Origin of the sequence: Lachnoclostridium sp. An14 (genome assembly GCF_002160755.1) — a bacterium.
Classification (GTDB): domain Bacteria; phylum Bacillota; class Clostridia; order Lachnospirales; family Lachnospiraceae; genus Lachnoclostridium_A.
Genome location: NZ_NFLE01000034.1, coordinates 1 through 44077 on the forward strand (window position 1 = coordinate 1; position 44077 = coordinate 44077).

Annotated in this window: 37 protein-coding genes, 3 tRNA genes and 2 riboswitches; of the genes, 29 read left to right on the forward strand and 11 right to left on the reverse strand. The window is 57.9% G+C overall.

Annotation, left to right across the window (positions count from 1 at the left end; translation table 11 throughout):
* Nucleotides 1–219: 219 nt before the first annotated feature.
* A riboswitch (cobalamin riboswitch) is annotated at nucleotides 220–419 on the forward strand.
* Between the two features lie 281 nt (nucleotides 420–700).
* The 5 genes from B5E84_RS15770 to B5E84_RS15790 all read left to right on the forward strand — a co-directional run bounded on the left by B5E84_RS15770 (nucleotide 701) and on the right by B5E84_RS15790 (nucleotide 6270).
* On the forward strand, nucleotides 701–1738 hold the full coding sequence (locus B5E84_RS15770) for a sirohydrochlorin cobaltochelatase (protein WP_087224478.1): 1038 nt from the start codon (nucleotides 701–703) through the stop codon (nucleotides 1736–1738).
* Nucleotides 1739–1822: 84 nt separating this feature from the next.
* Complete coding sequence (locus B5E84_RS15775) at nucleotides 1823–2815, forward strand: hypothetical protein (RefSeq protein ID WP_087224480.1); 993 nt, start codon at nucleotides 1823–1825, stop codon at nucleotides 2813–2815.
* Complete coding sequence (locus tag B5E84_RS15780) at nucleotides 2812–4104, forward strand: ABC transporter substrate-binding protein (protein WP_087224483.1); 1293 nt, start codon at nucleotides 2812–2814, stop codon at nucleotides 4102–4104. The genes B5E84_RS15775 and B5E84_RS15780 overlap by 4 nt, the downstream gene beginning before the upstream one ends.
* A 27-nt stretch (nucleotides 4105–4131) precedes the next feature.
* A complete protein-coding gene (locus B5E84_RS15785; RefSeq protein WP_087224485.1) occupies nucleotides 4132–5151 on the forward strand; it encodes a FecCD family ABC transporter permease in 1020 nt (339 codons plus the stop codon).
* Nucleotides 5152–5166: 15 nt separating this feature from the next.
* Nucleotides 5167–6270, forward strand: a complete 1104-nt coding sequence (locus B5E84_RS15790) for an ABC transporter ATP-binding protein (protein ID WP_087224487.1) — start codon at nucleotides 5167–5169, stop codon at nucleotides 6268–6270.
* Between the two features lie 314 nt (nucleotides 6271–6584).
* On the opposite strand, the gene B5E84_RS15795 is transcribed toward B5E84_RS15790, so the two are convergent.
* The 3 genes from B5E84_RS15795 to B5E84_RS15805 form a co-directional block, all read right to left on the reverse strand.
* Nucleotides 6585–6658 (reverse strand) — tRNA-Val (locus B5E84_RS15795).
* Nucleotides 6659–6707: 49 nt separating this feature from the next.
* Nucleotides 6708–6780, reverse strand: a tRNA-Ala gene (locus B5E84_RS15800).
* 52 nt (nucleotides 6781–6832) lie between these two features.
* Entirely contained in the window at nucleotides 6833–7462 is a 630-nt protein-coding gene (locus B5E84_RS15805; protein ID WP_087224489.1) for a 4Fe-4S binding protein, read from the reverse strand.
* A gap of 260 nt (nucleotides 7463–7722) precedes the next feature.
* Here B5E84_RS15805 and B5E84_RS15810 point away from each other — a divergent pair, with 260 nt between their 5' ends.
* Together B5E84_RS15810 and B5E84_RS15815 are read left to right on the forward strand one after the other, a co-directional pair.
* On the forward strand, nucleotides 7723–8544 hold the full coding sequence (locus tag B5E84_RS15810) for an SseB family protein (protein WP_330374280.1): 822 nt from the start codon (nucleotides 7723–7725) through the stop codon (nucleotides 8542–8544).
* Nucleotides 8545–8634: 90 nt separating this feature from the next.
* Nucleotides 8635–9246, forward strand: coding sequence for a cysteine hydrolase family protein (locus B5E84_RS15815; RefSeq protein ID WP_087224491.1), 612 nt, complete (start codon nucleotides 8635–8637; stop codon nucleotides 9244–9246).
* Nucleotides 9247–9390: 144 nt separating this feature from the next.
* On the opposite strand, the gene glgB is transcribed toward B5E84_RS15815, so the two are convergent.
* A complete protein-coding gene (gene glgB, locus B5E84_RS15820) occupies nucleotides 9391–11265 on the reverse strand; it encodes a 1,4-alpha-glucan branching enzyme (RefSeq protein ID WP_087224493.1) in 1875 nt (624 codons plus the stop codon).
* A gap of 144 nt (nucleotides 11266–11409) precedes the next feature.
* On the opposite strand from glgB, the gene B5E84_RS15825 reads away from it, so the two are divergent.
* A complete protein-coding gene (locus B5E84_RS15825) occupies nucleotides 11410–11943 on the forward strand; it encodes a TetR/AcrR family transcriptional regulator (RefSeq protein WP_087224495.1) in 534 nt (177 codons plus the stop codon).
* Between the two features lie 126 nt (nucleotides 11944–12069).
* On the opposite strand, the gene B5E84_RS15830 is transcribed toward B5E84_RS15825, so the two are convergent.
* Genes B5E84_RS15830 through B5E84_RS15845 form a run of 4 tightly spaced genes read right to left on the reverse strand, consistent with a single transcriptional unit; the run spans nucleotide 12070 to nucleotide 14376 of the window.
* The gene (locus B5E84_RS15830) at nucleotides 12070–12456 is read right to left on the reverse strand and encodes a DUF3592 domain-containing protein (protein WP_087224497.1); all 387 of its coding nucleotides are present in this window, start codon (nucleotides 12454–12456) and stop codon (nucleotides 12070–12072) included.
* A 29-nt stretch (nucleotides 12457–12485) separates the two neighbouring features.
* Complete coding sequence (locus tag B5E84_RS15835) at nucleotides 12486–13127, reverse strand: ABC-2 transporter permease (RefSeq protein ID WP_087224499.1); 642 nt, start codon at nucleotides 13125–13127, stop codon at nucleotides 12486–12488.
* Nucleotide 13128: 1 nt separating this feature from the next.
* Nucleotides 13129–13998, reverse strand: a complete 870-nt coding sequence (locus B5E84_RS15840) for an ABC transporter ATP-binding protein (RefSeq protein ID WP_087224501.1) — start codon at nucleotides 13996–13998, stop codon at nucleotides 13129–13131.
* Nucleotides 13999–14001: 3 nt separating this feature from the next.
* Nucleotides 14002–14376 (reverse strand): GntR family transcriptional regulator, encoded by a 375-nt coding sequence (locus B5E84_RS15845; protein WP_087224503.1) that lies wholly within the window; start codon nucleotides 14374–14376, stop codon nucleotides 14002–14004.
* 452 nt (nucleotides 14377–14828) lie between these two features.
* Here B5E84_RS15845 and B5E84_RS15850 point away from each other — a divergent pair, with 452 nt between their 5' ends.
* The 16 genes from B5E84_RS15850 (at nucleotide 14829) to B5E84_RS15925 (ending at nucleotide 34132) form a co-directional block, all read left to right on the forward strand.
* A complete protein-coding gene (locus B5E84_RS15850) occupies nucleotides 14829–16361 on the forward strand; it encodes a sugar ABC transporter ATP-binding protein (RefSeq protein WP_087224540.1) in 1533 nt (510 codons plus the stop codon).
* Nucleotides 16358–17374 carry an ABC transporter permease gene (locus tag B5E84_RS15855; RefSeq protein WP_087224505.1) on the forward strand — a complete coding sequence of 339 codons (1017 nt, stop codon included), beginning with the start codon at nucleotides 16358–16360 and terminating at the stop codon, nucleotides 17372–17374. The genes B5E84_RS15850 and B5E84_RS15855 overlap by 4 nt, the downstream gene beginning before the upstream one ends.
* A gap of 154 nt (nucleotides 17375–17528) precedes the next feature.
* Nucleotides 17529–18527: a substrate-binding domain-containing protein gene (locus B5E84_RS15860; protein WP_087224507.1), complete on the forward strand. Its 999-nt coding sequence runs from the start codon at nucleotides 17529–17531 to the stop codon at nucleotides 18525–18527.
* A 190-nt stretch (nucleotides 18528–18717) separates the two neighbouring features.
* Nucleotides 18718–19161, forward strand: a complete 444-nt coding sequence (locus B5E84_RS15865) for a zinc ribbon domain-containing protein (RefSeq protein WP_087224509.1) — start codon at nucleotides 18718–18720, stop codon at nucleotides 19159–19161.
* 295 nt (nucleotides 19162–19456) lie between these two features.
* Entirely contained in the window at nucleotides 19457–21043 is a 1587-nt protein-coding gene (locus B5E84_RS15870) for a response regulator transcription factor (RefSeq protein WP_087224510.1), read from the forward strand.
* A gap of 27 nt (nucleotides 21044–21070) precedes the next feature.
* Nucleotides 21071–22117, forward strand: coding sequence for a sensor histidine kinase (locus B5E84_RS15875; RefSeq protein ID WP_087224542.1), 1047 nt, complete (start codon nucleotides 21071–21073; stop codon nucleotides 22115–22117).
* A complete protein-coding gene (locus B5E84_RS15880; RefSeq protein ID WP_087224512.1) occupies nucleotides 22114–23592 on the forward strand; it encodes an ATP-binding cassette domain-containing protein in 1479 nt (492 codons plus the stop codon). The genes B5E84_RS15875 and B5E84_RS15880 overlap by 4 nt, the downstream gene beginning before the upstream one ends.
* A 47-nt stretch (nucleotides 23593–23639) precedes the next feature.
* Entirely contained in the window at nucleotides 23640–24458 is an 819-nt protein-coding gene (locus B5E84_RS15885; RefSeq protein WP_087224514.1) for a formate/nitrite transporter family protein, read from the forward strand.
* An 82-nt stretch (nucleotides 24459–24540) separates the two neighbouring features.
* Nucleotides 24541–24648, forward strand: a riboswitch (TPP riboswitch).
* Between the two features lie 174 nt (nucleotides 24649–24822).
* The gene (thiC, locus tag B5E84_RS15890) at nucleotides 24823–26130 is read left to right on the forward strand and encodes a phosphomethylpyrimidine synthase ThiC (protein ID WP_087224516.1); all 1308 of its coding nucleotides are present in this window, start codon (nucleotides 24823–24825) and stop codon (nucleotides 26128–26130) included.
* A gap of 175 nt (nucleotides 26131–26305) precedes the next feature.
* Nucleotides 26306–26734, forward strand: coding sequence for a MarR family winged helix-turn-helix transcriptional regulator (locus B5E84_RS15895; protein ID WP_087224518.1), 429 nt, complete (start codon nucleotides 26306–26308; stop codon nucleotides 26732–26734).
* A gap of 70 nt (nucleotides 26735–26804) precedes the next feature.
* Nucleotides 26805–28157, forward strand: coding sequence for an MATE family efflux transporter (locus B5E84_RS15900; protein WP_087224520.1), 1353 nt, complete (start codon nucleotides 26805–26807; stop codon nucleotides 28155–28157).
* Between the two features lie 228 nt (nucleotides 28158–28385).
* Nucleotides 28386–29684: a phosphopyruvate hydratase gene (gene eno, locus B5E84_RS15905; protein WP_087224522.1), complete on the forward strand. Its 1299-nt coding sequence runs from the start codon at nucleotides 28386–28388 to the stop codon at nucleotides 29682–29684.
* 198 nt (nucleotides 29685–29882) lie between these two features.
* Entirely contained in the window at nucleotides 29883–30902 is a 1020-nt protein-coding gene (locus tag B5E84_RS15910; protein ID WP_087224544.1) for a DUF7309 domain-containing protein, read from the forward strand.
* A 322-nt stretch (nucleotides 30903–31224) separates the two neighbouring features.
* The gene (gene ahpC, locus B5E84_RS15915; RefSeq protein ID WP_087224524.1) at nucleotides 31225–31788 is read left to right on the forward strand and encodes an alkyl hydroperoxide reductase subunit C; all 564 of its coding nucleotides are present in this window, start codon (nucleotides 31225–31227) and stop codon (nucleotides 31786–31788) included.
* Entirely contained in the window at nucleotides 31785–33482 is a 1698-nt protein-coding gene (locus tag B5E84_RS15920; RefSeq protein ID WP_087224526.1) for an FAD-dependent oxidoreductase, read from the forward strand. Before ahpC ends, B5E84_RS15920 begins: the two co-directional genes overlap by 4 nt.
* 287 nt (nucleotides 33483–33769) lie before the next feature.
* Nucleotides 33770–34132, forward strand: coding sequence for a metal-dependent transcriptional regulator (locus tag B5E84_RS15925; protein WP_275533083.1), 363 nt, complete (start codon nucleotides 33770–33772; stop codon nucleotides 34130–34132).
* A gap of 194 nt (nucleotides 34133–34326) precedes the next feature.
* Here the strand turns inward: B5E84_RS15925 and B5E84_RS15930 are convergent, their stop codons facing one another.
* Entirely contained in the window at nucleotides 34327–35358 is a 1032-nt protein-coding gene (locus B5E84_RS15930; RefSeq protein ID WP_087224528.1) for a LacI family DNA-binding transcriptional regulator, read from the reverse strand.
* A gap of 255 nt (nucleotides 35359–35613) precedes the next feature.
* Here B5E84_RS15930 and xylB point away from each other — a divergent pair, with 255 nt between their 5' ends.
* Complete coding sequence (gene xylB / locus B5E84_RS15935) at nucleotides 35614–37095, forward strand: xylulokinase (RefSeq protein WP_087224530.1); 1482 nt, start codon at nucleotides 35614–35616, stop codon at nucleotides 37093–37095.
* Between the two features lie 136 nt (nucleotides 37096–37231).
* Complete coding sequence (locus tag B5E84_RS15940) at nucleotides 37232–38722, forward strand: L-fucose/L-arabinose isomerase family protein (RefSeq protein WP_087224532.1); 1491 nt, start codon at nucleotides 37232–37234, stop codon at nucleotides 38720–38722.
* A 211-nt stretch (nucleotides 38723–38933) separates the two neighbouring features.
* Here the strand turns inward: B5E84_RS15940 and B5E84_RS15945 are convergent.
* Nucleotides 38934–39004, reverse strand: a tRNA-Trp gene (locus tag B5E84_RS15945).
* A 517-nt stretch (nucleotides 39005–39521) separates the two neighbouring features.
* Here B5E84_RS15945 and B5E84_RS15950 point away from each other — a divergent pair.
* Both B5E84_RS15950 and B5E84_RS15955 read left to right on the forward strand, forming a co-directional pair.
* Nucleotides 39522–39764, forward strand: coding sequence for an HPr family phosphocarrier protein (locus B5E84_RS15950; protein ID WP_087224546.1), 243 nt, complete (start codon nucleotides 39522–39524; stop codon nucleotides 39762–39764).
* A gap of 369 nt (nucleotides 39765–40133) precedes the next feature.
* Nucleotides 40134–42485, forward strand: a complete 2352-nt coding sequence (locus tag B5E84_RS15955) for an ATP-dependent DNA helicase (protein ID WP_087224534.1) — start codon at nucleotides 40134–40136, stop codon at nucleotides 42483–42485.
* Between the two features lie 8 nt (nucleotides 42486–42493).
* Here the strand turns inward: B5E84_RS15955 and B5E84_RS15960 are convergent, their stop codons facing one another.
* A complete protein-coding gene (locus B5E84_RS15960; protein ID WP_087224536.1) occupies nucleotides 42494–43372 on the reverse strand; it encodes a LysR family transcriptional regulator in 879 nt (292 codons plus the stop codon).
* A 235-nt stretch (nucleotides 43373–43607) separates the two neighbouring features.
* Between B5E84_RS15960 and B5E84_RS15965 the strand changes: the two genes are divergently transcribed.
* Nucleotides 43608–44077, forward strand: a 470-nt coding sequence (locus B5E84_RS15965; protein WP_330374284.1) for an RNA polymerase factor sigma-54, incomplete at its 3' end; no start/stop codon positions are given.

The following is a 44077-nucleotide window of genomic DNA, read 5'->3' on the forward strand; positions in this document are numbered from 1 at the left end:
TATCTTAAAAATGATAGAGGTAGGGAATAAACCATTAAGCATGAAAAAGAAACGGTATGCAATCGGAACAAACCCTGAAAAACATTTGGAGCAAATCATAAATCTGTAAAATTGGGGATGAAAACGGGGTTTAGTTGAAGAACACATTCATGCGTTTGTCGTGTACCCTCGCAACACACCAGTTGCAATCCCCGCCATTCTATGATACGATAACAAAATATCGAGTTAAGAACAGCCGGTGCCCCTGCCTGGCGCAGGGGGTAAAAGGGAAACAGGTGCAAATCCTGTGCGATCTCGTCACTGTGAGTAGGGAGCCCATGGCAAATGTCGCGGACAGTCACTGATTCCGATGGAATTGGGAAGGCCGCCGTGGGTGTGGATGGACAAGTCAGGAAACCTGCCGGCTGCTGGTACAGGAAACAGTTCCAGGATCACGAGTAATTGGTCGTACCGGTCGGCAGCAAAATGGCTGCGGATCTCTGACTCAAACGGCGGCGAACCAAAATGCCTGTCCACCAGCCTGAAACGCAGGCTGCGGCCAGGTTCTTTCGGCGCGGACAGGAAATGACAGGGCGATTGCGCCGGTCATATCAGAGAGCCAGTTTGAGCAGTTTCATCGGACGCGGAGCGCGGATTCCTATACCGTTTCTGGTCGGTAGTGTTACTTTCGTTCATTGCGCAGAAAAGAGGAGGAAACAAGGTGAAAATGAGAAAACTGGCCATTTTATTTTCCGCGGCGGCTTTGGGCGCCGGAATGATGGCAGGCTGTTCAGGCGGACAGACGGATCCGACGGCAGCTGCGGAGACGGCCGCAGAGACAGAGGCAGCGGAGACAAAGGCTGCGGAGGCAGCCGCGGACAGCGCAGCCGGGGAGGAAGAAGTGGAAGAAGAAAATTACAACACCGGGGACGCGTCCCTGGACGACACCAGAAACGGCGATGGCATCGGGGAGAGTGAGCTGCTGGTTGTCAGTTTCGGCACCAGCTACAACGACAACCGGCGGCTGACCATCGGCGCCATCGAGGCGGCCATGGAGAAGGCGTTTCCGGACTATTCCGTGCGCAGAGGATTCACCAGCCAGATCATCATTGACCATGTAAAGGACCGGGACGGCGTTTCCATCGACAACGTGACGGAGGCCCTGGACCGGGCGGCAGACAATGGGGTTAAGACCCTGGTGATCCAGCCCACCCACCTTATGAACGGCCTGGAGTACACCGACCTGGTAAACGAGGCCGCGGAGTATTCCGACGCCTTTGAGCAGGTGGTGATCGGCGAGCCGCTGCTCACCTCCGACGAGGATTTTCAGGCGGTGATTCAGGCCATCACCGAGGACACGGCCCAGTACGACGACGGAGAGACCGCCATCTGTTTCATGGGCCACGGCACGGAGGCAGAGTCCAACCAGGTGTACGGAAAGATGCAGGAGATGCTCACCGCCGCCGGCTATGAGAACTATTTCGTGGGAACGGTGGAGGCTGCTCCCACCTTAGAGGATGTACTGGCCGCTGTGGAGGCAGGAGAGTACAAAAAAGTGGTGCTCCAGCCCCTGATGGTGGTAGCCGGAGACCACGCCAACAACGATATGGCAGGAGACGAGGAAGATTCCTGGAAAACAACCTTTGAGGAGGCAGGCTACGAGGTGACCTGTGTGGTAAAGGGACTGGGAGAACTGGAGGCCATCCAGCAGCTCTTTGTACAGCACGCCCAGGCCGCTGTGGACAGCCTGGCAAAGTAAAACGGCTGCAAACAGAATAGGAATGCGCCAAAAGGCGGCCGGGGACAGCTGGCCGCCTTTTGGCGGAGATGGAGGTTGAGGACGATGAGAATGAGGAAATGGTGTCTGGCCGCGGCCGCGGCGGCCCTTGTCTGGGGGACGGCCGGGTGCGGCAGGGCTCAGACGGGAAATGGCAGCGGGGAAAGGGGCCAGACCGCAGCGGCACAGATGGAAGACGGGCAGGCGGAAACAGAGCAGGAGGAACCGGCTCTGGAGGGAGATAAAACAGAGCCGTTATCGAAAAACGGGTCAGAACCGGCCACGGAAGGGGAGACCGCCCCGACTCTGGCAGTGGGAACAGAGGGCATGGAGCCGGTTTACCCGGAGGCTCTGGCCGATGGGGAATATGACATCCAGGTGGATTCCAGCTCCAGTATGTTCCGGATCACGGACTGCCAGCTTACCGTGGCGGACGGCGCCATGAAAGCGGTGATGACCATGAGCGGAAAAGGGTACGGAAAGGTGTACCTGGGAACGAAGGAGGAGGCGGAAACGGCTCCGGAGACAGACTGGATTCCCTACGTGGAAAACCAGGACGGAGCTCACACCTTTGAGGTGCCGGTGGCGGCCCTGGACATGGAGATTCCCTGCAGCGCCTTCAGCAAAAAGAAGGAGCAGTGGTATGACCGCACCCTGGTATTCCGCTCCGATTCCCTTCCGGCGGAGGCCTTTGGAGCCGGCGGCCTGACCACGGCAGCCAGCTTAGGGCTGGAAAACGGGACGTATCAGGTGGAGGTTTCCCTGGACGGCGGTTCCGGCCGCACTACGGTGGAGTCCCCGGCCAGCCTGCGGGTGGAAGACGGAAACGCCTTTGCCACTATTGTCTGGAGCAGTCCCAACTACGACTATATGAAGGTGGACGGAGAGAAGTATCTGCAGATCAACGAGGAGGGCAATTCCGCCTTTGAGATCCCGGTGAGCGCTTTTGACCGGCGGCTGTCTGTGGCGGCGGACACCATCGCCATGAGCGTGCCCCATGAGATCGAGTACACCCTCACCTTCCACTCCGGGACGCTGCAGCCGGCGGAGGGAGAATGAGAGGGGAGAGAACGGGGAAAATCCGAGAAAAACGGGTCAGAGTTCTGAAAAGAAAGATCAGCTCCGCGGCCGCCGCGGCGATCCTGGGCCTTCTGCTTTCCGCCTGCGCATCCCCTGCCGCTGCGGAAAACGAGCGGGCCGTTTCTGCGAGCTCAGGCCAGATGGATTCTGCCGCGGGCAACACTCCGGCAGAACCGGAAAACGGGCCGTCTCTTTCCCCAGACGAGGCCGTTTCTCTGTCCTGGCCTTCCATGGAGCCCACCCACTCTTTAGAACTTCGCTATGCGGAACAGTTTTCCGTGGATTACTACGAAAACGGCTGTGCCCTCATTGAAATCCAGGAGAGCGGCCGCTATCTGACGGTGCCGGAAGGTCAGGAGGTGCCGGAGGGATTGCCGGAGGATGTGACTGTCATCCGTCAGCCCCTGGAACACATTTACCTGGCGGCCACGTCCGCCATGGATCTCATCTGCGCCCTGGATGGGGTGGATCAGGTGACGCTTTCCGGGACGGATGCTGGCGGCTGGTACATTGAGGAGGCGCGGGCAGCCATGGAGGACGGCCGGATGGCCTACGCCGGGAAATACAACGCTCCCGACTACGAGCGCATTCTGGCGGACGGCTGTGATCTGGCGGTGGAGTCCACCATGATTTTCCACTCCCCGGAGGTGAAGGAGCAGCTGGAGCGGCTGGACATCCCCGTGCTGGTGGAGCGCTCCAGCTACGAGAGCCATCCCCTGGGCCGGATGGAGTGGATCCGGCTCTACGGTGTTCTCCTGGGAAAAGAGGAGCTGGCGGAGAAACGGTTTGCGGAGGAGACGGCGGCCCTGGACGGAATCCTGAATCAGGAGAGTACAGGAAAGACGGCGGCGTTTTTCTACATCAACACCAATGGCGCCGTAAACGTCCGCAAGCCCGGCGATTACGTGGCGAAAATGATCGGAATGGCAGGCGGAACTTACGTCCCTTCCGGTTCCCAGGGAGAGGAAAACGCCCTTTCCACCATGAATATGCAGATGGAGGCCTTTTACGCCGCCGCGAAAGACGCGGATTTCCTTATCTACAACAGCGCCATCGAGGGGGAGCTGGCTTCCCTGGATCAGCTGCTGGAAAAAAGCAGCCTTCTAAAGGATTTTCGGGCGGTGAAAAACGGGAATGTGTGGTGCACCGGAAAAAACCTGTTTCAGGAGACCATGGGACTGGGAGCGATGATGCAGGATCTGCACCGGCTGTTTTCGCAGGAGCGCCCCGATCCGTCGCAGATGACCTACCTGCGGCATTTGGAGTAAAACGGCATAGGCCGGGAAGGAGAGACCATGAGAAAGAACCGTATTATGACTTACGTTTTGTCATTTGCCGTCCTGGCGGCCGCCTGTATCTTTTTGGCGGGGTGGAATCTCTGCTCCGGCAGCGTGCCCCTGTCCGCGGGGGAGATCCTGGGGATATGCTCCGGCGCCGCCGGAAATGAGACGGCCAGCCGCATTCTGTGGGACATCCGTCTGCCCCGCATCCTGTCCGCGGCCATTTTAGGCGGAGCCCTGGCGGTGTCAGGGTTTTTGCTGCAAACCTTTTTCGCCAATCCCATCGCCAGTCCCTTTGTGCTGGGGATTTCCTCCGGTGCTGAACTGGCAGTGTCTCTTTTGATGATCCTGTTTCTGGGACGGGGGATTTCCATCAGCTCTCTGGCCCTCATTTTTGCCGCCTTTGCCGGGGCTATGACCGCCATGGGGTTCGTGCTCCTCATTTCCAGCCGGGTGCGGGATATGTCTGCCCTGGTGATCTGCGGCGTGATGATCGGCTATCTCTGCTCGGCGGTAACCGACTTTTTTATCACCTTCGCCAATGACGCCGACATTGTGAACCTGCGCAGCTGGTCCATGGGCAGCTTTTCCGGGATGTCCTGGGAAAATGTGAGGGTTATGGCGGCGGTGGTGTTTCTGGCCTTTCTCGGGACGCTGTTTCTGTCGAAACCCATGGGCGCTTACCAGCTGGGAGAGGTCTACGCCAGGAGCATGGGCGTGAATGTGAAACGGTTCCGGACGGAGCTGATCCTGCTTTCCAGCGTGCTTTCCGCCTGTGTGGTGGCCTTTGCCGGCCCCGTTTCCTTCGTGGGACTTGCCGCCCCGCAGCTGGTCAAGCGGATGTTTGGGACGGCGAAACCGTTGATCATTATTCCCGGCTGTTTCCTGGGGGGCGCGGGGATCTGCCTGCTCTGCGACCTCATTGCCAGGACGGTGTTTGCCCCCACGGAGCTTGCCATCAGCTCCGTGACGGCGGCCTTCGGCGCGCCGGTGGTGGTGTATATGCTGGTAAAAAGCAGGCGGAGAGAACAGTAAAGGGAGGTGGAGACCATGAAGGATTATCTGCGCACAGAGCATCTGGACGTGGGATACGGCGGCGATCCCGTTCTGACGGACATCTGCCTTCACGTGAAACGGGGGGAGATCGTCACCCTCATCGGCCCCAACGGCGCGGGAAAATCCACGATCCTAAAGAGCATCATCCACCAGCTTTCCCCCATGGCCGGGACGGTGTATCTGGACGGCGAGACCATGGCGGGGATGAAGGAGGGGGAAATCGCCAGGAAAATGGCGGTGCTGATGACGGACCGGGTCAAGCCGGAGCTTATGACCTGCTGGGAGGTGGCGGCTGCCGGCCGGTACCCCTATACGGGCCGTTTCGGCATTCTCACCCCGGAGGACCGGAAACGGGTGGACGAGGCCCTGGCCCTGGTGCGCGGGGAGGAGCTGGCGGGAAAGGATTTCAGAACGGTGAGCGACGGCCAGAGGCAGCGGGTGCTGCTGGCGCGGGCCATCTGCCAGGAGCCGGAGGTGATCGTGCTGGACGAGCCCACCTCCTTTCTGGATGTGCGCTACAAGCTGGAGCTGCTGGACATGCTGAAAAGGCTGGCCAGAGAGAGAAAAACGGCGGTGCTCTTATCCCTCCACGAGCTGGAGCTGGCCCAAAAGCTGTCAGATTATGTGGTCTGTGTGGGAAACAGGGCCATTGAGCGCTGCGGCCTGCCGGAGGAAATTTTTACTTCGGACTATATGGCAGAGCTTTACGGCATCACTGCTGGGAGCTACCAGCCGGAGTTTGGCTGCCTGGAGCTGACGGCTCCCGGGGGAGCGCCGCAGGTATTTGTCATAGGGGGAAACGGCACAGGGATCCCTGTGTACCGCAGGCTTCAGCGAAAGGGCATTCCCTTCGCTGCCGGTATCCTGTTTGAAAACGATGTGGAGCTGCCTGTGGCCAGGGCTCTGGCCTCCCAGGTGATTACCGCTGCCGCCTTTGAGCCCATGGGAGAGGAAACGTACCGAAAGGCGGAGGCCCTGATGGATTCCTGTCCCCAGGTCGTCTGCGCCCTGAAGGAATTTGGCAGCCTGGGGGAAATGAACCGGCGGCTGGCGGAGCGGGCAAAGGAGAAATGGGTCCGGCCGGAGGAGCTGGAGTAGACACAGACAGGAAATCTGCGGTTTTCTGTGGGGGCTGTTGCTGTGGGAGATGAGAGAAATTTTCCATGAAAATGCCCCGCAGAGGAGGAAATGGTCCGGGAAAAGGACGGATCCTTCCGCTTGTTTTAAATAGGAATAAAAAGGCCCCGGAGGTAGCGACTCCGGGGGTTTTCATTTGTGAATGAAAAACAAGGTTTAAATGGAGAACACTTTCCTGCGTTTGCCGTGATTATGGAGTTTCCTTATTTCCCCTTTCAAACACAACAAAAAACCTCATATCCAAGCTTTCCAGCCTAAATACAAGGTTTTACCAGTGGAAGCAATGGGGCTCGAACCCATGACCTCTCGCGTGTGAGGCGAACGCTCATCCCAGCTGAGCTATGCTTCCAAACGTGTTATATTATAGCACCTGAAAGATAAAAGATCAAGTACCAAAATGGAGACAACGGGATTCGAACCCGCGACCTTTGCGTTGCGAACGCAACGCTCTCCCAGCTGAGCTATGTCCCCTTTCGCTTACCTTTTCTAGTATAGCACTAAGTTGAAAAAATGCAAGCGAAATTTACAAATCTTTCCGTTTCACAATGGCCCTGGCCAGGCAGACGTCATAGCAGTTGCCGCAGCGCAGGCAGTTTTCCTGCTGGATCACGGCGGGCCGGCGGCTGATGTCGATGCACTTCTGCGGGCATTTGGAGTAGCAGAGGCGGCAGAGCACGCAGCGGTCGGTGATGAAAAAGCCTTCCCCCTCCGATTCCGCCCCGCCGAAGGAAAAGCTGGCCCGCTGGATGGGTTTCGTTGACAGGTCAAACCATTCTCCCGTTCCCTTGTAAAGGCAGAACACCGTGAGAGCCCTTCTGGAGGCCTCGTCCGGGTAGATTTCCGCCATATAGGGATTTTTCTCAAACAGACGGGGCAGGAAGGACGGCCCCACTTCTTTGACACTTCCCCGCAGAGATAGGGAGCGGCTGGTCATGGTGCTTTCTCCCTCCATTCCCGTGACGGAGAGAAATTTCCGCTTGGTCAGGCGGCTGTAAAAGCCCTTGCCCTTGGCGGTGAGAAAATAGACGCCGTTTTCGTCCCAGTCCATCATGTCAATGACGCAGGTGACCGGCATCCCGCTGTCGTCCGTGGTGGCGGCCACGGTGGAGTGGATGTGGTCCACCAGATACGCGAAATAGTCCTGTGTTTCCATGGTAATTTGCCTCCTCATGATCCGGCGCGGACAGCCGTTTTCGCCCGCGCCCCTTTCCCGCGGTCCCGCCGCAGGTCTTTCTCCAGTATAGCAGGGGAAGACAAAAGTGGCAAGTGAGGGGAAAAGGAAATGATTATGAATTGCGCAGCCCACCGGAATGTGATACAATGGGAAGACCGAGTAGTAGAATGGAACCAGGCCGCCGTCATAAAAGGGTGAGCCCGCCGGGCGGCAGGGCCGAAAGGAGAACAAAGGGAATTATGAGTGAAGAAATGAAAAATACGAAAGATACAGGCCTGGGAGCGCTGCTGGAGCGGCTGAGAACCGCCCCGGAGCTGTTTTCCCTCATGTCTGTCTGCACGAAGGAGCCTTATGTGGTCTGCGACGAGGAGACCTACGACGATGAGGTATTCCTGTTTTTTGACGTAGAGGAAGCGAAAAAAGAGGGAGAGCGCCTGCTGGCGGAAAAGATCCCGGTAAACGTGTTAAAGCTGGAGAACAACCAGATGCTTTCTTTTTACACCGGCCTTTACACCATGGGAATCAATGCCCTGTCAGTGATGGAAGGGGGGAAACGCACCCTGGTGCAGCTCACGGATTTTGTGCGCCGCAGAAAGAACGAGGACATTCCGGAGGGAAAGGTGTGGGTGGAGAACCCGGCCCTGCATCTGACGGCCCTGTATTTTATCCAGGAGGCCAGAAGACGGCCCATCCAGGAGATGACAGAGGAGACGAAGGGGATGCAGGAGGAGCTGCTGGCCCATTTCTCCAAGGGACGCTACATTTTCCCCATCCGCAAGGACGGCAAGGGCGTGCCTCTGGCAAAGCTGCCCAACGGGGACGTTTACCAGCCTATTTTTACGGATATTCTGGAGTTCCAGAAGTTTAACCGGGAAGATCAGCTGAAGGCTGTGGTGGTAGACGCGCCGAAGATTCCTCAGGTGCTGGCAGCCGAGGCCAAGGGCGTGATCTTAAACATCACCGGCATCAACCTGCCCCTGCCCATCAACCGCCCGAAACAGGCTCCCAAGGCTCCGGCCCAGGCGCCGGCGGGAATCCCGGAGGAGAAAAAAGCGGAGTGAAAGAGAATTTAGGAGTGAATTTCGACCGGGACTGAATTTCCATTGGGACAATCGCAAATCATAAAAACAGATGATTAGGAGGTTTTTTCAATGGAAATCAGAGAGAACAGCGTGCTGCTGGTCATTGACATTCAGCAGGAAGATTTTGTGGGCATGGACGAGACAAACTTAGACGATCCGGCCTGGACCTGCATCCGAAACGCGAGACGGGTGCTGGACGTATTCCGGGCCAAGGGGCTGCCGGTGATTCAGGTAAAGGAGGTTCACCGGAAGGATATGGTGGATTTTGGCCGGGAGCTGGACGGCTCCGAGGGGATTCACTGCATGGAAAACTCCCCTTACACGGACTACGCCAGGCTCACCTACCCTCTGGAAAATGAGTACCGCATTACAAAGCGCAGGTACAGCGCCTTTTTCGGCACCGATCTGGAAATTCTGCTGAAAGGCCTGCACGCTGAGACGCTGTATCTCATCGGCGGGCTGACGGACGTGTGCATCCACTACACGGCGGTGGACGCCCATCAGCACGACTACCGGTTCCGGGTGGTCACTGACGCCGTGGCGGGCTCCAGCCCGGAGGCCCACCGCTACGCCCTGAAGGCCATGGAGTATTTGCAGCGGGACGCGCTGATCACTGTGGCGGATGTGGAGAGCGGTTTGACAGAAGAAACAGGAAAGGAAAACGGAGAGGAAAGGCTGTAACCTTCCCGTTCAGGCAGGGGCCTGGAAGACGTAAAACGCGTGTTCCAGGCCCCTGTTTTTTGTCTGTCTTCGCGGGCGAAAGGTTCCTCCTGACAGCTGTTTGACAGAAATGGCCGCTGCCAGACGGCGCTGCGTCTGCCCCGCTTACCGGAGGGTGAAGTACATGGCGGAAAAGCCTTTCACCTCCAGGGTCAGCACCGAATGTTCTATCAAATAAGTTTCAGAGGTTTTAGGCGTCGTTCCTCCAAAGCATTCCCAGTCGCTGCGGAACAGCAGCCGGGCCTGTTTCCAGTCCGGCAGGCTGCATTCGTATTCCGGAATCGTTTTGTCTCCAAAGTGCAGCAAAACCAGGATGGCCTGGCTGGCCGATTTCCGGATAAAGGCATATACAGGGGCCGTCTGACAGCTGCAGTCGATCCACTGGAACCCGTCCCGGTCGTAGTCCCTTTCATAAAAGGCGGGATGGCCAAGGTACAGCCCGTTCAGCTCCCTCATAAACCGGAAAAAGCCGTCGTGCTGGGGAAATTGCAGCAGATTCCAGTCCATTTCCCGTGTCTCGTCCCATTCCCGCAGGTGTCCCAGCTCATTTCCCATGAAATTCAGTTTCTTTCCCGGGTGGGCGAACAGATACATATAGAGCAGGCGGGCCTGGGCAAATTTGGCCTGGTAGTCTGCCCCGTTCATTTTCTGAACGATGGTAGCTTTTCCGTGGACAACCTCGTCGTGGGACAGGGGCAGAAGGTAGGTTTCCTTGTAAAAATAGTCCATGGAAAAGGTGATTTTGGAGGACTGGGCCAGGCGTTTTGAGGGCGGGGCCTGTAAGTAGGAGAGGGTGTCGTTCATCCAGCCCAGATCCCATTTGTAATCAAAGCCCAGCCCGCCGGCGTCCACAGGGGCTGTGACGCCCTGATAGGCGGAGGAGTCCTCCGCGATTAAGAGGGCGGAGGGGATCCGTTCTTTCAGCCCGCGATTCATGGTTTGCAGAAACTGGATGCCGGGCCGGTTTTCTCCCCGCTCCCGGTTTCCCTGCCAGTAGATCAGATTGCTGACGGCGTCCACCCGAAGGCCGTCAAAATGGAACTCCTTCAGCCAGTAATAGGCGGCGGACTGGAGGAAACTGCGGACCTCCCCGCGGGAGTGCATAAAATTGCAGCTCCCCCATTCATTTCTGCCCACATCCCTGTGGGGATACTCGTAAAGGGAGGTGCCGTCATAGGTTAAGAGGGCGTAGTCGTTGACGGCAAAATGCACGGGGACAAAGTCCAGGATCACGCCGATGCCCTGCTGGTGGCACTGGTCGATGAGATATTTCAGATCGTCGGGGGTGCCGTATCGGGACGTGGGGCTGAAAAAGCCGGTGGCCTGATAGCCCCAGGACTGATCGCAGGGATATTCATTTAACGGCATAATCTCCACAAAATTGTAATGGTTTTCCTGGAGAAAGGGGATGAGAAGGCCGGCCAGTTCCCGGTAGGAATACCAGCTGTCCGGCCGGTCCTCCGGCTTTTTCCAAGAGCCTGCGTGAAACTCGTAGATGTTCATGGGAGAACGGCGGCAGCCGCCCCGTTTTATGCCATAAAACCCTGCGGGTTCTCTGCTGCCAACGCCTCCGGCGGGAGGCTCGCTCCGCTCACAGGATGGCCCCTGCGCTGCTTTTAAATATGGGGCATCGTGAAATTCATAGCTGGAGAGATCCCAGATAATGGAGGCCGTTGCCGGGCGCAGCTCTGCGAAAAAACCATAAGGGTCGCAGTGGTCGAGATAAGTCCCGTCTTTTCGGTAAATCCTGTATTTGTACTTCATTCCCCGGGCAGCGTTTTCCACACGGCACTCCCAGAAATTTCCGTCGTAGACCTTCTCCATGGGCGTTTCCTGCCAGCAGTTGAAATCGCCGATGACGGAGATGCGAAGGGCGTTTGGGGCAAAGGTGCGAAACACCGCCCCATTGCCGTCCAAATGGGCGCCAAGATAGGCATAGGCGGTAAATTCCTGTCCGGTGTAAAATCCATAGTAATCCATCGTTCCCTCCTGAAATAGATAATAGACATAAGTCGTTTTTCTCATTATAATAAAAGGAAATGGAAAACGAAACCGGCAAAACCGGCGGGGAGTCGGAAAAGCGACGGAAAACGGAAATTGTCGGAAAACGAAGGGGGAACGGGGATGGACATCCGGGTTGTCAAGACAAAAAACAGCATTATCAACGCCTTTTTGGAGCTGCGCTCCCAGAAGGCCATCGAGAAAATAACGGTGAAGGAACTGTGTGAGAAGGCGATGATCCATAAATCCACGTTTTATTCTCACTTTTCCGACGTGTACGCCCTGTCGGAGTACCTGGAAATGCAGGTGGCCCATGACATCTTAAAGGAGATCGAGCATCCGGAATTCCTGCTGCTGAACCCGGAGGAGTTTAACCGCCAGCTCATTTACGCCTATCTGTCCCATGAGAGACTGATCCAAACCCTCTTTTCCGGCAGCCGGGCAGACGCCTTTTTAGTCTCCATTGAAACCAGCTTAAAGGAAACGATTTTCGCCCTCCGCCCGGAGTACAAGGACCAGGCCGCCGCCAATATCGCGGTGACCTACGGCGTTTACGGGGGATTTTACGCGTTTCAGAAGTGCCGGCGTTTTGGGGAGGATGTGCTGGTGGAGGTGATTGCTTCGCTGAATAAGAGGGTTGCGGAGCTGTTGGAATAGGGAATAGAGAGATCAGGCAGAGGCCTGGGAGGCGCAAAATTGCGTTTCCCGGGCCTCTGCCTATTACGGAATTCTCTGCAGTTTGGTGCCGCCGGCAGAATAGGGGAGAAATGGGCCTTCCTTCCATCAGGCTGCCAGCTTTCCTGCGATCCACAGAAGGCAGACTGCCGCGACCAGGGCGGAGGCTGCGATCCGCTTTGGGGAAAACCGGTATATCTGTTCCGGCCGGCTGCGGTTGTAGCGGATGGGAACGCGGTTTCCCACCTCCGCCCACAGGGGAACCTGAACGCGGTCTTTTGAGGTGTAGGTCTTTCCGCCGGCCTGGTAGGTGACGATGGCCCACTTGGAATTCCGCATCCGCGCCGTAGCGGGGGACACGGTTTTGACGGAGAGAATGGTTCCCTGGGTTTTTTCCGTGCGGTGCCGGCTGACAAAGCAGAGAACCGCGTTTCCGGCGCCAAACAGGGCTGCCGCCAGGGCGATGACGCCTAAAAAGAGAATGTCCTTATCCATAAGAGATACCTCCTGACAGTTTGATAACATTATGAAAGGTCGGCCTGCTGGTAAATCCGGACGGAAAGGGCGGAGGAGAGGGCCAGCACAAAGGCGCTGGCAGCCACGCTCCCGGCCGTCAAAAGCAGGGGATGGATGTGCCGCAGAGGCTCCGGGAGAAACGGGCCCTTCCACGCCAGCGACCAGGAAAATATAAAGGGTGAGGCCATGATAAACACAGCGAAAAACAGTCTCGTCTTTTCATATCCCAGCTTGTACTGCACCGGCAGATAGACGCCCAAAAGCAGGGAGATGACGAAGAACAAAAGAACCGGTGTTTCAAGCCCCACGGTGGCAAGCTGGGGAAACAAAAGGGTTTCCACGCCGAAAATCAGGCAGCTGGCCAGATAGATCAGGATGGAAAACAGGTATTTTGACAGCACCAGATCCCTGCGGGAAAACGGCAGGGCGCACAGCAGGGCAGCGGCCTTCGGATACTGGGTTTCTTTTAAGGATACGTACTGCAGGCACATGAGAACGGAAATGACCGCGGACAGCACAAACCCCAGAATGCCGGCCTGTTCCGGCGACCGCCACAGCAGAAACGGGGGAAAGGCGACGCACACCGCGAGCATGAGAAGAACGTAGCTTTTGGCCAGCAGAACCTCCTTTTTTATTAACTGAAACAGCATTTTACTTCCCTCCTTTGAGATAGTGGAGCATGATGTCCTCGATGGACGGACGTTCCAACAAGCAGTCCGGCAGAAGGGCCCGCAGGCGGTCCGGCTGCTTTGTGACGGCGGTAAAGCCGAAGGCGGTCTGGGTGATGCCCCCAAGCAGCGGCTCTACGGCTGGATTTAAGTCTCTGGGATCTCCTTTTACCACCCGGAACCGGTCCAGGAGCAGGTCCTTTTCCTCCTGGAACACCAGCCGTCCGCCGTCCATGAGGATCAGCAGGTCGGCGATTTTATCCAGATCGGAGGTGATATGGGTGGAAAAGAGCACGCCCCGCCCGCCGTTTTCCATAAATTCTTTTAAAAGCTCCAGGATTCCGGCGCGGATCAGGGGATCCAGCCCGCTGGTGGGCTCGTCCAGAATCAGAAATTCCGCGTGGTGAGAGAGGGCCAGGGCCAGGGCGTACTGCATCTGCATTCCCTTTGACAGGGTGCGGATTTTCTGCCTGGAACGGAGGGAGAAACGGTCCAGATACCGCCGGTACTCGTCTTCGTCCCAGGAGGGGTAGGCGGCAGCCGTCAGGTTTTTCATCTCCTCCAGGCTGAAATCCCCGTAAAATCCCCCGCCGTCCAGGACAATGCCCAGGCGTTCTCTCACGGCCCGCCCAGGGCGTGCCCCGGTTTCTGGAGATTCCGTGTTAAAAAAGTGGACGGTGCCGGAATCCGCCGGCATTAGACCGAGAATGGCCCGCAGGACGGTGGTTTTTCCCGCCCCGTTTCGGCCGATCAGGCCGGTAATGCAGCCCTCCGGCAGGGAAAAGGAAATATCCTTTAGGGAAAAGCCGGGATAGGTTTTGCTCAGTCCGCAGACTTCTAATATAGGTTCCATATACTATTCCTCCTCAAACAGAATCTTCATCATGTCCTGCAATTCCTGCCAGGAAATCCCCAAGGACTTGGCGGCGCGGATGGCGTCAGCCAGTTTCTGTTCCACTAGGCGCCGCCTGGATTCCCGGAGAAATTCCGTATTGCCGGTGGAAACGAAGGTTCCGATGCCCACCTGGCTCTTTACAAACCCCTCTTTTTCCAGATCGTCATAGACCCGCCGTATGGTCAGAACGCTCACCCTTAAGTCATTGGCGAAAGCCCGGATGGACGGCAGCAAATCCCCCTCCGCCAGCTCGCCCTTTAAGATGGCGTCGGTGAGCTGTTCTTTGATCTGCTGGTAGAGAGGGGCGTCGGAGGTGTTGGAGATAAGGATTTTCATGGTGTTGGCTCCTTGGTGTGATTATTGTATATACACACTATATACTATAAAGGGGAGAATGTCAATGGAAAGGTCCGGTCGTTTTGGCGGAGGTTTTGGGGAGCCGCGAACTTGCCCGCTAGATCGTGGAAAAGATCGGCGGCAGGGAAAGAAACAGGCGCGGCTTTCCATGAAACCGCGCCTGTTTGCGCCGCAGAAAACCACCTTCCCCATCCCCTCACCGCGCTCCGGCGCCCGCTCCCGCCGCGGCACCTCCTCTTTTTCGTCAATATTTCCACAAATTCCATCCAATCTATCCCATTTCCCGTCAAACTAAATAAAATACCCCCCACAAAACGAAAAATCATCCCCTTATTTGCACAAACATTCTCTGCTATACTGGAACCAGTGAATGGAAGATCAGAAAGCGGCGCGGGCGTCCGGCTGCTTGTGACGAGGACGGGGGTATGAAAATGAACGAAGTGATTGTCTCCATGGAGAATATCGTGAAAACCTTCCCCGGTGTGAAGGCGCTGGACCATGTGCGGTTTGAGCTGCGCTCCGGCGAGGTGATGGCTCTCCTGGGAGAAAACGGAGCCGGAAAGAGCACCCTGATGAAGATTTTAAGCGGTGTTTATACCAGGGACGGGGGAACCATGTCCATCTTTGGGAAAGAGTACGGCGATCTGACGCCGAAAATGGCTCAGGAGGCCGGCGTGGCCATCATCCATCAGGAGTTGAATATGTGCCGCCATCTGTCGGTGACGGAAAATATGTTTCTCGGGCGGGAAAAGAGAAACGGCATCATCCTCTCCAACCGGGAGATGGAAAACGAGGCCAGAAAGATCCTGGAGGAATTAAAAATTGATCTGGATCCCGGCCAGGTAGTGGGAGAGCTGCCCGTTTCCAAGCAGCAGATGGTGGAGATCGCCAAAGCCCTTTCCACCAACGCCAGGATCCTGATTATGGACGAGCCCACATCGGCCCTGACCGCCAGGGAGATCGAAGACCTGTTCCGCATCATCCGGGACTTAAAGTCCAAGGGCTGCGGCATTGTATACATATCCCACCGCCTGGAGGAGCTGGAGCACATCGTGGATCGGGTGACCGTCATGCGGGACGGCCAGTACATCACCACCATGAATTTTGCCGACACCACCCTGGACGAGATCATCGCCAACATGGTGGGCCGGGAGATCAAGGAAAAATTCCCCAGGGTAGAGTGTAAAAAAGGCAAAAAGATCCTGGAGGTGCGCGGCCTGAACGCCGGCCGTATGGTGCGGGACGTGAGCTTTGACCTTTACGAGGGAGAGATTGTGGGGTTCGCGGGCCTGATGGGAGCCGGGCGGACGGAGACCACCAGGGCCATCTTCGGAGTGGATCCGAAGGAGAGCGGCCAGATCCTGTTAAACGGCCAGGAGGTGCAGATCCGAAAGCCCTCCGATGCCATCCGCGCCGGTATCGTGCTGGCGCCGGAGGACCGGAAAAAGGACGGGCTGTGCACGAAACTGAGCATCCGCCAGAACATCGCCCTGCCGAACCTGGATCTGCTCTGTGACAAGGCCGGTGTGGTCAGCCGCAGAAAAGAGACGGAAATGTGCGATCAGGCCGTAAAAAACCTAAAGATCAAGACGCCTAACGTGGAGATCAACGCCGACAATCTGTCCGGCGGCAACCAGCAGAAGGTGGTGGTGGGAAAATGGCTGGCCAGGGATTCCAAGGTGGTCATCTTCGACGAGCCTACCAGGGGAATCGACGTGGCGGCAAAGGTGGAAATCTATAACCTGATGAACATGCTGAAGGCGGAGGGGATCGGAGTCATGTTCGTCTCCTCGGAAATGCCGGAGGTGATGGGGATCGCGGACCGGATCATCGTCATGTGCGACGGCCGCATCACGGGAGAGCTGATGGCCTCCGAGGCCACCCAGAACGAAATCCTCACCCTGGCCACCAGGTTTGAGAAAAAGATCGCGGATAAGGAAACCGTAGGAGGGGGAGAGTCATGAATCAGAATAAACAGGGAGTCATCAAGCGGATTTTAAGCATCCGCGGCATGGGCGGCGCGCTCACCGCGTTTGCCGGCCTCATCGTCATCTATATCGCATTTGGAATCATCAATCCCAAGGTATTTGCCGGGCAGAACGTGATGAACCTGCTCCGTTCCATGTCCAAGTACCTGATCATCGGAATTGGCCAGAGCTACGTGCTGATCACCGGAAACATCGACCTTTCCATCGGCTCCGTGGTGGGCATGAGCGCCATGATTTCCGCCACCCTGATGTGCCTGGGGGTAAACCCGGTGCTGGCCGTGCTGATCACCCTGGCCTGCTGCATGGTGGTGGGCGTGATCAACGGCTTTCTCGTGGGAAAATGTAAGCTGCCCCCCTTCATCGCCACTCTGGGAACCATGTTTGTGGCCAGGGGCATCGCCTACATGGTAAACGGCAACCGCAACACGGACGCCATCGCCTCCGGAATCGGAAAAGAGGGCGGAGATACCTTCCAGAACGTGTTCTACTACGGAAAGACCCTGGGGATCTACAACACCTTCTGGATCGCCATTCTGCTGTTTGTGATCTTCTTCTTCCTGCTGTCCAAGACCAGGACGGGACGCCACATTTACGCCATCGGCTCCAACGTGGAGGCGGCCAAGCTTTCCGGCGTCAACGTGGTGGCCACCACCACGAAAACCTACCTGGTGAGCGCGTTCTGCTCCTTCGTGGTGGGCCTCATCCTCTGCGGACAGGCGGGAATGGGCAACATGGAAGCGGGAAATATGTACGAGATGTACGCCGTGGCGGCCGGAGTAATCGGAGGCATTTCTCCTCTGGGCGGCACCGGCCTTCTGCTGGGAACCCTGGCGGGAGCTTCCGTATGGCAGACCCTGGAAAACGGCCTGAACATGATTGGCGCTCAGGTGGGCATCCAGCGCCTGGTGATCGGCATCATCGTGGTGTTCGCGGTGCTGCTTGACGTGGTGTTCCGCAAGGGCGTATTTGGAAAACGGCGCTCCGCTTAACTGGAGACGGAACGTGACGCGGGCTGTGCAGAAGGAAAGCGGAAGAAAAGCGAGAAAAGCGGAGAGCTCCGGAACATAACGGGAATTAGCGGCCGCGGAAAGCGGCCCTAAGATAAAAGCTTTATAAAAAGGGAAATAAAAGGAGGAAACAGACATGAAAAAAAGAGGATTAGCAGCAATGTTATGCGCGCTCTGCGTAGCTACCGGCGTGATGGCCGGCTGCTCCAGCGACAAGCCGGCGGAGACAGAGGCTCCGGCAGCCACGGAGGCAGAGGCAGCAGAGGAGACGGAGAGTGAGGCGGCAGAGGCGGCAGCCCCCGCGGCGGACAGCGACATTCTCATTTCCCTGATCACCATGGACTCCATCGACCAGCACTGGGTGACCTTAAATGAGGGCGCGCAGAAGGCAGCGGCCGAGCTTGGGGTAGAGGTACAGTTCATGGCCCCCAACACCAAGGATGACGCTCAGCAGATCGAGTGCGTGAACAACGCCGTTTCCGCAGGCGCCCAGGCCATCATCGTGGCCGCCAACGGACCGGATGCCATTTCTTCCGCCCTGAAAGAGGCAGAGAGCGCCGGAGTAAAGATCGTTTACGTGGACTCCCCGGCAAACGTGGAGGCTGAGGCCACCTTCTCCACCGACAACACCGCCGCCGGAAAGACCGCAGGCGAGGAGATGATCGCCGCCCTGGAGGCAAAGGGCATCACCGAGGGCTCCATCGGCATCATCAGTGTAAATGCCGCTACCGATTCCACCGTATCCCGTGACGAGGGATTCCGCTCCGCTTTTGAGGGCACGGCTTACACCCTGACGGAGACTCAGTTCTGCGAAGGCGACGCCGCCAAGGCACAGAGCATCGCTGAGAACTACATCACCCAGGGCGTTGTGGGAATCTTTGGCTGCAACGAGGGTTCCACCACCGGTATCGGAAACGCCATCAAGGCATCCGGCGAGGAAATCACCGGCGTTGGCTTTGACAAATCCGATGCCATCCTTGGACTGATCGACGACGGATACCTGCTCTGCACCATGGCGCAGAATCCGGATGTGATGGGCTACGAGGGCGTAAAGGCCGCTGTGGCTGCCGTCAACGGCGAGGATCTGGGCGGAGCCGTAACCGACACGGGCGTATCCGTACTGAAGAAGGAGTAATCCCCATCGGCAAAGCAACTAAAAATGTATGGCCGGGCCTTGTGTCCGGCCTTTTTGCGCCGCGGGCAGCTGCGTCCCCTGGGAAATTTTCCGGGAGACAGTCCCGTTTTCCCTGGCAACAGCCAGTTGCTTGTGAAAGGCCTTTTTGGAAGATATAATGAGGAAAAACATTTCTTAGGAGGGCCCAGACATGGAAATACGGGATATTCTGAAACATCTGCGGGAGAAACACCATCTTACACAGGAGCAGCTGGCAGAGCGGCTGCAGGTCACCAGGCAGGCCGTGAGCCGCTGGGAAACCGGCGAGACACAGCCAAATACGGACACATTAAAACTGCTGTCACAGGTTTATGACGTATCCATCAACACACTTCTGGGATCGCCCCGGCAGCTGGTCTGTCAGTGCTGCGGAATGCCGCTAAATGAAGACAGTTTCATCAGCAGAGAGCCGGATGGGAGCTATAATGAGGATTATTGCAGATGGTGCTATCAGGACGGCGGGTTTGTGTATCCGTCCAAAGAGTCCATGATTGATTTCCTGGTTGAACATATGCCAAATCCCCATAACGAGGGGGAAGAAACCAGACGAGCTCAATATGATGCGTACCTTTCACAGTTAAAGCACTGGAAATAATTTCGTTTCCCCAAAGCCAGGCTGCGGCAGAGCCAGCCGGGCCGGCCGGAGGCCAGGAAAAACGGCCCGTCCCCTGCCGCCGCTGCCTGCCGCATCCCCCTTTGGGGGAGGAAATTCACGGGGCGGCAGCAAAAGAGGGCTGCCGCCCCGTTTCTGAGCAGGCGGGGAGAATGCGGGGATATGGCAGAGCCAGGGGTGTCCGCGGGCAGGATCCCGTCCGGGGATTTCGTTGAATTCTCTCCCTCTCCATGGTATGATAGGGAGAACGAAGGGGACAGATACAGGGAGGAACATTATGCTGAAGGTATTGATTGCGGACGATGAGCGGCTGATCTGCCGGCTGGTGCAGATTCTGGCGGACTGGGAGGCTCTGGGGATGGAGGTGGCCGGGACGGCGGAAAACGGCCTGGAGGCCCTGGAAAAAATCAGGCAGCTGGAACCGGACATCCTGATCACCGACATCCGGATGCCCGGCCTTGGCGGCCTGGAGCTGATCGAGCAGGCGAAGGCCCTGCGGCCGGAGCTGGAGGTGATCATCATCAGCGGCTACGCCCATTTTGAGTACGCCCAGAGCGCCATAAAGTTCGGCGTGGGAAATTACCTCCTGAAACCCATCAAAAAGGAGGAGCTCATGGGGACGCTGCGGACCCTGGGAGAGCGGTGCCTGGCCAGAAAAGAGGCCCAGGTCAAAAGTTCCCTGAGCCTGGAGAGCCGCCGCAAGGACATGGAGCGCATCCGGGCCAGCCTGGCAAAGGAGGTACTTGGCCGGGAGACGGCGGGCCTTACGGAGAAACGGCTGGAGGAAGAATACTATTTTGACTGTCCCGGAGAGCTGTACCAGGTGTTTTTGCTGAAACTGGACTGGGATCCCAGGACGGTGAGCCGGGCGGCGGTGGAGCTGGTGCGGGAGAAGGCCAGGGAGATCCTGGTCTCCGCCCTGGAAAAGGCCGGGGTGCAGGCGGTGTTTGAGTTTGAGGAGAGCGTGGGCTGCGGCGTGGTCAATTACGGCAGGGAAACCCGGGACAGTTTCCGGCGGGCGCTGCGGGACGGCTTAAATGAGCTGGACGGGCGGAAACACCTCTTTGGACAGGTGGAATTTTCCCTGGCCCTGGGGACGGAGGAGAGAGAGCCCTCCGGCCTGGGACAGTCCGTGGAGTACGCGCGGGCGGCCCTTTGGGAGCGGTGGATCACCGGCCCCGGACGGATGCTGGAGACGGTGCCGGCAGGCTGCGGCGGCGGACAGGAGCTTTTGGACCGCTACGGCCGGGAAATCCAGGGAGCCGTGGAGCGGATGGACGGGAAGGAAGGACGGCTGGCGGCGGAGCATCTGAAGGAGGCGGCCCTCTCCACGCCGGAGATCTGCGGCCGGGACCTGCAGGAGCTGGTGAGCGCCGCCGGCCGCCTGTTTGTGTCCCGCCTGGGAAATGTGGACATGGAGACCTGCCTTCTGGACTTTGCCAGCCGCGTCGGCCAGTGCTCCCGCGGGGAGCAGGCCTTTGAGGAACTGGCGGCCTTTCAGGAGGGCCTGATGGAGGGGATTCTGGCCATCCGCCGGAACGAGGCCTTACGGCCGGTGCGCATTGCCAAACAGTATGTGCAGCAGCATTTCAGCGAGCCGATTACCCTGGAGGACGTGTGCGAGACGGCGGGGTTCAGTGTCAGCTATTTCAGCGCCCTCTTTAAGAAAGAGACGGGAGAGGGCTTTTCCAAATACCTCACCCGCGTGCGGATGGAGGAGGCCAAAACCCTTCTCCGGGAGACCAATCTGCCGGTGGCGGAAATCTGTGAACGGGTGGGCTACAGCGACCGGAAACACTTCACTGCCCTGTTCCACAAGATGGCGGGCCTAAACCCGGCAGAGTACCGGAAACTGTACGGCTAGAAACGGAAAGGAAACGGAGGGATGACGATGGAAAAGGGGAGAAAAGGGCAGCTGTCCTTCCGGGCGGCAGTGCTGGCAGGCGGGGCGGGAGCCCTTTTGGCGGCCCTTTTGGCGGCCGGGTTCTGTCAGGCTTTGGCGGGAGGCGGGCCGGTCTGGCTCTGGGGGGCGGGAGCGGCCGCCTTTCTGGCCCTTATCTGGATATGGTTTTCCTGGCTGGTAAAGCCCTATCTGCGGATGGAACGGACCATGCGCCTGTTTTTGGAGGGCTACACCACGGGAGAGCTGGCGGACGCCATGGACGTGACCGCCAGCCCGGCCCAGGAGCTGCTGCTAAAGCGGATGGACCAGGTGTTTAACTCCTCCGAGCTTTTAAAACTGAATAAGCGCCAGGCCCAGTACCTGGCCCTCCAGAACCAGATCAACCCCCATTTTCTCTACAACACCCTGGAGAGCATTCGAAGCGAAGCGCTGATCGCCGGGCTTTCCCAGGTGGCGGACATGACGGAGGCCCTGGCCTCCTTTTTCCGCTACACCATCAGCAAGGTGGAAAACCTGGTATCCGTGGAGGAGGAGCTGCACAACTGCGAGACGTATTTCCGGGTGCAGCAGTACCGGTTTGGCCCCAGGCTGGAGCTGGCGGTGGAGTGCGATCCGGAGGACCGGGAGGAGATCTACCGCTGCCGCCTGCCGAAACTGACCATGCAGCCCATCCTGGAAAATAGCATCATTCACGGCACGGAGTTAAAAATCGGCACCGGCCACCTGACCATCCACCTGGAGCGGACCGGCTCCAGGCTTTTGATCCGCATTTCCGACGACGGGGTGGGCATGGACCCGGAGACCTTAAGGCGGACGAATGAACGGCTGGAAAAAAGCGGCCGGGCATTGGCGGACCACTCCCAGGAAAGCGAGGGCGGCATCGCCCTGGTAAACGTAAACAACCGCATCCACCTGCTGTTTGGGGAGGAGTACGGCCTCCACGTCTTTTCCATGCCGGGGGTGGGGACGGATGTGGAGATCGTGCTGCCGGTGATCACCAACGACAGGGAGTTAAACCGGGGGGCGCTGTCATGAAACGGGAAATTCTGCGGATGGAGCGGGTGACCTACCGGGAGCAGGGAGTCACCCAGCTGGAAAATTTCAACTTCGCGGTGATGGCCGGGGAGATCGTGGGGCTGGTGCCCATCAACCATGTAGGACTGGCGGCCTTCCTGCGCCTTCTGCGCCAGAATCTGCCCCTCCATTACGGCTACGTCTACTACCAGGAAAAGCTGGTGAACCACTGGCGGTTTCCCACCATGAAATACAACCGCATCAGCGTGATCCAGAACCGCAGCTGCCTGGCGGAGGGGCTGACGGTGGCGGACAACGTGTTTGTGCTCCGTCAGGGCTTTAAAAAGAGGATCGTAGAGCCGGAGGTGCTGCGCCGCCAGCTGGCTCCTTTCCTGGAGGAGATCGGCGTGGATATTTCCGCCGACAGCCATGTGGACGAGCTGTCCGCCTTTGAGCGGCTGGTGGTGGAGCTTTTAAAGGCGGTGGTGGCGGGAAATAAGTTGGTGGTGATGGACGACATCGGCACCTTCGTCAGCGAGCGGGAGTTAAAAAAGCTCCATGAGATCATGCGCCGCTACGCCGCGAAAGGGATGGCCTTTCTCTACATCGCCTCTCATTTTGAGGACGCCTGGCAGATCTGCGGCCGGACTGCCACCATGATGAACGGCCAGCTGGTGAAAGACTACCAGGCAGAGGATCCGGTGCCCAGGACCTTTTTCTTCCGCTGCACGGAGGAGTTCGACCGGAAGGTGCGGGAGAAAATAGACCGGAACGGCCCGGAAACGGAGACTGGCCCGGTGTTTGAGGCCAGGGGCATCCGGATCGGGGAAACGGGGCCTCTGGACATCCGGGTCCGGGCGGGAGAGTGCCTGGTGCTCCAGGCCATGGACAACGCCTCCTATCAGGATCTGGCGGACTGGGTCACGGGGGCGGCGGCTCCGCCGGCCGGGACCTGCCTGGCAGCGGGGAAACCGGTGCACCTGCCAAAAGACCGGCGGGTGGGGGTGATCCGGGAGCTGCCGGCGGAGACCATGGTGTTTTCCAACATGAGCTACCTGGACAACCTCTGCTTTAACCTGGATCACCGGTTCCCGGACGTGTGGCTGCGGGGGCGGGTGAAACGGAGCGTTTCCAGGGAGTACGCCGGCCTTCTGGGGCCGGAGGTGTTCTGGAAACGGGTGGAGGCTTTGTCGGAGACGGAAAAATACGATCTGGTCTACGCCCGCGTCCTCCTTCAGAACCCTCAGGCGGTATTCTGCATCCAGCCCTTTAAGGGGGCGGATGTGGCCCTGCGGCTGCGGATCTGGGAGCATCTGGAGCAGTTTCTGGACCGGGGGATGGCGGTGGTGATCCTGGCGGTGAACCTGGCGGATTCCCTGGCCCTGGCAAACCGGCTGCTGCGGGTCCGGAGAGGGCGGGAGCCGGTGGAGTATGGCCGGGCGGAGTTTGGCAAGCTGCCCTTAAATACGCCCTGGCGGCATTTATATGAGGATTAGACAGAAAGAGGACTGGCATTTCCGAGAGGAAAAAGGAGGAACATACATTGTATTCAGCAAAAGAGACGGCAAACCGTTACATGGAAACAGGACGTGGGAAAGCGACCATGCCCCTGCTAAGGATGCTCCTGATGGGAGTTCTGGCGGGGATGCTTTTGGCCCTGGCGGCCGTGGGGGCCGGGACGGCTTCCTGCATGGTGGAAAATCCGGGGACGGCCAGGATCGTTTCCGCCCTGGTATTCCCGGCGGGACTGGCGCTGATTGTGTTTTTAGGGGCGGAGCTGTTTACGGGGAACTGCCTGTTAATCATGCCGGTGCTGGAGAAACAGATTTCCTTCGGGCGGATGGCGGTTTCCTGGGCGGCGGTGTATCTGGGAAACTTTCTCGGCTCTGCGCTGATGGCGTTTCTGGTCTGTGAGAGCGGCCAGATGTCTGGATTTTCCGGAGCCGTGGCGGGAAATGTGATCCGCGCCGCGGTGACAAAGACCTCCCTGGATCCGGGAAAGGCGGTGCTTTTGGGGATTTTATGCAATTTCCTGGTGTGCGCCGCCGTGTTTATCAGCATGATGGGAACCACTGTGGCGGATAAGCTGCTGGGGCTGTATTTCCCCATTATGCTGTTTGTGCTGGGCGGGTTCGAGCACTCCGTCGCCAATATGTACTACATCCCCGCCGGCCTTTTCGCGGCGGCCAAACCGGAGTACGCCGCCCTGGCCGCAGCCCAGGGAATTTCCCTGGACGGCCTTACATGGCAGTCCTTTTTCCTGGGAAACCTGCTGCCGGTGACGGTGGGAAACGTGTTGGGCGGCGCGGCGCTGGGCGTTTTGCTCTGGGGCGCGTACCTTTGGAAAGGGAAGCGGGCGTGACGGGTTCCGCCTGGGGAAAACCTCCGCTTTTCCCGTGGCCGTGCGGTAAATCTTGACATCCGCCCACGGCGGTGATACGATAATCTGCATAACAGGGAGCTCGTGTGCGGGCTGAGAGGAAGTCATCAACTTCGACCTATACCACCTGATTTGGGTAATGCCAACGTAGGGAAATATGCGGAAGGAAACAGGATCTGCGCCTTACGTGGCGTGGATCCGTTTTTTGTATCAGTAGGAAACTGGCTGCTGACGCAGCCGCGGGCCGCCGCGTCCGCTTTTTGCGGGGGAATTCACCTTTGTAAAGAATCAGGAGGAACAGGCAGCGCGCACAGGAAGCTCCCTCTCACAGAAGGGAGAAGAAGTCATGAGCTATACCACACAGATGGACGCCGCCAGACAGGGGATCCTGACAAAGGAAATGGAAGCGGTGGCAAAGAAGGAACATTTCGACCCGAAGGAGCTGATGGAGTTAGTGGCCCAGGGAAAGGTGGCTATCCCCGCCAACCGTCTTCACACCTGCATTGATCCCAACGGGATCGGCTCCATGCTGAAGACGAAGATCAACGTAAACCTGGGCACCTCCAGGGACTGCAAGGATCTGGATATGGAGCTGGCGAAGGTGAAACGGGCAGTGGACATGGGAGCGGAGTCCATCATGGATTTGAGCTCCTGGGGCGACACCAGGACCTTCCGCCGGAAACTGACGAAAGAGTGCCCGGCCATCATCGGCACGGTGCCCATTTACGACGCGGTGGTGTATTACCACAAGCCCTTAAAGGAGATCACGGCGGAGGAGTGGCTGCAGATCGTGGAAATGCACGCCAAGGACGGCGTGGATTTCCTTACCATCCACGTGGGCATCAACCGCAGGACCGCTGCCCGCTTTAAGGAGGCCAAACGCCTCACCAACATCGTCTCCAGAGGCGGCTCCATCATTTTCGCCTGGATGGAGATGACCGGGGAGGAAAACCCGTTTTACGCCCAGTTTGACCGGATCCTGGACATTTGCAGGGAGTACGACGTCACCTTAAGCCTGGGAGACGCCTGCCGGCCGGGATGCCTGGCGGACGCCTCGGACATTTCCCAGATCGAGGAGCTGGTGACCTTAGGAGAGCTCACCGCCAGGGCCTGGAAAAAGGACGTGCAGGTGATGATCGAGGGGCCGGGCCATATGCCTCTGGACCAGATCGCCGCCAACATGAAGATCCAGCAGACTCTGTGCAAGGGCGCTCCCTTCTACGTGCTGGGGCCGTTGGTGACGGACGTGGCTCCCGGCTACGACCACATCACCGCAGCCATCGGCGGGGCGGTGGCTGCCGCTGCCGGAGCCTCCTTCCTGTGCTACGTGACGCCGGCGGAGCACCTGCGCCTGCCGGACGAGGACGACGTAAAGGAGGGCATCATCGCTTCCAAGATCGCCGCCCACGCCGCGGACATCGCCAAGGGCGTGCGGGGCGCCAGGGACTGGGATGACCAGATGAGCCTGGCCAGAAAGAAACTGGACTGGGAGGCCATGTTTGACCTTTCCATCGACCCGGAGAAGGCCAGAGCCTACCGGGCGTCCGCCAAGCCGGAGAAGGAGGACACTTGCTCCATGTGCGGAAACTTCTGCGCGGTGAAGAACATGAACCGGATTCTGGACGGGGAGATCGTGAGCATTTTCGACGAGTGATGAAATGGAGAGACGGCCGGGAAAGCGGACGGCCAGAGTGTGGGAACGGCGCGGGCATCCTGCGCCGTTTTCCGCGTTTTTTCCTTGTCTTTCCCGCGTCCGTTTTCCGCCTCTTGACAAATTCCTTTTCATTCCCTACAATAGCTTAGGAACCTAAGTAAAAAAGGAGGACACCATGGTTTCTCTTACGCGAAGCGCCGCAAGATACGTCAGCAAGCTTTCCAACAAGCTGCGCCGGAAACTGGATATGCTTTCATCCCGGAACGAGTTCAGCGGTTCCCAGGGGCGGGCCCTCCATTTCCTTCTGGCTCAGACCGGGGATATTTTCCAGAAGGATATTGAGGAGGAATACAGCATCCGGCCGTCCACGGCCACGGAGCTGCTGAAGCAGATGGAGAAAAACGGCCTGCTGATCCGGGAACCGGCCCCCTACGACAACCGCCTGAAACGGATCGTTTTGACGGACAAGGCCCTGGTTTATAAAGATCAGGTGGTAGAGGAGCTGACGGACCTGGAGGAGACGCTCGTCCGGGGCATTCCGGAGGAAAAGCTGGAGGTTTTCTTTGAGGTGATAGAAAAAATGATGGATAACCTGTCCGAATGAAAACGGGCCGGTTATCCAAAATTTCACGCAAATACTTAGGAAACTAAATAATTAGACGAGGTAATGAACGATGAACAGAGAACACGATTTCACGGAAGGGGCGCTGTTTCCCATGATTCTGCGGTTTTCCATCCCCGCGGCCATCTCCCTTCTGATCACGGCGGTCTACAACATCGTGGACCGGATGTTTGTGGGGAATTTTAACGGGACCTCCGCCCTGGCGGGGCTTTCCATCTGCTTTCCCCTATCCTATATGATGATGGCCTTCGGCCTCACCTGCAGCGCGGGAGGTTCCTCCCTGTTCTGCCTGTTTGCGGGGAAAAAGGACCAGGACGGCATGAACCGCTCCTTTGGAAACGCCCTGGTGCTGGCGGTGGTTTCGGAGCTGGCCCTGACGGCGTTTTTGCTGGCCTTTCGCGAGCCGGTGTTGCGGCTGTTCGGGGTGACGGAGACGGCTTACCCTTACGCCGTGACCTATTATAAGATTGTCGCCCTGGGCTGTCTGTTCCAGGGGCTGACCCAGGTGTTCTGCGACTTTGTCCGGGTGTCCGGACGTCCCGTGATGGGAATGTGCGTGACGGGGATCGGGGCGGTGACTAACATTGTGCTGGACGCCCTGTTTGTGGCGGTTTTGGACTGGGGCGTGGCGGGCGCCGCCTGGGCCACCGTCATCGGCCAGCTGCTCTCTGCCCTCTTTGGCCTGTTCCTGATCAGCAGAGGATACACGAAGGTGGAGATGGGAAAGGGCATCTTCGCCCCGGATTGGCCCCTCTCCAGGAAAATCATCTCCTGCGGCTTTGCCTTCTGGATCGCCCAGATGGCCATGGGATTCATCAGCCTGGTCTACAACGGCCAGCTGGGAAAGTACGGCGGGGATACGGCCATCAGCGTCTACGCCGTGGTGACCAGCATCATGACCTTTGTCATCATGCCGGCCAGCGGAATCAGCCAGGGCATCCAGCCCATTGTGGGGAATAATTTCGGGGCGGGGAAGTACCGGCGTGTGATGGCCGTCCTTTACCAGGCCTCCGCCGTCTCCGTGGCCGTGACCTGCCTGATCTGGCTGGCGGTGCTGTTCTTTCCCCAGGCGATCCTGATGGCCTTCGGCGCGTCGGAGGAAATGATGAGCCTGGGAGTGACCGGCCTGCGGGTGAATTTCTGCGTGACGCCCATCCTGGGGTTTGTCATGCTGGCCACCACCTTTTTCCAGTCCCTGGCGAAACCTCTGCCCTCCATTGTGATCACGTTTCTGAGGCAGATTCTGTTTCTGATTCCTCTCATCTGCCTGTTTCCTCTCCGGTGGGGGATTAACGGCATCTTTGCCGCTCAGCCGGTCAGCGATGTGCTGGCCCTGGTGCTGTCAGCGGCCCTGGTGGCCAGGGAACGGCGGATTTTGTACGGGAAGGAAACGGCCGGGAAGTAGGAGAAAGGGAGTTTGTCCATCCTAACTTTTTCCTTGACAGCCCATGGATGACGTGTTATCATACAGATAGTTAGTCAAAACTAACTTCTGTGAATAAATCAGGAGCCTGCCGCCAGAAAGTGCGCTTCCTCTTTCCGGCGGCAGGTTTCCCATGGGAAAACGGGCGTTTCGGGGCAGGTTTTGGCTCCGGCGGCGTCCATCAAATAAAAATGAGAGGATGGTAACCATATGAGACAGTGGCTTGAGATCGAAAAGGTAATCGGAAGGGAGATCATGGACTCCAGAGGAAACCCCACCGTGGAGGCGGAGGTACATCTGACGGACGGCACGGTGGCCCTCGGCGCGGCCCCCAGCGGCGCCTCCACCGGCGAGTTTGAGGCCCTGGAGCTGCGGGACGGGGACAAGGGCCGCTACCAGGGAAAAGGCGTGCAGAAGGCTGTGGCCAACATTAACGGAGTGATCAACGACACCCTGCGCGGCATGGACGCCAGCGACATTTACGCCGTGGATCAGGCGATGATCGCCGCCGACGGCACGAAGGATAAGTCCAACCTGGGAGCCAACGCCATTCTGGCCGTCTCCATCGCCTGCGCCAGGGCGGCGGCCGCTTCCTTAGGGATCCCGCTGTACCGGTTCTTAGGCGGCATTTCCGGAAACCGCCTGCCGGTGCCTATGATGAACATTTTAAACGGCGGCGCCCACGCGGCCAACACTGTGGACGTGCAGGAATTTATGATCATGCCGGTGGGGGCGCCCTCCTTCCGGGAGGGGCTGCGCTGGTGCGCGGAGGTGTTCCACGCCCTCCAGTCCCTGTTAAAATCCAAGGGCCTGGCCACGTCCGTGGGGGACGAGGGCGGCTTTGCCCCGGATCTTAAGAGCGACGAGGAGGCGATCCAGTACATCCTGGAGGCGGTGAAAACGGCGGGATATGAGCCGGGACGTGATTTTGTGCTGGCCATGGACGCGGCCTCCAGCGAGTGGAAGGGCTCCAAAAAGGGAGAGTACGTGCTGCCCAAGTGCAAAAAGACCTTCACCTCCGCACAGCTGGTGGAGCACTGGAAGGGGCTTTGCGAGAAATACCCCATCTACTCCATTGAGGACGGCCTGGACGAGGAGGACTGGGACGGCTGGCAGATGATGACGAAGGAGCTGGGGAAAACGGTGCAGCTGGTGGGGGACGATCTGTTCGTGACCAACACGGAGCGGCTGAAAAAGGGCATTGATTTGGGCTGCGGAAACTCCATTCTCATCAAGTTAAACCAGATCGGCTCCGTTTCTGAGACGCTGGAGGCCATCAAGATGGCCCATCAGGCGGGCTATACCGCCATCGCCTCCCACCGTTCCGGGGAGACGGAGGACACCACCATCGCCGATCTGGCCGTGGCCTTAAACACCTGCCAGATCAAGACCGGCGCTCCCAGCCGCAGCGAGCGGGTAGCCAAGTACAATCAGCTTCTCCGCATTGAGGAGGAGCTGGGGGAGAGCGCCTGCTACCCCGGCTTTGAGGCGTTTCATGTGAAACGGTAGGCCGGAGAGCAGGGAAAACCAGAGAGGAAAAACAGACCCAGGAGGGCCTTCCGGCGCGGGGAAACCTGCGGCCGGGAGGGCCGTTTCCTGGGTTTCGTTCGCGTTACGGAGAAATTTCGCTTGCCGGTAGAATCCGGTATTGTGAATCCTCCCCGTCTGGTGTACAATGTCCTTATTACATTCAGACAGGAGAACGGGATGAGAACAGAAGGAACGATGGAGGAATGGAAGGCCCTGTACGAAACGGCAACGAGAATCCGGGTTCTGGAGCCGTGGAAGGATCTGTGGGATCTGGACGTGATCGGGGTGCAGACAGGGGATGACCCGGAAGATACGGTGTTTTACAGCGTGCTGGGAAAAGGCGGAGACTGCTATGGGATCGCCGTCTATGAAGGATACGAGGGATTTAACAGTTTTCAGATGCTGAGGCTGCAGGAACGGCTGAACCTGCCGGTGGACTATGCCATGCTGCATCAGAGCGCTCTGGTCTGCTACTGGGGAGACCGGGAGGAGCTGTCGGCGAAACAGCGGAATATCATCCGGGAGCTGGGGTACAAATATCGGGGAAAGGGAAACTGGCTGTACTTTATGTCCTACGAGCCGGGATTTTACCCCTACAATCTGGATCGGGATCAGGTTTTGCGGATGACGGCGTACTTAAAGGATCTAGAGCGGGCGATGGCCGGTTACCGGGAGTCGGGGATTTCAGTGGACTTTGACAACGAAAAAATGTTCGTCATGGTATACGGAGAAAACAGGGAGACCTGGCGGTTTGAGGAAAGGCCCCTGCCTTTTACCAGTTTCAATTATTCCAGAATTTATATTACCGACGAGGAGATTTTACGGGGACTAAAGAGCGCGCCGAAAAAAGCGTTCTGTCTGGAGGCAGACGTGCGCACGATGGGAGCGAGACTGTCCGACGAAGACTATGGCCGGCCCCTCAACCCGGACATAAGCATTCTGGTGGAAAGCAACACGGGACTGGTGATTTCCTGTAAAATGAACGGGCCGGAGGACGATCCCATAGAGACGCTGGCGAAATCCGTGGTGCATTTTATCATCAACGCCGGGGCCCCGAAGGAAATCCGGGTGTCCAATATCATCACGGATGCCGCCCTGGATCAGATCTGCGATGTCTGCGGCATCCAGCTGAGACGGGTGAGGAAACTTCCGCAGCTGGACTGGGCCTGGAAACAGTTTTCGGAGCGTTTCTTGTAAACAGGAGAAACCGGGAAACGGCCGGGGAAATCATGAAATCATCAAAACAATCATTGGAAACGGGACTGCCGGAAAGGGGGCGGGCCCGTTTCCTTTTTGTTTTCCCACGGGAACCTTTTTTCCATCCTTCCAGAAGGAAAAACGAACGCAGGGACACCGGCGGGAAAACAAACTTAAGAAAATCGGGAAAACAAACTTAAGAAAATCCCCCTTGACAAATCCTATTAGTTTGGTATACTTAACTCATGAGTTAGGTAAAACTAACTAAAGAAGCAACGATCAGTTATTTCCTGATCTATCATTCAAAAGGAGGTACTTTGCAATGTCTATGATCCATAAAGAAATCGGCGGATTTACCGCCCAGGCCTATGTAAACGGGGAGTTTCAGACGGTGACGAAGGAGGATGTGCTGGGAAAATGGGCGGTGTTCTTTTTCTACCCGGCAGACTTCACCTTCGTGTGTCCTACGGAGCTGGAGGACCTGGCCGACAAGTATGAGGAGTTCCGGAAGATCGGGTGCGAGATCTATTCCGTTTCCTGTGACAGCCATTTTGTTCACAAGGCGTGGCACGACGCCTCCGAGCGCATCCGGAAGATCCAGTATCCCATGCTGGCGGATCCCAACCACGTGCTGGCGAAGGATTTCGACGTGCTGATCGAAGGCGACGGCATGGCGGAGAGAGGCAGCTTTATCGTAAATCCGGAAGGAAAGATCGTAGCCTACGAGGTAATCGCCGGAAATGTGGGACGAAACGCCGATGAGCTGCTGCGCCGGGTTCAGGCCAGCCAGTTTGTGGCGGAGCACGGAGACGAGGTCTGCCCGGCTAAGTGGCAGCCCGGCGGCGAGACCTTAAAGCCCAGCCTGGATCTGGTGGGGCTGTTATGAAAAAGGAGATCTACGACGCCGTTGTCATAGGGGGCGGTCCTGCCGGGTTGACGGCGGCCCTCTATCTGGCCAGGGCCCGCTACCGGGTTCTGGTGGTGGAGAAGGAGAAGTTCGGGGGACAGATCACCATCACCTCGGAGGTGGTAAACTATCCGGGAGTGGAAACGGCCAGCGGGGAGGAGCTGACGGCGGCCATGCGCCGCCAGGCCCAGCGGTTTGGGGCGGAATTTCTGCTGGCGGAGGTGGAGGCCCTGGAGCTGGAGGGAGACGTGAAAACGGTGCGCACCTCCAGAGGCGTTCTGTCCTGCTTTGGGGTATTGCTGGCCACCGGCGCTCACCCGAGAAAAATCGGATTTCAGGGGGAGGCGGAATTTAAGGGCCGGGGAGTGGCCTACTGCGCCACCTGCGACGGGGAATTTTTCACCGGTCTGGACGTGTTCGTGGTGGGAGGCGGCTTTGCGGCGGCGGAGGAGGCGGTGTTTCTCACCAGGTACGCCAGGAGCGTGACCATTTTGATGGTGACGGAGGACTTCACTTGCGCCCAGGCGGTGGCGGAGCCGGCGAGAAATCATGAAAAGATCCGGATTCTCACCAGGACGGCGGTGGAGGAGGCCGGGGGAGACACGGCCCTGCGCTATCTGAGATACCGGAATCTGGACACCGGCGAGGTGACCGAATACCGGCCGGAAAAGGGGGAGATCTTCGGCTTGTTCGTGTTCGCCGGTTACGAGCCGGCCACGGGGCTGGTAAAGGACGTGGGAGTCCTGGACGGCCAGGGCTACGTGGTCACCGACGAAAACCAGAAGACGGCGGTGGACGGCTTATACGCCGCCGGGGATGTGTGCGTGAAAAACCTGAGGCAGGTGGTAACTGCCGTGGGGGACGGGGCAAAGGCAGCCACGGAGTTGGAAAAGTATGCCAGAGAAATGCAGGAGAAGACCGGCATCCGCCCGGTACAGCCGGTGAGCCGTCTGGGAGGCGGAGCCGAGGCCGGGAAACGGGAAGGCGCCGGAGGGGAAACGGCGGGCGGCGTGTCAGGGGGGCAGCCGGCAGGAGCGCCCGTTTCCGGCGGGATTCTCACAGAGGAGATGAAGGCCCAGCTGGCCGGCCTGTTTGGACGGATGGAAGGGCGGCTGACTTTAAAGCTTCATCTGGACGGACGGCCTGTTTCGGAGGAGCTGCGGGCCTATATGGAGGAGCTGGCCTCCCTCACAGACCGGCTGCGCCTGGAGACGGCGGAGGGGGGAGACCACCTTCCCTTCGTGGCCGTCTGCCGGGAGGACGGGACAGAGACCGGGCTGGCCTTCCACGGCGTGCCCGGCGGCCATGAGTTTAACTCCTTCGTCATCGGCCTTTACAACGCGGCGGGGCCGGGACAGGCCCTGGATGAGGAAACCCTGGAGCGGATCCGGGGAATCCGGCAGCCGGTTGCCATGGATATTCTCGTATCCCTTTCCTGTACCATGTGTCCAGATCTGGTGATGGCGGCCCAGAGGATCGCCGCTGGCCATCCGGAGGTTTCCGCTCACGTTTATGACCTGAACCATTTCCCTGATCTGCGGGAGAAATACCGGGTTATGAGCGTGCCCTGTCTGGCGGTAAACGGAGAGCAGCTCCACTTTGGACGGAAAAACGTGTCCCAGCTTTTGGACATTCTGGAAGGGACGGATTCCGGCGGGAAGGGCGTTTCGTAAGCGCCGGAAGACCGGAGGCGGAAGAAAACACCCAGAGCCTTCCATTCGTTTTTCGCGCCGGAAAACGGTCCATATGAGAACCGGCACAGATGTTATCAGCCCGCGGCGGATTTTCCGCCTGCGGGCTGAATTTATGGGTGGCGGGAAATCACAGGGAAATCCCAGGCAATCCGCTATTTCCCGGAGAAACCGGTTGTTTAACCGGGGCCGTTTTGCTATAATAGAACCGGAAGTGTCAGAGTATTTTACAGAAAGGGTGAGTCGGTACGCAAAGATTAGGAAAATCGCTGGAGGATTACCTGGAGGCCATCTACTGCTTGCAAATGGAGATGGGCCAGGTACATTCGATCGACGTGGCGGAGTACCTGAAGGTTTCCAAGCCGAGTGTTTCCGGTGCGATGAAGGCGCTGCGGGAAAAGCAGCTGGTCATTAAGGAAGAAGACGGCGTTCTCCACCTGACGAGGGACGGGGAGGAGTTAGCCAAGGCGGTATATGAGAAACACGTATTTTTCGAGCAGATGTTCCTTCGCCTGGGGGTGGACGAGACCACCGCGGGACGGGACGCCTGCCTGGTGGAACACGCAGTCAGCGACGAGGTGTTTGAAAAGCTGAAGGAAAAATACGATCAGGTGGTACAGGGAAACGAATAACACCACAGAAAGACGGGCTGTTTCACAGGAAACAGCCCCCGCAGGAGAGGGAGACGGCCCGGAAGGGAGTCCCCTCTCTTTTTGTGTCATAGTAGGAAACCGCGTTCCTATGACACAAAAGCCTCCGGCGGGAGGCGCATTCCGCGCATAAGAGAATGGCTGCCGGCGCAGCCGCGCGGAAAGTTTTGTCCCCTCTACGGCCCGATATTCTCCCGAATCTTAATCGCCGTCTCCGTATACTGCACCGCCGGCGACGGCGCTGAGCCGGTGGTGAGGTAGTCGAACAGGAGCCGCACGGGGCGGGAGCCCTGGCGGAAGGGCTGCTGGCAGATGGTGGCGTTTATCACGCCGCTTTTTACCAGCTCCTTCGTCTTCTCCACATCGTCAAAGGAGATCACCTGGACGGCGCGGTCTTTTTTGTACTCCAGGACGGCTCGGCACCCTCCGTACACTCCCCCCGCCGTGAAATACAGGGCGTTCAGCTCCGGGAACCGGTTCATCAGGCGGGAGACGGCTTCGTAGCTCTTAAAATCGTCATCGTCGTTTTTCTGAATATCCAGCACGCGGACGGCGGGAAACCTTCGGCTGACCGTGTCCAGAAAGCCCTGGACCCGCCCGGAATGGCAGAGGATCAGGTCGGAGCCGGTGACAATGCCCACATTTGCCGCGCCTCCGGTGATCATCCCCATCAGGCCGCCGGCGGTGCAGCCGCCCTCGTAGTAATTGCTGCCCACGTAGGCCAGGCGGCCGGAGTTGGGGAGATCGGTGTTGGTGGTGATGACGGGGATGCCGGCCTCCCGGAGGGAATTTAATTTAGCCGCCAGGTTGGGGTCGTTGCAGGGGGAGATGACCAGGCCGCGGATCCCCTCCGCCTCCAGCTGGCTGATGGCCTCGATCTGGGCCTGGGGATCAAAGGCGGTCTCCCGCAGCAGGATGCGGCAGCCGTAGGCCGCCAGTTTCTTCTCCTGGTGGCGCGCTCCCGCCAGCACATCCCGGAAAAAGGGGTTGCCGTGGTTGGCGCTAAAGAGCACCACCCCGATGAGAATCCGCTTTTTCTGGGCGGCCAGGGCCAGGGCCGCCTTGTTTGGCTGGTAGTTTAAGGCCTCGATGATGGAGCGCACCCGCTGTTCCGTTTCCGGGTTTACGGAGCCCCGGTTGTTGATGACCCGGTCTACGGTGCCCCTTGAGACACCGGCCAAGGCCGCGATCTCCTTCATTGTGATCATGTCTGTTTCCTTTCCCGCTAAAAATCGTTTCTGTAAAAGTTTCCACAGGCCAGTGCCTGTAAAATCGCTGAAATAAGGATACCATATCCCACCGCTCCCTGTCAAATCGGGAAACGCAAAAACCGTGCACGTATCCCAACAACTATTATCTCATAAAAATTCCACAAGAATACGGAAAGGAATTGACGAAAACAGGAGAATGTGCTACATTACAGATAGTTTGTAGCGTGCACGTGCACGGAAAGGAGGACGCCTATGCTGTTTGCGGGAATTGACCTGGGGACTTCCTCGGTCAAGCTCATTTTAATGGACGAAAACGGGACAGTGAAAAAGACGGTTTCAAGGGAGTACCCCCTGTATTTCCCCCGGCCGGGATGGTCGGAGCAGCAGCCGGAGGACTGGTATGAGAAGGCCATGGAGGGGCTTTTGGCCTTGTTGGACGGAGAGGACCGGGGAAAGCTGGCGGGAATCGGGATCGGCGGCCAGATGCACGGCCTGGTGGCGTTAGACCGGGAGGACAAGGTAATCCGGCCCGCCATTTTGTGGAACGACGGGCGGACGGCGGAGGAGTCGGAGTATTTAAACCGGGAGATCGGGACGGAAATTCTGGCGGAGCGGACGGCAAATATCTCCTACGCTGGCTTTACGGCTCCCAAGCTGCTGTGGATGAAAAAACACGAGCCGGAGCTGTTTTCCAGGATCGCTAAAATCATGCTGCCAAAGGACTACCTGGTCTACCGCCTGACGGGAGTGCACAGCACCGACGTCTCCGACGCGTCAGGCACCCTGTTTTTCGATGTGAGACACCGCCGCTGGTCAGAGGAGATGACAGAGCTCTGCGGTATCCGGAAAGATCAGCTGCCGCAGGTGTTTGAAAGCTACGAGAGCGTGGGCACTGTGAGCCGGGAAACGGCCAGGCTGTTAGGCATTTCAGAGACGGTCCAGGTGGCGGCGGGAGCGGGGGACAACGCGGCGGCGGCCGTGGGAACCGGCACGGTGGGAGAGGGGAAATGCAACATTTCCATCGGCACCAGCGGCACCATTTTCATTTCCTCGGACCGGTTTCTCGCCGATGAAAAACACGCCCTCCACGCCTTTGCCAACGCCGACGGCGGTTATCACCTGATGGGCTGCATTTTAAGCGCCGCCTCCTGCAATAAGTGGTGGATGGATGACATCCTGCAGACGGGAGAGTACGTGAGGGAGCAGAGCTGTATTGAGGCTCTGGGCCGCAATCAGGTATTTTTCCTGCCCTATCTCATGGGGGAGCGCTCCCCCTTAAACGATCCCTTTGCCCGGGGAACCTTTCTGGGAATGACCATGGGCACCACCAGGGCGGATATGACCCAGGCGGTGCTGGAGGGAGTGGCTTTTGCCTTCCGGGACTGCCTGGAGGTGGCCAGGGCCCTGGGGCTTTCCGTGGAGCGGACAAAGGTCTGCGGCGGCGGGGCGAAAAGCCTTTTGTGGCTGAAGATCCTGACAAACGTGCTGAATCTGAAGGTGGAAATCCCCTGGAGCGAGGAAGGGCCCGCCCTGGGAGGCGCCATGCTGGCGGCGGTGGCCTGCGGCCGCTACGGGAGCGTGGCGGAGGCGGCGAAACAGATTGTAAAGGTGCGGGAGGTAAAGGAGCCGGAGCCGGAACTGGCCGGGCTTTACGAGGAGAGATACCGGCAGTTTCAGCGCATTTATCCCGCCTGCAAGGGGCTGTACCGGAGCCTGTACGGGGATGGGACGTAAGACGGAAGGCTTAGAGGGCCGGACATTTGGAGCCGGACGCTTAGCGGGCGGCCAAAGATCCCAGCGGCGGCCTGACAAAACGGATGGAAACCTGGAAACATCATAAATATCATAAATCATGAGGAGGAAGATAACCATGAAAAACATTCCTGAAGTAAAAGTGGGACTGGTGGCGGTGAGCCGGGACTGTTTCCCGGAATCCCTGTCGGTGAACAGGAGAAAGGCGCTGATGAGGGCCTACGAGGAGCAGTACGGCGCGGGAGACGTATACGAGTGCCCCGTCTGCATCGTGGAGAGTGAGATTCACATGAAACAGGCTCTGGAGGACATCCGCCAGGCCGGCTGCAACGCCCTGGCCGTTTACCTGGGAAACTTCGGCCCGGAGATTTCCGAGACCATGCTGGCGAAATATTTTGACGGGCCGGTGATGTTTTTCGCCGCCGCGGAGGAGGACAAAAACAGCCTGGTGGAAGGCCGGGGAGACGCCTACTGCGGAATGTTAAACGCCAGCTATAATTTAAGCCTGCGAAACGTCAAGGCCTACATCCCGGAGTACCCCGTGGGAGACGCGGCGGAGTGCGCCAGGATGCTCCACGAGTTTCTGCCTGTGGCCCGCGCGGTGATCGGCCTCTCCAATTTAAAGATCATCAGCTTTGGCCCCAGGCCCCTCAATTTCCTGGCCTGCAACGCGCCCATCAAGCAGCTGTACAACTTAAACATCGAGATCGAGGAAAACTCTGAGCTGGATCTGTATGAGGCGTTTAAAAAGCATGAGGGAGACGAGCGCATTCCGGAGAAGGTGCGGGAGATGGAGGCAGAATTGGGCGACGGCAACCAAAAGCCGGAGATTCTTCCCAAGCTGGCTCAGTACGAGCTGACCCTGTTAGACTGGATCGAGGCCCACAAGGGCAGCAGAGAGTACGTGGCCATCGCCGGAAAGTGCTGGCCCGCTTTCCAGACCCAGTTCGGCTTTGTGCCCTGCTACGTGAACAGCCGTCTGACGGGGATGGGCATTCCCGTTTCCTGTGAGGTGGACATTTACGGCGCCCTCAGCGAGTACATCGGCATCTGCGTCAGCGGCGGCCCGGTGACCCTTTTGGACATCAACAACACAGTGCCCACCGACCTTTACGAGGAGGAGATCCGCGGCGCCTTCGGCTACGGCAGAAACGACGTATTCATGGGATTCCACTGCGGAAACACCTGCTCCGCGAAACTGGTTTCCCCGAAGATGAAACACCAGTTGATCATGGCCAGAACCCTGCCGGAGGAGGTGACCCAGGGAACTCTGGAGGGAGACATCGTCGCCGGGGACATCACCTTCTACCGCCTGCAGAGCACGGCGGAGGGAGCCCTTCGGGCGTATGTGGCCCAGGGCGAGGTGCTGCCGGTGGCTACCCATTCCTTCGGCTCCGTGGGAATTTTCGCCATCCCGGAGATGGGACGGTTCTACCGCCACGTGCTCATCGAAAAACGGTTCCCCCACCACGGGGCAGTGGCCTTCGGCCATTACGGCAGGGCGCTGTTTGACGTGTTCCAGTACATCGGCGTGGAGCCCGGCGAGATCGGTTTCAACCAGCCGGCGGGGATGCGGTACGCCACGGAGAACCCCTTTTGCGGGAAATAGGGATGAACGGACGGCGTAGGAACAGAATACATTAATATAGAAGTGACAGGGACAGGAACAGATACCGCCGGGACAGAATGGAGGCGGGGATGTTTCTGTCCCTGTTTTGGTTTGAGGGCAGCTTTTTGGTCATAGGGGGCGCAGTTTCCTACTATGATAAAATAAAAAAGGATAAAACCTTTGTTTAGAAGGTTCTATCCTTTTTCAAAAGCAGGGGAAGAGGGGCTCGAACCCCCATCTACGGTTTTGGAGACCGCTGCTCTACCATTGAACTATTCCCCTGTATCACAGCTTTGTTATCGCTGCCGCATTGCTCATGCTCGAATATATTAGCACAGAAAAACGGCTCTGTCAATAATAAAAAACAAAAATGTTTAAATTTCAAACAAATTCGTCGAAACCCGGAGATGGCGGGCAGGTATGGAGCTGAAATACGGACAAATCCGACGAAAATGTCCGCCATATAAAGACAATCCGCGGAAAACAGGATGGATCACAGGTAGAATCCACAAAAAATCTTTACAAAATTGTAACGGCCTCCATACTATGAAAATAGACTTGAGAACCATTCCTAATATGAAAACAATATTCTGAGCAAAATGGAGAGGCCGTATTTTTACCTTCTCCCAAAACTGGATAATATGCACAAATTCCGACGGAAATTTCCAAATTTTGAAAAATTTGACAGCCATTGGAAGAAATGTTATAAATAGGATGACACTTTTAATGACTGACTATAGGTTCGCGTTAGGGAGTCTTGCAGATAGTCTAAAAATTAGAAGGAGATGTATGTTTTATGATGAGAGAAAAGAGAATCATGTTACCGACTGTTGCGGATGCGAAGGAGTTTGTGTCAGCGGCTTCGAAATGTGACTTTGATATTGACGTATTTTACAATCGGGTGGTCATTGATGCGAAGTCGATTTTAGGCGTACTGAGCCTGGATCTGACCAGAGTGCTGACGGTCTCCTACAACGGTGAGAACCAGGAGTTCGAGGAGTTCCTGGAGAGCAAGGCGGCAGACAAGAGCCGCGTGGCCTAATCGCAGCCCGGTAAGAAAACGGAAAGCTATAAGAAGAAAAGCGCTGTCCGGCGCTCCCTGTGAAACGAAAAGGGAGAGCCGGGCGGCGTTTTTTTGTGTCATAGGAAACTGCGTTCCCTATGGCACAAAAGCCTCCGGCGGGAGGCGCACTCCGCGCAAAGGAAAATGGCTGCTGGCGCAGCCGCGCTCCGGCGCGAGTGTGCGCCAAGCGCACACTTTTTTGTACATAGGAACCCGCGTTCCCACGGATACAAAACCCGCCCTCCTTCCATTGAAACCGCCGCCCATTTTGTATATAATAGCAGGCAGAGACAAAAACAGGCAGAGACGAAAACAGGCGCGGAAAACCGCAGGCCGGGGAGGTTTGACATGGAACGGGAACGGGGAAAAATCATAGCCATATCAGTGCGGAATCTGGTGGAGTTCGTGCTCCGCTCCGGGGATCTGGACAACCGCCGCACCTCCTCGGCGGAGAAGGACGCCATGCAGGCGGGCAGCCGCATTCACCGGAAACTGCAGAAACGGATGGGCCCAAACTACCGGCCGGAGGTGAAACTGACCTGCGAGGCGTCGGAGGAGGAATTTACCTTCCAGGTGGAAGGGCGGGCCGACGGGATTTTCACGGAGCCGGGGGGCGTGGTGATCGACGAGATCAAGGGGGTGTATCGGAACGTGGCCCACATCGAGGCGGCGGAGCCGGTGCATCTGGCCCAGGCCATGTGCTACGCTTACTTTTACAGCAAACAGGTGGAGCTGCCCTCCATTTCCGTCCAGGTGACCTACTGCAACATTGAGACGGAGGAAATCCGCCGCTTTCGGGAGGAACACTCCTATGAGGAGCTGGAACAGTGGTTTTCCGGCCTGCTTCACGAGTACGTGAAATGGGCCAGATACCTGTATCACCACGGCCTGCGCCGGGATGAATCCATCCGGGAGCTGCCCTTTCCCTACGAATACCGGGAGGGCCAGAAGGAGCTGGCGGTGGCGGTGTACCGCAGCATCGCCAGGGGAAAAAACCTCTACATCCAGGCCCCCACCGGCATCGGGAAAACGCTGTCGGTGGTGTATCCGGCCTTAAAGGCGGTGGGCGAGGGGCTGGGGGAGAAGATTTTCTACCTCACCGCCAAAACCATCACCAGGACGGTGGCGGAGGAAACCTTCTCCATTTTGCGGGAGCGGGGCCTGTATTTCACCTCCGTGACGGTGACGGCGAAGGAAAAGCTGTGCGTCCTGGAAAAGCCGGACTGCAATCCGGACGCCTGCCCCAGGGCCAAAGGCCATTTTGACCGGGTAAACGACGCCGTCTACGAGATCATCCACCGGGAGCGGGAGATCACCAGGGAGGTTATTTTGCGGTACGCCGGGGAGTATCAGGTCTGTCCCTTTGAATTCTGCCTGGACATCACCAACTGGTGCGACGGGGTCATCTGCGACTACAACTACGTGTTTGATCCCAACGTGCGGCTGAAACGGTATTTCGCCGACGGGGCAAAGGGAAACCATTTATTTCTCATAGACGAGGCCCACAACCTGGTCTCCCGCGCTAGGGAGATGTACAGCGCCGCCCTCATAAAAGAGGATGTGCTGGCGGCCAAGCGGCTGATAAAGGACAGAAACCGGAAACTGACCAGGGCCATGGACCGGGTCAACAAGCTGCTTTTGGAGATGAAACGGGAGTGCGATGGCTACGGGCTTTTGGAGAGCGTGGCGCCCCTGGCCCAGGTGTTGGCCGGGATGCAGGGGGAGCTGGAGGAATTTCTGGAGGAGAATCCGGTTTTCGAGGACCGGGAAAGCCTGCTGGAGTTTTATTTTCAGGTGCGGGATTTTCTCATGGTGTACGAGCTGACGGACGAGCGCTACCGGATGTACTCGGAGCTGCGGGAGGACGGGACGTTTATGGTGCGCCTGTTTTGCGTAAACCCGGCGGGGAATCTCTCCGCCTGCCTGGAGCAGGGCCGCTCGGCGGTGTTCTTTTCCGCCACGCTGCTGCCGGTAAACTATTATAAGGAATTGTTCACGGGGAACACGGAGGAGTACGCCGTCTATGCCAATTCCCCCTTTGACCGGAAAAACCGCCTGCTTTTGGTGGCCTCCGACGTGAGCAGCAAGTACACCCGCAGGACCAGGCGGGAATACGAGCGGGTGGCGGAGTACATCCGCCGGATCGCCGGGGGACGGGCGGGGAATTATATGGTGTTTCTGCCGTCCTATCAGTATCTGGAGCGGATCCGGGAGGTGTTTGAGGAGCTGGGAACGGGGTTTGACTGGGCGGTGCAGAAAAGCCGGATGAACGAGCGGGAGCGGGAGGAGTTTTTGGAGCAGTTTGAGACGGAGCGGAAACGGCCCTTTGTGGCCCTCTGCGTCATGGGCGGGGTGTTTTCCGAGGGGATTGACTTAAAGGAAGAACGGCTCATCGGCGCCATCATCGTGGGAACGGGCCTGCCCCAGGTGAACACGGAGCAGGAGATTTTAAAACAGTATTTCGACGGGACGGGAAAGCGGGGCTTTGACTTCGCCTACCAGTATCCCGGCATGAACAAGGTGCTCCAGGCCGCCGGCCGCGTCATCCGCACCGCCCAGGACCGGGGCGTGATCGCCCTTTTAGATGAGCGTTTCCTCTACGAAGGCTGCCGCAGCCTGTTCCCACGGGAGTGGGCGGATTTCCAGGTGGTGAATCTGGGGAGCGTGGAAGGGGAGGTGGGGAGGTTTTGGGGGGAATAAAACCCCCGCTACCGCAGCATCTCCATAAACTGTTTCGCCGCCTGGGAAATCGGAAGGTTCTCATTGTGAGCTACCACGATCTGCCGTTTCGGCAGGGTTTCCTCCAGGTCCAGCACAAAGAGCTCTTTATCGTCCTTCGGGATGCAGAAATCCGGTACGAAGGCGATGCCCAGGCCGATGCGGGCCAGGTCGATGAGCAGGTCGTTGCTGGTGAGCTCGATCTCCGGCACCAGGTCCAGCTGGTTTTTCTGGAACATATGATGTAAAAATTCGCTGGTCGTACTCTTGCGGTCCAGCATGAGGATGGGATAGGTCTGCAGTTCCTGCAGGCCTATTTTTCGTCCCCCTAAGGGGAAATGCTCCGGGTTTGCCACGAACACGTCGGAGAACTCCCGCAGGGAGCGGATGCTCTGGACGTTGGATAAACTGGAGTTGGGATAGTTGGTGATGATGAAGTCCACCTGGCCGTTTTCCAGCATTTTCGCGCAGGCGATGGAGGTCTGGTTGGCCACCTTGATGTGGACGTTGGGATATTTTAAATGGAATTCCCGGAAAAAGGGCACCAGGTAATAGCGGCAGATGGTGTCGCTGGCGCCGATGCGCAGCTGGCCGCCGTTTAAGGTGTTGGCCTCCAAAAGCTGGTTTTCGCCCCGCTTGATCAGGTTCATGGCCGGCTCGATGTGCTTTAAGAGGATCTCTCCCTCCGGGGTGAGCTGCACCTTTTTCGTGCTGCGGATAAAGAGCGTCTGGTTCAGCTTTTTCTCCAGCACCTTGATGGACTGGCTCACTGCCGACTGGGAAATGAACAGCTGCTTGGACGCTTCGGAGAAACTGAGGGTCACTGCCACGTGGTAAAACACTTTGTATAATTCATAGTTGATGTCCATTATTAGTCCTCCTTATAATACACTGTTGATTCTATCACAGAATGACCAGATTGGAAAGAGGATTTTCATATAAAAAGTGTGCGCTTGGCGCACACACGCGCCGGAGCGCGGCTGCGTCAGCAGCCATTGGCCTTTGCGCGGAGTATGCAAAAAACAGTTCCCATTTTCCCAAAGGATTGGTACAATAGAGAGGAAAACGTGCCGTCGGGCAGAACAGCAGCAGGGAGGTTTCGCGATGCGTGAGGAGATAAACAAGCTGATCATGGAGGAAGATAAGAGGAATCCGTGGACGGATGAGGAGCTGGCGGGCCGGCTCCACGTCGCCAGGGAATACGTGACCCAGATCCGCAGGGAGCTGGGGATCCCGGACTCCAGAGACCGGAGAAAGCAGTGTCTCCTGGAGGCGGCCGCCCGGATCCTTCAGGAGGAGCCGGACATTTCAGAACGGCAGATGACGGACCGGCTGAACCGCCAGGGCTTTTCCGTGGGGAAATACGTGGTGGGAAACTGTGTGCGGCAGCTGCGGGAGGCCCGCGGGGGAGAGCGGGAGAAAACCGTCCGGCCGTCTGCCGCCCCGTTTCGGAGCGCTCCGGCATCCCCGGCCAATCCTTTGCCACAATCCGCCGTTTCCACGCCGGGAACCATTTCCGCCCCAGGGAATCCGCCCGCACCAGGGAAACCGCCCGCCCCAGGAACCGTTTCCCC

What these genes read in the sequence shown, in the direction of transcription:
- B5E84_RS15815 (WP_087224491.1), top strand. Translation starts at nt 8,635, where the DNA reads ATGGAAATCAGAGAGAACAGCGTGCTGCTGGTCATTGACATTCAGCAG.
- B5E84_RS15880 (WP_087224512.1), top strand. Translation starts at nt 22,114, where the DNA reads ATGAAACGGGAAATTCTGCGGATGGAGCGGGTGACCTACCGGGAGCAG.
- B5E84_RS15900 (WP_087224520.1), top strand. Translation starts at nt 26,805, where the DNA reads ATGAACAGAGAACACGATTTCACGGAAGGGGCGCTGTTTCCCATGATT.
- thiC (WP_087224516.1), top strand. Translation starts at nt 24,823, where the DNA reads ATGAGCTATACCACACAGATGGACGCCGCCAGACAGGGGATCCTGACA.
- B5E84_RS15940 (WP_087224532.1), top strand. Translation starts at nt 37,232, where the DNA reads ATGAAAAACATTCCTGAAGTAAAAGTGGGACTGGTGGCGGTGAGCCGG.
- B5E84_RS15805 (WP_087224489.1), bottom strand. Translation starts at nt 7,462, where the DNA reads ATGGAAACACAGGACTATTTCGCGTATCTGGTGGACCACATCCACTCC.
- B5E84_RS15865 (WP_087224509.1), top strand. Translation starts at nt 18,718, where the DNA reads ATGGAAATACGGGATATTCTGAAACATCTGCGGGAGAAACACCATCTT.
- B5E84_RS15920 (WP_087224526.1), top strand. Translation starts at nt 31,785, where the DNA reads ATGAAAAAGGAGATCTACGACGCCGTTGTCATAGGGGGCGGTCCTGCC.
- B5E84_RS15960 (WP_087224536.1), bottom strand. Translation starts at nt 43,372, where the DNA reads ATGGACATCAACTATGAATTATACAAAGTGTTTTACCACGTGGCAGTG.
- ahpC (WP_087224524.1), top strand. Translation starts at nt 31,225, where the DNA reads ATGTCTATGATCCATAAAGAAATCGGCGGATTTACCGCCCAGGCCTAT.
- B5E84_RS15860 (WP_087224507.1), top strand. Translation starts at nt 17,529, where the DNA reads ATGAAAAAAAGAGGATTAGCAGCAATGTTATGCGCGCTCTGCGTAGCT.
- B5E84_RS15875 (WP_087224542.1), top strand. Translation starts at nt 21,071, where the DNA reads ATGGAAAAGGGGAGAAAAGGGCAGCTGTCCTTCCGGGCGGCAGTGCTG.
- B5E84_RS15830 (WP_087224497.1), bottom strand. Translation starts at nt 12,456, where the DNA reads ATGGATAAGGACATTCTCTTTTTAGGCGTCATCGCCCTGGCGGCAGCC.
- B5E84_RS15845 (WP_087224503.1), bottom strand. Translation starts at nt 14,376, where the DNA reads ATGAAAATCCTTATCTCCAACACCTCCGACGCCCCTCTCTACCAGCAG.
- B5E84_RS15780 (WP_087224483.1), top strand. Translation starts at nt 2,812, where the DNA reads ATGAGAGGGGAGAGAACGGGGAAAATCCGAGAAAAACGGGTCAGAGTT.
- B5E84_RS15840 (WP_087224501.1), bottom strand. Translation starts at nt 13,998, where the DNA reads ATGGAACCTATATTAGAAGTCTGCGGACTGAGCAAAACCTATCCCGGC.
- B5E84_RS15855 (WP_087224505.1), top strand. Translation starts at nt 16,358, where the DNA reads ATGAATCAGAATAAACAGGGAGTCATCAAGCGGATTTTAAGCATCCGC.
- glgB (WP_087224493.1), bottom strand. Translation starts at nt 11,265, where the DNA reads ATGGATTACTATGGATTTTACACCGGACAGGAATTTACCGCCTATGCC.
- B5E84_RS15850 (WP_087224540.1), top strand. Translation starts at nt 14,829, where the DNA reads ATGAACGAAGTGATTGTCTCCATGGAGAATATCGTGAAAACCTTCCCC.
- B5E84_RS15790 (WP_087224487.1), top strand. Translation starts at nt 5,167, where the DNA reads ATGAAGGATTATCTGCGCACAGAGCATCTGGACGTGGGATACGGCGGC.
- B5E84_RS15950 (WP_087224546.1), top strand. Translation starts at nt 39,522, where the DNA reads ATGAGAGAAAAGAGAATCATGTTACCGACTGTTGCGGATGCGAAGGAG.
- B5E84_RS15955 (WP_087224534.1), top strand. Translation starts at nt 40,134, where the DNA reads ATGGAACGGGAACGGGGAAAAATCATAGCCATATCAGTGCGGAATCTG.
- B5E84_RS15910 (WP_087224544.1), top strand. Translation starts at nt 29,883, where the DNA reads ATGAGAACAGAAGGAACGATGGAGGAATGGAAGGCCCTGTACGAAACG.
- B5E84_RS15895 (WP_087224518.1), top strand. Translation starts at nt 26,306, where the DNA reads ATGGTTTCTCTTACGCGAAGCGCCGCAAGATACGTCAGCAAGCTTTCC.
- B5E84_RS15775 (WP_087224480.1), top strand. Translation starts at nt 1,823, where the DNA reads ATGAGAATGAGGAAATGGTGTCTGGCCGCGGCCGCGGCGGCCCTTGTC.
- B5E84_RS15785 (WP_087224485.1), top strand. Translation starts at nt 4,132, where the DNA reads ATGAGAAAGAACCGTATTATGACTTACGTTTTGTCATTTGCCGTCCTG.
- B5E84_RS15810 (WP_330374280.1), top strand. Translation starts at nt 7,723, where the DNA reads ATGAGTGAAGAAATGAAAAATACGAAAGATACAGGCCTGGGAGCGCTG.
- B5E84_RS15870 (WP_087224510.1), top strand. Translation starts at nt 19,457, where the DNA reads ATGCTGAAGGTATTGATTGCGGACGATGAGCGGCTGATCTGCCGGCTG.
- B5E84_RS15825 (WP_087224495.1), top strand. Translation starts at nt 11,410, where the DNA reads ATGGACATCCGGGTTGTCAAGACAAAAAACAGCATTATCAACGCCTTT.
- B5E84_RS15930 (WP_087224528.1), bottom strand. Translation starts at nt 35,358, where the DNA reads ATGATCACAATGAAGGAGATCGCGGCCTTGGCCGGTGTCTCAAGGGGC.
- eno (WP_087224522.1), top strand. Translation starts at nt 28,386, where the DNA reads ATGAGACAGTGGCTTGAGATCGAAAAGGTAATCGGAAGGGAGATCATG.
- xylB (WP_087224530.1), top strand. Translation starts at nt 35,614, where the DNA reads ATGCTGTTTGCGGGAATTGACCTGGGGACTTCCTCGGTCAAGCTCATT.
- B5E84_RS15835 (WP_087224499.1), bottom strand. Translation starts at nt 13,127, where the DNA reads ATGCTGTTTCAGTTAATAAAAAAGGAGGTTCTGCTGGCCAAAAGCTAC.